The following is a 57,671-nucleotide window of genomic DNA, read 5'->3' as shown; positions in this document are numbered from 1 at the left end:
GCGGACATCCCGTCAGCGCCTCGAACGCCTTCAATACCGAGAACATCCGCGGGTTCACGTCCTCTTCCACCGTCTGGATGCGCGCGCTGTAGTCGACGTGCGTGATCGCCGGAACAGAACTGCGCACTGCGTTGACGATCTCCAGCATGTCCTCGGGGTCGGTTGGCGCGTCGGGAACCTGCCGGTGCGCTTCCCTCACCGGTGCGACAAGCAGCATGTACGGGCTGTCCGCGCCGAGCTCGAAATACTCGTCGGCACGGCTTTTCAGCACGATCGGCGCAAACGGGCGGAACGATTCGCGAAACTTGATCTTCAAGTTCATGCGCGACTGCGTCGACGCCGAGCGCGGATCGCCGAGTATCGAGCGGGCGCCGAGCGCTCTCGGGCCGAACTCCATGCGGCCCGCGAACATCCCGACGATTTTTTGCTCGGCCAGCAGGCCCGCGACCCGCGCGGCGCCCGCATCGGCGTGGTCCAGCGGGTGGTACGCGGCGCCCGAGTCCGCCAAGAACGCGACGATCTCGTCGTCGCTGTACTCGGGGCCGACGAAGCTCCCCTGCTGCGAATCCTTGGCGCCGGCAAGCGCGGGGCGGCTGCCGCCCAGCACGTTGAAGTCGGCGAGATAGGCCGCGCCGATCGCGCCGCCTGCGTCGCCGGCGGCCGGCTGGATCCAGATGTCGTCGAAGAGGCCCGCGCGAAGAATCTTCCCGTTGGCGACGCAATTCAATGCGACGCCTCCCGCAAGACACAGGTTCGCTGCGCCGGTCAGCTGCCGCACCGTACGCGAGATTTTCAGCATGACTTCTTCCGTCACGGCTTGAATCGACGCTGCCAGGTCCATTTCGCGCTGCGTGATCCGCGACTCCGGCACGCGGGGCGGTCCATCGAAAAGCCGATGGAATCGCTCGTTCGTCAGCGTCAGCCCTTGATGAAAATCGAAGAAGTCGAGGTTCAGCCGGAACGAGCCGTCCTCCTTGATATCGATGAGGTGCGCCTTGATCTTGTCCGCGTAAGCCGGTCTGCCATAGGGCGCCAGTCCCATGAGCTTGTACTCGCCGCTATTGACCTTGAATCCGCAGAAGAAGGTGAACGCGCTGTAGAGCAGCCCGAGCGAATGCGGGTAGCGAATCTCCCTCAGGATTTCGAGGTGGCTGCCGCGCCCGAAGCCGAGGCTGGTCGTCGACCACTCGCCGACGCCGTCGACGCACAGCACCGCCGCCTCTTCATACGGCGACGGAAAGAACGCCGAGGCCGCATGCGAATAGTGATGCCGCGCGTAGTAGATCGGCACGTCGCAGGCCAGCATGTCTTCGATCAGTTCCTTGAAGTAAGGCTTGACGCCGAAGAACGAGCGGGCAGCCCGCGCGAAGAACGCTTCCGCATCGGGCGCGAACGCGATCGACGAGCGGATGATGCGATCGGCCGTCAGCGCCGGGTCGTCATAGAACGCGATGGCCGACAGATCGCTGCCGTCGATCTCCGCTTCTTCGAGGCAGTAATTGATCGCGCCGCGCGGAAAACGCGGGTCGTGTTTCTTCCGGCTGAAGCGCTCTTCCTGCGCTGCCGCGACGATCTTGCCGTCTTTCAGGATGGCAGCAGCCGAATCGTGATAGAAGGCCGACACGCCTAGCACATACCTGGTCATTGCTTTCCCCCGCGACGATGAAAGGTGGGTCGTCGTGAAATTGCCCGCCGAAGCGGCACAGCGGCACACCGCTTCATTCTCTGCGCGTTGCCGGCGAGCGAATGTGCGCTATGGCACCGTGCGCGCTTTGCGCCTACGCTTGTTCCGGCTCGCGCACGATCGCACCGTCGAGCACCACCGGAGAACCGTCTATCAACACGTCACGCGGCTTCCTGTCGGCCAGAAGCTTGAGGAAGCCGCGGCTGTCGCCGTTTTCGGCAAAATCGTCCGGCCGCTCGAAGAGGCAAAGATCGGCCTTCATGTCCGCGGCGATCGCGCCGACGTTCGCGATGCCGAGCGCCAGCGCCGCGGAGCGCGTCAAGGCGTCGACTGCCACGTCGCACGTTGCCGCGGCGTCGCCGGCTTGATGGATCAGCGCCATCGACAAGCCGACCAGCGATTCGTATCGATCCGCATCGGTCGCGGCATGGCGGCTGATCGAAAAGCCCAGCGCCCGATCCTTCAGCGACAATCGCGCAAAGTGCTGCTCGAGCAACGACTCGTTGACCGCCCCGGGCGCGCACACCAGGTTCGCGGCGGAATCGTTCAGCATCCCGACATCGCGGCGAGTCAATTGCGAGAGGTTGAAGATCGTCACTTGCGAAAGCAGCGACAAGTAGGACAGCAGCCCCACCTCGGTGAAGAAGCGCGTTTCCTTGTAGCGCTTTGCGTCGCCGTGCGTCGCGCTGAGCCGGACACACAGCCGCCTGCCCAGCCGCTCGGCAATCGACGCGGCGGCGAGCAGCGTCGCCGCGGACCAGATTTCGCCCGGCACGACCGCGGGAAATAGCTCGCAGCGGCTCGGCCTGAACGAAGCCGCGACGCGCACGAAGCTCTCCAGCAGGGGCTGGCACGCCGCCGCGCTGTCCTTCGCCCCGCTGCTGTCTCCGAGTTCGACATAAAGGAGCCGGCGCACGCCTTCGAATCCGGCGAATGCCGCGCATTCGGCAAGGCTCCCGCAGAACACACCGGCCGTCGTGACTCCACGCATGACGAGCTCGCGCGAATACGGGTTCCAATCTCGATGCCCCGGCCCGGCGTCGGAATCGATCAGTCCGGGGAGGCACACGGTCGCATCGCCGGCGAACGTCGACGCGCGTCGCGAGGTTCGAGGCGGCAACACGCGCGCGATGCGCGAAGCGTCTATTTCGATGTCGCCGCGTACGAAGCGATGCCGGAGTGAATCGAAGTACAGCGTATCGACGATCGCCCATCGAGCCGATTCGCAAGCGCCGATATCGACAATGCTCATATTCCCCTCATGTGCTCACGCTTTCGGGCCATCGCGCCTGCGCGCCGCCATGTCCTTTCCGCCTGCACTCACTGCCTGCATCGCTTCTTTGCATCGCCCGCTCGTTTTATCTGCCGTGCATTGCAATCGCGCTGGCGGAGGGGGGCATCGCATTCACATCGAGCGACGGGCCTGCGTCCAGCAACGGCGCCACGACCTTCGCCAACGCCTCTCCCACCAGCTTGTGCGCGAACGGCGTGAAGTGGACATCCGACTCGAATCGAAGCAATCGTCTGACCTCGGCCGGGTGACGCACCAGGTCGTCGACGAGGTGATAAACGGGCACGTCGATCGACTGGGCGAGCTCGTCGAAACGCCTTCTGACATCCTTGTAGCTGGCCGTTTCCTCGACGTACTGATACACGGGGACGACCGCGATCACCGCCGGCACCTCGAGTTCCGACACCCACTTCCTGAGGATCGCCTGCATGAGCTTCCAGCTAGGGTTATCCGCCGAGCGGTACTCCGGAAGCGGCTGGAACTTCGTCAGCTTCTGGCACAAGTCCTTGCATTCCGGCCCGAGGCGGCCGGCCATCTTGTGAATGCTCGAACGAACCAGCGCCTTGATGCCGCCGTGCGCCGCGACCCCCGGATCGGCCTTGTACGGCTGCGGAACCGGCACGCCTTTCAGGGTCAGCGCGTCGTCGGCAGAAAGTTCGAACCAGGGCTTGGGCACGCGGATGGCTTCACCCGCGCGGTCCTCCCACCCTCGATCCTTCAGCACATTGCGCTGGATGTTCTCGACGAGCACGCTGATGACCACGGCGTCATAGTCGATCTGGCCGGCGTACTGCTGATAAATCAGGTACTGCTGATCCGTGCCGCTTCCGCTCAAGCCGAAATTCAGCACCTCGGTGTCGGGCAGCTTTTGCTCGAGCACGTCGGAGTAGCGCTTGCCGTTGCTCACGCCGTCGCCGGCCGTGTAGGAATCGCCGAATACCAGCACGCGATGCCGGCGGTTCTTCCGCGGCGTGACTTCGCGATCGCAGCGAAAGCCGTCTCGGTTGCTCTTCACCAGATAACCGCCGCCCTCGTGCGGTATCCGGACTTTGAGCCCGGCCGCGAACCGGTAGCCCAGGAGCGGGTCGTGTTGCATCAACCGCCTGTGCAACGCAGGCGCTTCCGTGCGCGCATTCATGGTTGTCTCGGTCTCCTGGTTTCGATCGCCGTTCATCGGGTGTTTCGTCACAACAATGGACAAACGCCTTCCATAGTCATCCTAATGAACGATGCGATCCCGTCTCGTTTTAATGAATCGCGCGCCCGGCAGCGTGCCGGCCGGCCCGCCGGCCGACGGCTTGCTTACATGCGCGGCATCAACCGCCAGAACAACGGCATGTACCGCCAGTGATTGAGAAGGTAACGCGGCGGCATCGTGACGAAACGCCATCACCTAGTTGATATCGGCAATGCTGCGTGCGGGCGCCCACCGTTTTTTTTGCCAGAGATCGGCAGGCTTGGCGGATTGATCGGGGTCCGAGTACGCGCGCGCCGTGCATCCGCGATGAGCCATCAGAGCCCGGCTGCTTGCCCGATCAGAAACACCCCCGCCGCGACGGCAACGGCGCCGATGACCCGCGCGACACGCTGACCGTTCGGCGCGAGACGTTCCGCGGTGATGGCCGCTGTGACGACAGCCATCGCACGCAGGTCCATGACGCCGACGACGAGGAGGATCACCGTCAGGCCGGCACAGCAGCAGCAGCAATGCAGTCCGAGGCGCAGGCCGTGCCGCACGGCTATGGCGGCGCCTGCGGGCAACGTGCGGCCGGCTCCGGGCGACGCCCGGCAGCAATCGAGGTGATGCGCCTTCCACGCCGTGAACTGGAGCGCGCCGGCGATCAGGACGACCGCCCCGACCGCCCCCGGCACCGCGCGCGCCAGCGCCGGCAACTGCATCTCGGCAGCCGCGAGCGCCACGCCCACGGGAAACGCGGCCATTCCGAACACGGTCCACACGACGAAGTACCCGAGGCCCGCCAGCGCGGTCAGCCAAGCGAGGCGCGCCGCCCCTGCCCTGACGACCGCCGCGCGATAGCGCCACAGCATCGGCATCAGCGACGGCAGCATCATCGCCACCATCATCACGACCCACATGCGCAGGAACGACGCCGCGGCGCGGGGCCCCGACTGCCCGGGCAGCAGCATCCACGTCATCGACATCGTCCAGCCGCCGGGCATCGGCATCCCGTGCATCGCCGGCATCGACGCACACCAGACGATCGTCGCCGCCGTGCTGGCGGCGAACAGCAGCGACAAAACGCCGATGAAGGCTCGCTGCGAGGTTCGCTCGGAAATCATGCTGCGTCTCCCGGTTGCGTCGATGACGCCCTTGACCTGGCCGCCTGGCTCAGCGCTTGCCGTACTCGTCGTGGCGGCGCCACCAGAGGCCCGCCTCGTTGCGCCCCTTGGGCGCGCGGTCGAGCCACTGGTACATGCCCCAGAGGCCGTCGAGTCCGCGCGCGTAGGTGGAATACGCGTGGTAGACGACGCCGTCTTCGAGCACGAACGCGCTCATGCCGGGCCGATCGCGCGAGTAGGTCGCCGCATCCGTGCCGCACGTGGCCGCCATCTGAGCGACGGGTTCCGGGGGCGGCGTCATGTCCATCGCGTGGCCGCCGCGCTCGTAGTTGTATTCGACTCCCCCTGCGCGCTGCTGCTCGTCGGTGTACGCGACGTTGAAGTCGAAGTTGAAGTCGCTGCCGGCCGAGGACGCCCAGGGAAACGTCCAGCCCATCCGCTGCTTGTAGGCCTGCAGCTTCGCGAACGGCGCGCGCGACACCGCCATCAGCATGACGTCGTGGTTCGCGAGGTGGACGGCGAAGCCGTCGAACCCGTCCGCGATCGACGAGCACGACGGACACCCCGCCGTGTAGTCGGGCCCGAACATGAAGTGGTAGACGAGAAGCTGCGAGCGCCCTTTGAAGAGGCCCGCCAGCGAGGCGCTCCCTTCGCCGGTCTCGAACCGATAGTCCTTGTCGACCCGGACCCACGGCAGCGCCTGACGCCGCCGCGCCAGCTCGTCGCTGCGCCGCGTGAGCTCCTTCTCCGCGGCGAGCAGCTCGATCCGTGCGGCCAGCCACGCTTCGCGTGTTCCTGTGAGGTGAGTCGTCATCGTTCGTCCCTCCTTTGAAAGTCCTTCGTCGACCGGTTCGTTCAGCGCCCGGCGCGGCGAGTGGGTTGATGTTGTGAGATAGACTAGTTCCGGACCTCGGAACGGAGGGAGTGACAAGTGTGGCGGGATTCGGATGGACTCGCTGATCACGGCCGCGGCGCGCGCGCTTGCGGCGGGTGATCCCCTCGGCGCGCTGAAGCGCGTCGCCCTGCGCGACGACGCGCCCGCGCTCGCGCTGCGCGGCATCGCGATGGCGCAGCTCGGCGATTTCGTGCGGGCGAAAGCGCTCGTGCGAAGCGCGGCGCGCGCCTTCGGCACGAAAGAGGCCGTAGCCCGTGCGAGATGCATCGTCGCCGAAGCCGAGATCGCGCTCGCGTCGCGCGACCTCGGCTGGCCCGCCAAGACGCTCGACGCCGCGCGGGCGACGCTCGAAGCGCACGGCGACCGCGCGAACGCCGTGCATGCGAGGTATCTCGCAGTCCGGCGCCTCCTGCTGGTCGGGCGCCTCGACGAGGCCGAGCGGACGCTCGACGCGCTCGCCCCCGCGCCTCTCCCGCCTGCGTCGCGAGCTGTCCACGAACTGGTCGTCGCGGGGATCGCGATGCGGCGTATCCAGACGAAGACGGCGCGCGCGGCGCTCGAACGCGCCGAGTTCGCCGCGCGTCATGCCGGCATCCCCGCGCTGAGCGCGGAGGTCGAAAACGCATCTCGCGTTTTGAACACGCCCGCGGCGCGCCTGATTGCGCGCGGCGAGGAGCGGCTGATCCTGCTCGAAGAGGTCGAAGCGTTGTTTGCGACGAACGCGCTCATCGTGGACGCGTGCCGCTATGTCGTGCGCGACGCGGGCACGGTCGTCTCGCTCGCGAGGCGTCCGGTGCTGTTCACGCTTGCACGCGTGCTCGCGGAAGCCTGGCCGCAAGACGTGCCGAGAGACACGCTCGTCGCCCGCGCCTTTCGCCTGAAGCTCGCCGATGAATCGCACCGCGCGCGATTGCGCGTCGAAGCCGGGCGGCTGCGCAGCGAGCTGCAGGCACTGGCCGGCGTGAGCGCAACGCAGCGCGGGTTCGCGCTGGAGCCCTGCGACGCACGCGAAGTCGTCGTGCTGGCGCGGCCCGTCGAAGAAAAGCATGCGGCGGTGCTCGCCTTCCTCAGCGACGGCGAATCGTGGACGAGCTCGGCCTTGGCGCTCGCGCTTGGAGCCAGCCAGCGCACCGTGCAGCGCTCACTCGACTCGCTGGCGGAGGCAGGCAAGGTGCAGTCGTTCGGGCGCGGACGGGCGCTCCGCTGGATGACCCCGCCCGTGCCGGGATTCGCGACGACCTTGTTACTCCCCGCTCCGCTGCCGGGCGATTAGGATGAGACGCTTCACTAGGGAGGCATCATGAAACGATCAGCGGCGGAAGTCGTTCGCGAATATGGCCCCTTCCCGGGTGTTGAAAGGGTGAATGGGGTCACCTATGACGGACAGCAAGTCTGGTTTGCCACCGGCGACAAGCTGGAGGCCCTCGATCCCGCGAGCGGAAAGACGCTGCGCTCGATCGACGTCGCCTCGCATGCGGGCACGGCCTTCGACGGCCAGCACCTGTTCCAGATCGCCGAGGATCGCATCCAGAAGATCGATCCGACAACCGGCCAGGTGCTCGCCACGATTCCGGCGCCAGGTGGCGGCGGTGATTCGGGGCTCGCATGGGCCGAAGGGACGCTCTGGGTGGGAGAGTATCGCGAGCGGAAGATCCATCAGGTCGATCCGCAGACAGGAGCGGTGCTTAGGACCATCGAATCCAACCGCTTTGTCACCGGGGTCACCTGGGTCGAGGGCGAACTCTGGCACGCCACTTGGGAAGGCGACGAGAGCGAATTGAGGCACATCGATCCGCGCACCGGGGAGGTGCTGGAGAGTGTCGAGATGCCGTCGGGAATCGGTGTGTCGGGGCTCGAGTCGGATGGAGGGGATCAGTTTTTTTGCGGGGGTGGGAGTAGTGGGAAGGTGAGGGCTGTGCGGCGGCCTAGGTGAGGCGCTGCGGCGAGTGGCGGTGCCGGGCGGGCTGCTGACTTTACGAGCACGTGATCGAAGCGGCGGTGTCTGAAGCGGCCCCGACGATTTGAACGGCGGTGTGTCGATTTCGATCCGCGACGTTCGTCGTGTAGGATCAGAGGGCCGTTCCTCTGCTTTCGGAGATCATCACCATGTCTACCAACACTATTCGGCATCATCGTGTCTTGCGTTCGACGCCCGAGCGCATCTACCGCGCGTTCCTGGACGCCGACGCCATGGCCAAATGGCTTCCGCCGAACGGATTTACCTGCAAGGTTCATCACTTGGAGGCGAAGGTGGGTGGCAGCTATCGGATGTCGTTCACGAACTTCACCACGGGCAGTGGACACTCGTTTGGCGGGGAGTATCTCGAGTTGGTGCCAAATGAACGCATTCGGCACACGGATCGATTCGATGATCCGAATTTGCCGGGGGTGATGGAGACGACGGTGGCTTTGAGGCCGGTGGTTTGCGGGACGGAGTTGACCGTCGTGCAGGAAGGGGTGCCTGAAGCTATTCCGGTCGAGGCCTGTTATCTCGGGTGGCAGGAGTCGCTGGCTTTGCTCGCGTTGCTGGTGGAGGCGGAGATTCGAGAGTAAAGGCTGGCTAGTGCGCAAAAATTGAATAGGGTTACAGGTAAAACACCTGTGACCCTATGAATCCGTTGGGCGGAGGAGGATCGGACAATCCTGCAGAGGCTTGCGCGACGGGCCGAAGAGTTTTTCCTCCTTGTGAAAATGCCCCCACAAGGAGGCTTTAGGCACACACACTTCAATGTGCCATCAAACTCTAGACCCAACGGCAACTGAACGATAGTCTTTCTTGGATCATTTCGGACAGTTCGTTGAGGTACCCCTGCGAGACAGGTTGTCGAGTCCTGCCCGCCTGAAAAAACCAATGCGTTGGTTTTCACGGTGCACCTCAATTACGAGTTGGTAGCTTCGCGTGGCTTGCGCAGCGCGCGCTTCATAGAGCGAAGGAGGTAATTGGTCAGCAGGCCGATGTCGCTCGGCGTATTCTGGATTCCGTTCCACGGCCGCTCGTCATACGGCGCCAGGCGCCACTGACCGCTCGTCCACGCAGTGAATTCCTTCAGCAGCTTGAGACCGCCCTCAAATTCTGCTCGGGTCGTCGCACCCTCCTTGGAATAGAGAAACTCCATCACGAATCCCATTGCCACGATGCCAGCACCGTGACGCAAGCGGGACGTCTTCGGGCTCATACCAATCCATTCACATCCAAAGACAACCGCTACGGCCTCGAAGAAGGCATTAACAAATTTATACGCTCGATCTTCAAATTCGCCATCCTTGATGAACTCGCGAATGGCGCCGTCAGAGGTCGAGTTCATCACAAGCTTCTGCATTGCCGTATCGCTCAATAGGCCTTTGGGATTGGTATGCTGACGAATTTCGCCATATAGCGCAGAACCGCGAGTGAAGTTCAGGCGATCGACAATGCGTGCGGCAAATTTTCGTGCGGTAAATCGTTCCGGTAAGCCCCCGACGTTTGGCAGCAGTTCGTAAATAAGTGTCTTAGGCAGCGGACGGATGTTGTTGATCAACACAAACTGCTGACGCAGTTCGTTGTAGTCCTTGCAGATAAGTGCGGAGACGAATACCTGGAAGCCAGGCTTCGCAATTCCCGAAAGCGCACTTAGCCGCTGCTGGCCATCCACTACGAAACCGGGTTTGCCACCGTCGACCTTTATCTCGATGTCCACGACACCATCGCCCTTGTCCTTAACCTTGACACCACCGATAAAAGCCACAAGGAGCGCGTTCGGTAGAAGAGCGTCATCACGCCGCAGATAGTCTCGAATCTCTTTGATATGCGAGGCGATCTGGTGGCGTTGGAATCCACGCAGCTGACCGCCTTCTTCTCGGCCCGCGCGCTCGATTTCAGCGAAACTCCAGACCTGTCCGGGAGTCGCCGCAAACGTGAAGACATCACGCTCGGGGGCCTGCGATGCACGAATCGCCTTGAATCGATAAATACTCACCGGTGATTCTCAAGCGTCCGTCGTACGTGTTTGTGATAAACGCCCAAATTGTGAAACCCACGACGCTTGTTCCGGTTGCTCGACCGGAAGATGATGACTTCGACACCTGCTTTGCTACAGATCGGGCAACGGCAACGTTTCCAAGGGGCCTCATCAAGCGTGCGCTCGACCAACGCACGCATTTTATTGAGTTCCATTTCATGCTTTTCAATGGGGAGGCCGTCTCCTAGCGTAAGAAACTGCTGGTAGTCAATGATTGCGTCGAGAGCCCGTATGGCTTTTCCTCCGCCGCTATCGAACTTTCGCAACGCACTCAGCGCCTTCTGCTCCCGCTTCTGAAGATCTTCAGCATTAAAAATTCCGCGTTTGATACCCTGCATTAGGCGCGGGTTCGCGATAGCGTTTGGAATGCGGATGGCAGCGTAATAGTCCAGCCCCCCTTTGGGCGACTCGATGTAGTAGTTCGCCTTGGCATCCTTGAATGCCCGAATGAGCGGGGACGTCGAATCGAAACTGGTAATGCCGAAATTGATGAACTGTCCGATCGTGTCGGCCTTCGCAAACCCGAGTAGATGTATGTTTGTTTCTGGCTTGATAGCATCACGCAATGCTTCAAGCACCTGCTTGATGGCATCAACCTTCAACGGAACGAGCCCCCCGATCGCCAGATAGCGATAACCCATTTTTTCGAGTCGCACAGCGGCTTCAGCCATGCTCACAGGGGACCAGCCCTGGACAGCCCCTAGTGGTTCAAACGGATAATTTTCTGCCTTCGTCAGGCGCAAAAACTCTTCGGCATTTGCGAGTGTAATGTCAAAGCGTTCCACAACTCCAGGTGCCACTGCACTGGACGGCGGATTATCCGTCAGGCAATCGAAGATGATATGGTCAGGCGATACGCCGTGGGTGAAACCCGCCTCCGAGTAGAACTCAACGACCTCCTGTGGCGGATAGGCAGGAGTCTTACTGTTGGCATAAGCAAAGGCACCGCAGTCGCCGAGGACCATCGTATCCTTAAACTTTGGCCCGCCGTATCGAAGAAACTTACGGACGCCATCTCGCAGCATGCGCTGCTCCTCGGCTGTCGTATATTTCACTTTGGAGTTGTCTACGCCGGCTGCATGCCGGACAGCACTCATCGATACGAGCAGTCCGTCATACGGCGAAGGCGTCATGAGTTCGTGCGCGTACATGTCGTCCCAGTAGCGCCGCCGACCGGGAGAATATGCATCGTTTATAAAGTCGTACCCCGGATCAACGTAGTCCTGGGTATCGGAATAAAGAAATTTCATCGTTTGATAGTACTGCTATACACTTGAACCAATGCGTCCTGAAGCTTTCGGATATCCCGGCGCGTGTTCTGGATTTCGTTCCAAGCGAGTCCGGGCGACTCCCAGGTGCCTTTAGTCCAGCGGCACGCGGACGCCACTTTTTCGAGCTCCCTGCGCACTGTCTTATAGTCTTCGCCGTGCCCCGACAGACGGGCGTAGATTCGATCCATCAGCACACCCATTGCCTCGATGCCAGCCGAGTGCATCAAGCGACTGCGGCGCGGATCCGCGCCCCATGCTTCCGGAAATACGTCGCGCACAGCGGACCAGTAAGTTATAAGGACGTGGTACATGCCCTCAACATCTACGCCATCCCGGCCACTCGCTTTGTAGGGGGCGAGCGCACCCAGTGGATTGTTCATGCTGTTCCGGATCATGGCGATGACGGCCGTATCGGTGATCACGCTAGTCCTGCTGCCTTTCTCCGAGATGCGCTTGATCAGCTTGTGAAATGGAGATTCGGGGTCGCGATTGAGCAGGTTGCAGATCTCCGACGGTACCTTACGCGCGCTCAATTCACGGGGTAGAAAAATACTGCGGGGCTCGGGCAGCAGTTCATTAATTACCTGCGCCGGAAGCGGCTTGGCATTGTTGACCAGAATGAACTGCTCGCGCTGGATTTCCAGGCTGTCAGATACAAAACCAATAACCGGCACGGGAATGCTTTTGCTCCCTGTCTGCACCAAGGCAAGCGACCGCTGCTGGCCGTCAACAATCCGGGCAACCCGTTGACCTTCATCATAAACAGGAATCGTCAGGGTACCCGCTTGCGCAATTTTTTGGTCACCAGCCGGCTTCGCGCCATGAGCGGCGGCGAAATGAACCGCGGGCGACATGGCCAGGATGATCGCGCTCGGAAAAAGCACGGTCCCCTGGTCCAAGTAGTCGACGATGCCTTTCACATGCGAGCGGATCTCGGGACGCTGAAAGCCCTTGAGGTTACCTGACTCGTCGCATTCCACCCGCGAGATGTCTGCGATCTTGACGATGTCCGAGCCCTGAATGAAAAAGGCATAAACATCCAGTCCTTCGGCTTGGATCGTGCGCAACGCACGTATCACGATCTCTTTTCCGGCCATGGTGGTGTCAGCCCTTGTTGGCCAGATCTTGTTGAAAATGGCGCCACGGATTGCGGAACCGTGATCGCTCGCAGGCAACCAGTGCCTCGTCGCGCAGATATCGAAGCAATCGTGATGCTCCGTCAAACCGATCCCAGTTTTTCCGCAGAAGAGCCAGAATCTCGTTGTCAGTTTTGCGTTCACGCACGGGAATAACTGGCTTCTTTAGTGCAAGCATTGCTGCCAGCACGGCAGTCCTCGCATCTTCAGTCGAGAGTTGATGCGCGGACAATGACTCAACGAAATGGCAGAGGGCGCTCGGGGAAACTCGGTACCCGTAACCTCGTGCGCAGACCTGACACTCGATACCATGTTGCGTATGCACAGGGAGCGTTGATAGACTCGCGGGCCATGAACTTGAGCGTGCGCACACCGTCAGACCGACCATCGTCTTTGCCCAGTATGCGTCATCGTTGAACACAACCTAACTCATGCCGGGTTCAAGAGCGGCTTTAATCCAAAGACAGCCCCGGACCTAGTCCTGATCTCCAATTCATACGCCTGTTTGCTCGTATCGACGAGGGCAAATTGATATTCGAAATGGCGATGTATGTACGCCTTGGTAAGACGATCCAGCGTATTTTCACCCGTAGCAAATTCCCGCAATTCTTCCAGCCCCAACCTTGGGAAGACCGTTGGAAGGATCAGTCGATTGGCAACATATACGCAAAACTGATTGCCACTTAATCGCCCAGACGCGTGACTTTCTAATCGGGTAACTAACCCATACCTCTTCTTTTGTGCCAATTGTACCTTCTCAATCTCTCTTCCTGACATACCAGCATATATGAACGTGTCGTCATGCCAAATAGCATATACGCCGGCAGCGACCGGAGGAATTCCAGGATTGGGCCAATCCGAGAATCTGTATCGCCGCGAGAATTCGATATTGTTTTGACGCGGGCTCATACAGTTGCCTGCCCCCCGCACTCCTGCAACGGAACACGAAAGGTAAGGTAGTGAAATGGTATCCGTTGCGCGGCCTGGATCATGGTTTTCGTCCCATTGTTATCACAGTGTCTCGCACTTCGCCGATCTTCTACGCCCTTGAAAACGCTGAAGTAACAGAGGAAGTACGCTGCCAATGTGTTATCGACCGGCGTCGGGAAAAGTTAAGTGCAGCTAGAAAAATCCGAGCGTATTCGGCCACATGCCTGCAAACACTCTCTCAGGTGAAGCCCTTCCAACAAAAATTGAGCCAGCCTCCAACTTATCCGGACGCGCACAATTTGTAAGGATTGGAATGTGAAGCGCGAGAGACCACCTTTGCGCTCGTTTCAGTTGCGAGCGTCGGCCGGGACATTCTCAAGGCCGGTTTTTCTGGCTGAGACGGTCATTGAGCCGGCGTAGAGGTCACACCTCCGCCACGATCCTCTCCTACCTTGAATGTCCACGGCTTTTGATGTACCGATTCGATTGTCAGCCGAGGAACCATCAAAGCATTGTCATGCCGAACATGAGTGTGCTAAACCAGATGGGCACAATTGCTGCGCCAGGATTTCAGGATCGGTACGAGGGGCTAGCCCGTCCAGCACGCGCTGGAGTCTGCGCAACTGTCCGCGCTGAATGCCCTGGGTCGACGCAACCTGCAGCACGCGGTAACGCCAATACGCCGCCCCCATCACCGGCGCCCGACACTCGGCGGCGACGGCAACTTCAAGATGCGCAATAGCTGCATCGAGGTTCTGGATTGTGTATGGACTCGCGCTTCGGGTGCCTAAATCAGTCTTCGCGTTCGGCGTCCTCACGTCGCTTTTCCGCCTTGAACCAGCGGCCTTTGGGCTGCCGCCGGCCGTCAAGACCACGTCGGCCCCCAACAGCACGCAGACGACAGTTCGATACGAATGCCATCGATCTCGAGCAACCGGTCCCAATTGCCATTCAGACAGCCTTCGTGGAGTTCACGAAAGAGTCGGCTGCCGCGCAAATCGGAAAGCGGGGGCGGCAGTGAGACGGACGTTCCGTCCTCTGTCGCGCCTGAGACGGTCGGGTCGCTGCGCAGCAGTTGGCCGCAGTTCAACACCGCGACGACCGCTTCGTCATCCGAGGCATGAGAGCAGCAATAGACAAGGACTCGTTCACGCACGCGGCGGACCTTGCCCACCCCACGCGCCGAAGTTGACGTGTGGTGGCTTGAAAGGCCATTACGACAGACGACTGGGTTCATCTGGCTGGCAACCGCGCTGATCCACCGTTCTGCGCGCGCCAGCCGGACATACAGCGTTCGAAGCCGTGCAAGTTCGCGCACGTTCATAGCGCAAGGTGTCCGGCTTTGACATATCGACTCGGTCATTCTTATCTCATGGGGTACGCACGATGCCGAGATCTTGCGAGCGCATTAGGACATTCCGTGTCCCGTCTCGCGGACCTTCACAACCCACGTGAGCGCTCTACCCCTTACCCTTAGTCGGACACCAAATGTCCCAAAGCTAATTTATTTTTCTGATCGGTGCCGGCGAGTCACGCCAGATGACCAGCCCGTGCCGAACCCTTGACCAATCCATATGGAGTCGCACCAGCATGCTAAGCAACAACTCACCGCTCGAAAGCCTCGCCGCATTCGCCATTACGTTCGCGGTTGGCGTGTTGTCGACCGTCGCATTGGGGAAATACATCGAGAAGGTACGTCGTGACGCAATCACCGAATCGACACGTGCATCGTGATCGGGACGCATGACAGCCCACCAGTACAAGCTGTTTATCGACGACCTCCGCGAGACCCCGTCGCCGGGCTGGGAGGTCGCTCGCACGTCAGCGCAAGCCATTGCGCTGTTAGAGAGGCGCGGCTGTCCGTCTGAGATTTCGTTCGACCACGACCTCGGCGGCGAAGATACGTCGATGGTTGTGGTCAAACGGATGATAGAAATGGACCTAGACGCGGGTGGTCAATTCATTCCCGAACACTTCACATTCGCGGTCCACAGCGCGAACCCCGTCGGCAGAGACAATATCAATGGACTCTTGCTCGCCTATTTGCGCCACCGTGCGCGACGCAACGAGCCACCGCTTTGACGGAGTCGATAATTGACAGACTGGCGCTCGAATCGATGACGCTAGAGTCGTGCCGTCACTTCGCGTGCTGCGCGCTCCGACATGACGAGCATCAGCTTCATCGTTGCACGAGTAGCCCCGACGAACAGGCGACGCAGTATTCCATCGTCCATCGTTTCAAAGTCGATCTCGGTCAGCACGACACAAGGCGCGCACTGCCCCTTGAAGCGATAGACGGAATCGAACAGGAGATCGCCGACACGGTACACGGGCAGTCCTTCATTGTCGTAACGTCCGGTGAAGCTCCTGAGCCGATATTCGCCGATGCGCTCGAGCGCGGCCAGCGCCGATCGCTCTCGCCCCTGTAAAGTCAGCACGGCAATGTCGGCGGGACGAAAACCCGCTGCCAGCGCCGCCGAGATGGCCTCCCCCGTCGCATGCTCCGCCGTGTCGGCAGCGTAAGAGAAACCCTCGACACCCGAGTCGGCGAACGGGCTAGCCGCCTCGGCATTCAATGTGCCGCCCGCGAGCAGTTCGATCACCTTCAGGATGTCACGCGGTGTGCGATAGTTGGCCGATGCCCGCACCTCCACCCACCCGGGCAGCGTCACAGGGGCCCGCAGATAGAGGTTTTGCATCGGGTCTTCGAGCCACCACCAGCGGGCATCGGGAGCCAGCAGCCGCTCAAGCGCGATGACCCATTCCTGCTGGAAGTCTTGCCCTTCATCGACGATCAGCACGTCGTATTTCAGATGCGCCGGCACTTCGCAAGTCGCAAATGCCGCTTCCAGCCGAGAGAATGCGCCGGGTTCGCTGAAATCGACGTCCGTGCCGAGCGCCTTCAGCGACGTGGCGCAGAGCTGGTGGTAGCTCATGACCGCGGCGCCCTCAGGCGCAATCGCGCGCAGATGATCGGCCAGGGGCCGGTTGAAGCAAACGTACAACGTGTGTCGCCCCGCAGCCACTGCGTCCTGCATCACGCGAATGGCAAGCTGAGTTTTTCCCGAACCAGCCGTGCCAATCACCCGCAGCCGGAAAGGCTGGAATTCGATGTTGCGCGCCCAGGTCGCCAGCCCCTCGGAAATGCGGGTCGTGAGCTTCGCCGACTCGCCCACCATCGCGCCAACATCGGGCGTGAGCGACAGCTCGTTCGAGAAGAAAGCGTGCAACTTGCCCGCGCAAGGCAACGGCGGCTCGTCTGCCGGCAACGCACGTTCGATGACCGCCGCCAGGCTGGCGCGACGTGATGCATCGACGATCCGTGCCGGGTTGACGCCAGCAATCGACGGATTCCGGATCGTGTAGTCCGGACAATACAACAGCTCCTCGATGCGGAATCCGTCCGCGCCGAATACGGCGGACAACCGGCCGTAAAGGCTGGAGACGGTTCGCTGGATCTGCGCGCCCACCGCCTTGCGCTTGTTCGAATACGCCTTGACGAGACCGTCTGCGGTCTCCTCCAGAAAACCGGACTTCTGTTCGATGACCATCACACGCCCCGCGGGGCTGACGACCACGAAGTCGGCTTCGCCAAAAATCGAGAACCCGCTGCGAAGCCGCGTCCAGTGCACGCCGTGATAAACGCAATAGGCATCAGGCAAATTCTCGCGCAGCATCTCGAGCGTTTCGATTTCGCGCTGCGCGGCGCCGGTGACCGCCGTGTGCGTCCAGCCGCTGGGAAAGATCTGCGCCATGCGTGGGCCAATGAGGAAGAGAACGGCGGGTGCTTGGCCCCCGCCGCACGGGCAGACGGATTCTAAGGGATCGAAAGTGATCCGTGTCGCCCGGCATGCCCCTCGTCGGCTCGATCGATCCGCGTCTACTCCCGCATACCGAGTCCCGCAAGCAGCCCGCTTGCCCGCCGCACCTTTGCGTTTACGGCCTGCTCCAGGATTGCCTTGCCCTCGGGAACAGCCAGCGTCAGGAATTCACGCGCGCGCGTGATGCCCGTGTAGACGAGTTCACGCGTCAGAATCGGACTGAACGTATCGGGCAGAATCAGCGCCGCATGCGTGAACTCGGAGCCTTGCGACTTGTGCACGGTCAGCGCAAATACCGTCTCCACCGCCTGCAGACGGCTTGGCAGCACCCACTTGATACCGTCCGAGCCGTCAGCGGCCGGGAACGCGACGCGCAGCGCCCCGCGGCCGTCCGCACCGCCCGGCACTTCGAGAGTGATCCCGATGTCGCCATTCATCAGCCCGAGCTCATAGTCGTTACGTGTCACGAGCACCGGCCGGCCCGGATACCATTCGTTGCGCGCGTCGATCAGACCCGCTTCGTGCAGATGCCGCGCGATCTGTTTGTTGAGCCCCTCGACGCCCCACGGCCCGCGGCGCACCGCGCACAGCAGTTGGAAGGCGTCGCGAGCCTCCAGCACTTGCGCGGCCCACGTATCGAACGCAGCCGGACCGGCGTCGCGAGCCGGCTCGCGCTTGTGCATCGTCTCGAGATAGTGGCGGTAGCCGCGTCGCTTCTCGCCGGCTGCCGGGCCAGTACCGCCGTGGCCGTCGATCACGAGCGTCTTGAACGACGCGTCGTACGGTGCCGGACAGGTCACCCAAGCGAGGTCCGCGGGCTGCTTACCCAGTACTTGCGCGACGCGGTCGGCTGCGCCTTCGTTGACGCATGCGGCCAGCTCGCCGATGCCGCTTGTCGACGAGAACCGGTAGCTTCGCCGTAGCATCGCGGTCGCCTGATCGAGGTCCGTGCCGTCCTCATCGAGCAGCGCTTCATCAAAGCGCTCGCCCGTGGCCGCCTGCAGCCAGTCGCGCGTCGCCGGTGTGTAGTGCCCCTTAGTGGCGCGCTCGCATAGTTCGCCGAGAACGGCGCCCGCCTCAACCGACGCGAGCTGATCCTTGTCGCCGAGCAACACCAGACGTGCCGAGGCCGGCAGCGCGTCGAGCACCGCCGCCATCATCTCGAGATCGACCATCGATGCCTCGTCGATCACCAGCACGTCGACCGGCAGCGGATTGCTCGCATTGTGGCGGAAGCGCCTACTATCGGGGCGCGTGCCGAGCACGCGGTGCAGGGTCGTCACGACCGTCGGAATCGCCGCGCGCACCGCCGCACCGTCGGGCAGGCTTTTCACGGGCAAGTCCGCCACCGCGCCCGCGATCGATTCGTTCAAGCGCGCAGCGGCCTTTCCCGTCGGCGCAGCAAGCTTGATCCGCAGCGGCCGCGCGCGCCGCGTCCCTTCGACACTGCCGGCGCCGCGCGTCAATGCGATCGCCTGGAGCAAGGCGAGCAGCCGCACGACGGTGGTGGTCTTGCCCGTGCCCGGGCCGCCCGTGATGATGCTGAATGCGCTGCGCGCGGCCAGCGCGCACGCGAGCTTCTGCCAGTTGGCACCCGAGCTGCCGGCGTCCCGCGCAGGAAACAACGCATCGAGCGTGGCCCGCACGGCGTCGGTGTCGAGCAACGCGGCCTGATCTCCCGACGCGCGCAGACGCTGCTCAATGCCGGCGCACACATCCTGCTCGTATTGCCAGTAGCGGCGCAGGTACAGGCGCGTTCCTACGAGCACGAGCGGCGTGTCGCCTGCACCCGAGCTTACCAGCGCCGCATGGTCGAGCGTCGCGAGCCATTGTGCGAGATTCACGTCGGCGAGAATCTCGGCGGGGGCGCGCATCGGCGCATCGGTGAGCCCGTCGAGGGTGCCGTCGGGTGGCAGCGACAACGCAAAGGCGGGATCGTCGAGGGTCGCCCGCAGATCCAGGCACGCATGCCCACGGCCGAGCTGATGGCTCGCCAGGGCCGCCCCCAGGATCAGCAGCGGAGCGGCGTCCGGCGCCTCCCGCGTCAGGAAGCGGGCGAACGCGGCATCGAGCGCGCGCAACCAGCTGTGCTCGACCCAGTCGTCGAGCATGCCCAGCATCGGCTGTGCGTCAGCAGCTTCGTTCGTGCGGCGCGCGGTCGTCGCGGCGACAGCTCCAATCGGTTCATTGACACGCGTCGTCATGCCGGATCTCCCACGATTTCCTCACCGCTCTCTCGATGCGAGAAGCGCACATCCAGTGCTTCGATCAATGCGCGTGGCGGCCGTTCGATATGCGACCCCTGACTGGGGGCGTGGCTGCCGCGCAGGAACAAGTAAACCGCACCGCCCACATGGCGGTCGTAGTCGTAATCGGGCAACCGCGCCTTCAGCAATCGATGCAGCGCGAACAGGTACAACACGTACTGAAGCTCGTAGCGCGAATGGAGGATCTGCGCGCGCATCCGTGCCGGCGTATAAGCGGCATCGTCGGGGCCGAGCCAGTTCGACTTGTAGTCCGCGACGTAGTAGCGGCCATCGTGCTCGAAAACGAGATCGATGAAGCCCTTGAGCATGCCATTGAGCTGCGCCGGCTCGAGCGCGGGGCGCGCGGAGCCGTCGAGCGTCATCTCGCAGACAACGCGGTCGAGCGCCTGCGCATCGACTTCGTGCGCCGCCACCCAGAACTCCATCTCGGGCGTGTATGACTTCAGGTCGGAGAGGATGACGGGCGCGGTCGGCTCGCCATTCAGCGCAGGCAGGCGCAGCGGATCGCGTAACAGCGCCAGCAGCCATTCGGTCAGCGGCTCGATCCAGCGTGCCCAGCCGCGCAGGCTGCAGCGGCGCGCGATCGTATCGCGCGCCAGTTCGGGGTGCGCTGCGAGTGTGGCAAAGCCCTCGTTCGCGGCCCATTCCATCAGCTCGTGCAGGAAGCTGCCGGCATCCGCGCCGCGCGGGAAGCCGTGCAGCGTCTGCGCCGCCGGCGCATTCCCGAATGCTGCGCTTGCAAGCTCCCATGTCGCGCCATATCCATCGGTTGTCTCGGCGTCTGCGAGCTCGCGATGGACATCCTGGGCCCGAGTGTCCGGCACGCGTTGCTCATCCGTCTGCGCCGCGGCGAACGTGCTGGCGACCCCATGAGCGGCATCGCCGCCGATCACACCGTCGACCTTGCGCAGGCTCGAGTAGCTGGCGATCCACCAATGCTCGCGCACGCGCCGCTCCAACGTCCGCGCGGCACCGCGCTCGACTTGCGCATCGCGAGCTGCAAACGTCTCGTCGCTTGCTGGTGGAGCCTCGCAGACGTCGATGCAGGTCAGGTCGCCCCGCAACGCACCGAGCAGCTCGCCCAGCGCGTCCGGTGCGATCGCCTCGCCGCCGGCGAGCAGATAACCGAGCGCGCTTGCCTCGACGCCCTGGATCGGCGCCAGGCCGATCCAGGTTGCGAACTGAGCCCGTGTGAGCGCCACGTAGAGCTTGCGCAGGTCTTCGGCGAGTCGCTCGCGATCGACCTGCGGCAGAACGGACGCATCGTCGAGCGTCACCTGCAACTTGCCAGTCTCGTCGTGCCACTTGAGTGGCATATCGGTCGCCTTCGCCGGACGGAAGTTGCACGCGAACGGCAGGAACACCAGCGGGTATTCGAGCCCTTTCGATTTGTGAATCGTCACGACCTGCACCAGACCGGCGTCGCTTTCGAGCCGGACCTGCTGGGCATCGCTGCCCGCGCTGGCGGAGCCCTCGGCAAGCGCCTCGTCCAGGTAACGAATCAGCGCATGCTCACCGTCGAGCTGCGTGCTCGCCTGTTGCAACAGCTCGGCCAGATGGAGCAAGTTCGTCAGCACCCGCTCGCCGTTCACCGCGGCGCCGGCGGTGCGTCCGATCAGGCTTTGGGGGATTTGAAAATCGTGAAGCAGCTGGCGCAGCATCGGAAGCACACCCTTGCTGCGCCAGTAGTCGCGATAGCCGCGGAACTGCAGGACGCGGTTTTCCCATTCAATTTCGTCATGCGTGAGCGCATCGAGATCAGCCCAGCTAAGACCGAGCGTCGCCGTCGCGAGCGCGGCACGCACGAGGCGCCCGTCATCGGGCTCCGCGCACGCGGCCAGCCAATGCCGCAATTCAAGCGCCTGCTCGGTCGCGAACACCGAGTCGCGGTCCGACAGGTAGACGCTGCGCACGCCGCACTCGGCAAGCGCCGCTCGGATCGCGCGCGCTTCGCTGCCGTTGTTGACGAGCACGGCCATGTGCGCAGGTTGCAACGCCTTCGCGCCACGCGTGCCGACGAAGCCCGCCTCGCCTTTCTGACCGAGGTTCAGGAGTCGCACCATCTCCGTGGCGCAACTCGCTGCCATCCCGCGCAGGTACGCGTCCTTGGCGAGTGGCTTGCCGCCTTCCACCGGCGGCTGCCACCAAGCGGTCAGCGCGGGCAACTCGACACCCTTCGCCTTGAGCGTCTCCTTTCGGCCTTGCGCGTCGGCAGCGACGAACGGCAGCGGATTCTCATCGTTACCGCCGATGCGGAACAGGAACGCCCCCTGCCCCTCGGGCCTCGCTTCGGCGGCCGCGAAGCAGCGATTGACGGCGGCCACCATCGCAGCCGTCGAGCGAAAGTTCTTCTTCAGCGTGAAGAGCCGACCCGCACACGCGCGGCGGGCCGCCAAATAAGTGAAGATGTCGGCACCGCGAAATGCGTAGATCGCCTGCTTCGGATCGCCGATCAGGACGATCGCCGTCTCTTCGTCGTTCTCTTCAATGCGATAGACGGCATCAAAAATCTCGTACTGCACCGGGTCCGTGTCCTGGAACTCGTCGATCAGCGCAACCGGGTATTGCCGGCGGATGATCTCGGCCAGGCGCGTACCGTTCGCGGAACGCAGCGCGTCACGCAGGCGAGTCAGCAAATCGTCGAAGCCCATCTGCGAGCGCTTGCGCTCCTCTGCCGTGAAACGCGCCGCCACCCAATGCGCCGCGTGGCAAAGCAGGTCGTGGTATGCCGTCGGCTGCGCCGCCAGCGCCGCGGGCAACGCCTCCATGGCGTCGAGCGCCGGGTGCGTCGGCGGCTCGCCCGTCTTCCAGATCTCCGCGAGCCCGGCGTAGGTCAGGCGGGTCCAGACCGCCGCATCGTCGGCGAACGCAGGCCTGACCATCAGCGGATCGCCTGCCCAGGCGCGCAGCTTCTCGAGCCAGTTTTGACAGTGGGCGCGATTCAGGCGCTGCGCATTGAACAGCTTCTTCTCTCGCGCATCCTCGAGAAGTGCGTGAAGCTCGTCGCACCATGCGGTCCAGTTTTGCTTCAGGTGAGCCAGGTGCGCGCGTTGCGCTTCACGCGCCGTCTTCAGCGACTGTTCGGGCGCCGGCGCCTGCGGGAGCAGGTCTGCATGGCCGATCAGGCCGCCGATGTTGGACTGCAGCGCATGCGGGCTCCTGAACCATTGGCGCACCTCTTGGGCCGACTCGGCATCGAGCGGCGCCAGAAAGGTTCGCCAATAGTCGCGCACGACCTCCGCGCGCAGCGCGCTCTGATCCGTTTCGAGAGTCTGCGAAAACAAGCTGTCGCTGTCGAACGCGTGCTCGCTCAGCATCCGGTTGCACCAGCCATGAATCGTGGAGATTGCCGCCTCGTCCATCCATTCGGCGGCCAGCTCCAGCCGGCGCGCACAGGCTGGCCAATCGTCCGGCGCATATTCGGCGCGCAAGTCAGCCAGCAGGTCGACGCCTGCCTCGCGCGCGTCGGTCTCGTTCGGATTGGCGCGGAACGCCTCGGCGGCTTCCACCAGGCGTGCGCGGATCCGCTCGCGCAGTTCCTTGGTCGCCGCATCAGTGAACGTGACGACAAGGATTTCCGGCGGCGTCAACGCACGCGCGCTGCCCGCCTCGCCGTCGTGTCCGAGGACAAGGCGGACATACAGCATCGCGATCGTAAAGGTCTTGCCGGTGCCCGCGCTCGCCTCGATGAGGCTGCTGCCGCGCAACGGAAAGCGCAGGGGATCTAGCGCCGCGATAGCGCCGCCCGTGGTTGTCGTGAGGTCTTCGCTCATTGGGCCTCTCCCCCCGTTTTTGAGCTGTTCTTCGTCTTGGTCGACGCCGGAATCGCAAGATGGAGCGGCAGCAGCAGTTCAATCGCAAGCTGCTCGAATTCGCCGCTCGCGGCCAGCGCCTCGAAATCCGGGTACACGCGATGCAGATAGGCGTTCGATGCGCACTCGCCCGATTGCCAGGCCGTGCCCTCGTAGGTGGCGCGGGCCGCCTCGCGCGCCTCCGCCAATGCGCCGGCATCCGCCCTCCAGTGGTCGTTGCCGGTCTCGCCGTCAGCGACATCCACGCCGGCGCTCGCTTGCGGCCGCTTGCCGAGCCAAGCGAATGCGGCGTTCACCGCGAGCGGCAGCGGCCTGCGCACGCCCTCATCCCAGGCGCGCAGCAACGCAAGCAACGCTGCACGCGCGTCTTCCTCGGTCAGTGGCTCCAACTCGACGCTGCCCACCTTACTGACCACCACCGTCGTCACCGGGCCCGCAGCCAGTTGCGCGGCCAGATGGGCGACCCAATGCACGATCACCTTGTCGCGACGGTACTTGTTGTCCTTGACGAGCGAGCTAGCCTCCAGGATCACGCGGCCGCGCGCGCCTTGTGCATCGGTCCGCACGTCGACAATCCAGTCTTCGAGCGAACGCTCGCGTCCGTCGATCGTGGCATCGAGACGTAGCTCGTGCTGCGCTTCGTCGGGCGTTTGCGGCCAGCGTGCGAGCGCTGCGCGATAGCGCTCGAACAGGTCGGACATCGGCTCCATCAATGCGTCCCCGAGCAGCTCGCCGAATCCGCCGGCCGCAAGGTCGCCGCTGCGATGCATGCGCGCCAGTCGGGCCTGCGCGGCCGGCAGCACATCGTCAACGCCGCGCTCGAGCGCCGCCGTCTGCGCGCGGATCAGCTCGCTTTGCAATTGCCACGACGTGAGGCCGTCGAGATCGAATGGCTCGTCGTTTTCGCTCGCCATCGCATCGGTCTCGAACGCCACCCGCAGACGCTGCCGGAAGAAGGACTTGATCGGGTCGCGCAGGAAGTCCGTCAGCTCCCGCACCGACAACGGTTCGACGCGCTCGAGCGGCGAAAGCGGACGAAACGCGGCCCCCATTCCGGGTTCAGCTTGATCGCCCGCGCTCGCTTCGCGCCATTCGCTTGCGAAGGTGAAAAGCTTCGACTCAGCAGGATCCGCAGGGAAATATTCGGCGCTGAACGGCTGCAACCGGTGCACGACCGTCAGCGCGTCGAGAAGCGCATCGGGCTTATCACTCTCGTCCCCCGCCAGATGCCAGCCGGCCGACAGATGCTCGCGCAACTGCCCGACCAGCACCGACGGTGGGCGAGGCGTGTTGTCCGTGACGCTGCGCCCGACCCACGACACGTGCAGGTGCTCGCGCGCCGACAACAGCGCCTCGAGGAACAGGTAGCGGTCGTCCTCGCGGCGCGACCGGTCGCCGGGCCGGTAGCTCTGTCGCATCAGGTCGAAGTCGAGCGGCATGCGGGTGCGCGGGTAGTCGCCGTCGTTCATGCCGAGCAGACAGACGTGACGGAACGGAATCGCGCGCATCGGCATCAGCGTCGCGAACGTCACGGCGCCCGCGAAGAAGCGTTGCGACAAGCTACCTTCGTCAAGCTGCGAGAGCCAGTGATCGGCGACGATCGACAGCGGCAGGGCGTCGGTCAGGGCCGCGTCGTCGCAGGCGTCGTGCCAGGCTTCGAGCGCAGCATCGAGACGGTCAAGCGTGTAGGCATCGTCGCTGTCGACGGGCGCGAAGAACCGATTCTTGAGTTCGCGCAGTCGCCGGCACCATGCCTCGACTGTCGCCGGCCCGCGCAGTGTCCGCCACGTCTCGTCGAGCGCGTCGACTAGCCGAGTCAGCGGCCCCAACAGCGCCGCGTCGAGTCCGCCGATTTCGGCGAAGGGCTCAATGCCCTGCCAGGCGTCGGACTTGTCGCCCACCGCGTAGCCGAGCAGCATCCGGCGCAGGCCGAACGCCCAGCTGTTCGGCGCGTCATCGTTGCCGGCCCTCGGCAGATCGAGGCTCGCTCGCTGCTCGCCATGCAGCCCCCAACGGATGTTGGCGCCGCCTATCCAGTTGTGCAGCTTCGGGAGATCGTCCGCGGCAATGCCGAAGCGCGCGCGTAACGCCGGCACTTCGAGCAGATCGAGCACGTCGCTTGCCGTGACCCGCGATTGCGGCAACGCAAGCAGCGTCTCGAGCGCGCCGAGCAGCGGATCGAAGCTGCGCTGCCCCCGGTCCGCGACGCTGAACGGGATATAGCGCGGATCGCTGATGTCGAGCAGGCCGAACACTGCCTGGATATGCGGTGCGTACGTCTCGATATCCGGCACCATCACGATCACGTCACGCGGACGCAGCATCGCATTGCCAGCAAAGGCGGCCAGCAACTGATCGTGCAGGATCTCGACCTCGCGCTGGGCACTGTGCGCGATGTGAAAGCGGATCGACCGGTCCTCGCGCGGATCAACCGCGGGCCAGCGTTCGCGCGTTTCGACGAGCGTCCGTAGGTCGCGAATGTCGTCCTGCAGCTGCTGGAGCATCGTCGCCGTGCTGTCGCTTTCGAACAGATCGATGCGCTGGCCGATGCTCGCGAAGCGCGACGCGTAGTTATCGCGGGCCGCATCGCTGTCGAACTCATCGAGCAGGCCAATGAAGTCTCGCCCCTGCTTGCCCCAAGCCGCCAGTAGCCGGTGCGCATGCAGGTGCAGTTGCGCCTCGTCCACGATCGCTGGCGCTCCCTCGCGGCGGCGCTGGCGCGAGCGTGTGGCGCGCAACAGATCCTGATCGGCAACGATGTCCGCCCAATAGTGGGCGCACGGGTTGTGCACGCACATCAGCACCTGGGTAAAGCGCGCGAGCGCGGCCAGCACCTCCAGCGATTGCAGCGGCAGGCTCGAAATCCCGAACACGATGACCCGGCGCGGCAGGCCTCGCGGCTGCTCCCCCTCGGGCAAGGCGGCGGCGCGCCGCATGAACTCCTGATGCACGGCCGCGCGGCCGGCCTTCGATGCGTCGATGCCAGCAGGTCCATGCAGGCCGACATCGTCGAGCAACGCGCGCCACAACGCCGCCTGCCAGCGATGCTCATCCGGCAGCAGGGACTGCGCGTCGCGCGCGTCGATTAGCACGTCCTCGCCGCCAGACCAGCGCGCGAGCCAGTCCGCGCGATAGACCTGGTACTGGTCGAACAGGTCGGCCACACGCTGCGCGAGCTGGAAGCGCTTGCGCTGATCGTCGTCGTGCGCCATGAAACGCCTGAGCGGGGCGAACTCAGGCTGGTCGAGCAGCGACGGCAAGAGGCGCGTCAGCCGCCAGACAAGGCGCGACTTGTCGAACGGGGAGATGTCCGGCACCGCGTCAGCGCCCAGGACCGCGCGATAGACCTGCCAGAGGAAGCGCGCCGGCAGCGACAGGTCCAGCGCCGCTGAAATGCCGCAACCGCCGTGGCCTGGGTCGGCCGCGAACGCTAGCTTCAGCCACTGCGCGATGCCGTTGCTCTGCACGAGGATCACTTCGTTCTCGAGCGGCGCCAGCGGGTACTGCCTGATCCATTCAAGCATCAGGTCGCGCAGGCGCTCAGGCTGGTTGCCGTGGATCAGCATCAGCCCGGCGGGAAGCGGTTGTGTCGTCAAAGGAAGCTCCGTCAATCAGCAATCGAAGGCAGGCCGTCGGGGCGGACCAGCGCGCGTATGGATAGGTATGTTATGGGTAGCGTCCCAATGCGTCGTCGAGAAGCGTCAGCCCTTCAAGCGCGCCGGTTTGAATGCCGATGCCCAATGACGGATCGATTTGCGGCTCGCGCGGGTTGATCCGGATCACGCGCGGGCCGTGCCGCGTGCTGAAGCGCCGGACGGTCGACAATGCAGTGCCCGCGCCCAGTTCGACGACCACCAGCCGCGTAACCGATGCGAGCCAGCGTTCGAGACGTGCTTGCTGCGCGTCCGCGCGCGACGAGAGCCACTCGGCATCCCAGAACATCAGGATGTTCGGCCGCGCAACGGCGCCGCAAACCGGACATCGCGGCAGCTCGCTGGTGAGTCGGCACACTTGCGTGTCGACCTGCGGCACGAACGGGGCCGCCGACCAGATGGACGGCGAGCAGGGCTCGCAGCATTGCAAGTGGTGGATTGAACCGTGGCATTCGACGATTCGCCCCTCGGGGAATCCGGCGCGCTGGAACTGACCGTCCACGTTGCTGGTGAAGACGAAGGCACCGTGCGGCATGGGCTGCGCCCAGCGGATCAACGTCGCAAAGCCGGCGTGGGGGCGCGTTGCCCGATAGAGTTTGAGGCGATGGCCATAGAAGCCCCACGCCAGGCGAGGGTCCTCGCGAAACGTGCCCGGATTGGCCATCGACTGGAAATCGCGCTGGGCTGCGGCGAGAGCGGGATAGGCGCGCCAGAAACCCTCGTTGCCGCGAAAGTCCGGCAGACCCGAATCAACGCCCATGCCGGCGCCCGCTGTGATCAGCAGGCCGTTGGCTTCGCGCAGCCAGGTGGCGGCGGTTTGCAGGTCCGCCGGTTCCATCGGCATCATGTCGCCACTCCGGGTTCGTGGTTGGATGAATACCTGATCATCGCGGCCCCGCTTGATGAATGGATCGGATCTGTCGCGCAGTGTAAATCCCCATTGGGACAGAATATGTCCGATCAGGTGCCGGGGACATGACAGGTCCATTTCAGCGATGGATCACACTCTACGCCGTCGATAGAGGTCATGGAGCGCGCGCGCTTCCTGAGCCAATTCGTCACGCAATTCCGACGGCTCGATCACCTCGACTTGCGGCCCGAACGAGCGGATCCACCACCGCAGGCGCTGGCTCAACATCACGGTGCCCGTCACCTCAAGCACATCACCCGTACGCTCGACCTTCTGATCGTCGGACAGCCTGGATTCCAACAGGTGATCGCCAGCACCGTCGCGGAAACGCAACCGAAGCCTGATCTGGCCGTTCGGGAAGAAATCGAATTGGCGTTGGTGCTTCACATAGTCGTCGAGCGAGAACGTGCGCGGATAAGTGAACGATTCGTCCTGCAACACGGCCGCGGCCATTCGGTCGAGCCGGTAAAGCGTCGGATCGCGCTTGCCCTCGGTGCCGCCGACGAGATAAACCAGGCCCCCGACTTCCACGAGACCGAGCGGCAGCAAGATCCTTTCGCTATCGGACTCGTCACCGCGCTTGCGGTATTGGACATGCAGCTTGCGTTCGTGAAACAGCGCCTGCGACACGGCCGCGAACACTTCTGGCTCGATCGTCGGGTGCTCGAGCGGAAAGGCGCCGGGCTCGACCGCCACCTTCGACAGCCACTTCCCGTGATGCTCCTGAGTAGCGGCATGAGCGCGCGCAAGCTTGTCTTCGGCGACCTCGAACATCCCCGAAAGCGATTGCGCAACGAGTACCGGAATCTGACGTGATGAGAAGCGCTTGAGCACCTGCAAGGCCAACGCCTCGTCGAAGCGCATCATGGCACCGGCTTTTGCCGCCATACCGCTCGCCCCGGCCCGCTTCTTCCAGTAGAGCGCGCGGCCACGCGACTCGCAATACACAAGGCCCTGATTCTCCAGCGCCTGCAGGCCTCTCAATGCTGCCTTGTCGTAGCGGAATGGCAGACCGGCGCGAGCCAGCGCATCGCGCACCTGGGGTGTACTCATGCCCTCGACGCCCGGCCCCTCGGTCGGCAATACGGCAATGATCTCCGAATCGTGTTTCCCCATTCCCCGAGCCCCGATTGTTATAAACGCGGCGAGTCTGGCATGGGCAATGGCGCGTTTCAAGTGGTTTCGCCTCGCGCGTACTTAGACGAAGCCGATGGGTGCCGCGCCGCGCTGCTTGACGTTGCATTCCGCAGCCAGCGCGCGTGCGAAATCAGCAGGCGAACGCAACGGGCTCAAGCGGTGGCGCCGGATAACGGACGCGAATTCTCCCGGGGTCAAGGTATCGAGCCGCGCGAGCTGCCGCTCGCACTCCGCGTCCGGCACACCGAGGCCGAGTGCGCCGCAGCGATCCGCAAACAGCGCGCGCCGTTGCTGGGTCGACAGATAGTCAAAATGCAGCTTGACGTCGAAACGCCTCAGCGCGGCCTCGTCGAGCGCGTTCAGCAGGTTCGTCGACATGACCAGCACGCCCGTGAAGTTCGCGATTTGCGTCAGCATCTCGTTGACGGCCGTCACTTCCCAGCCATACCGGCTCCCGGCGCGATCGCGCAGGAAGCTGTCGGCTTCGTCGACGCAAAGCAATGCGCCGTCGCGTGCCGCTTCCTCGAAGGCCAACGCGATGTTGCGCTCGGTTTCGCCAACAAAAGGCGAAATCAGGTCCGACGCGCGCTGGGACAACAGCGGCACATCCATCTCGTCGGCGAGCCACGCGGAGAAGGCGGTCTTGCCGGTGCCAGGCGGCCCGTAAAGACAGAGACGCGCGGATCGCGTCCGAATCACACCGCGAGCGAGCTCAGGAAGGTCGGCGTCCACATTGACGTAGGCAAGGTCATAAGCGCCGGTCGGCGGCGCCGCGGTGATCTGCGACAAGCTCGCATGGCCTTGCGCCTTCAAGGTGCCGCTGACGAGCCGCTCGAGCGTCTCGTTGAAACGTTCCGGCGGCCAGTCGTCGGCCACTTCAAGGAGCACCGCCGCTGCACGCGCCACGACGCCCGGCGTCAACGCACTGTGCCTCGAGATCCGGTACGCCGTGCTGTCGAGCAGATGGCTGCCGCACGCGGCGTGGATAATGCGCTCGCGCATGCGCGAGGGCGGCAGCGGCATCTGCAGCACCATATCGAAACGGCGTACAAAGGCCGGGTCGAGCCCGGCGACCGAATTGGACAGCCACAAGGTCGGAACCGGATTGTCTTCGAGTGCCCGGTTGAGCCAGGCTTTGCGCGTGCGCGCAACACTGCGCTCGTTCGGTCCGCCGTCGGAAAACACGTCCTCCGCCTCGTCGAACACGATCAGTACCGGCTGCTCGGTGAAGAACGCCTGTGCGGCACGAAACGCCCGCAGGCGCTGGTCGCCGAGCACGGCGTCGCCCTCCTCATCTCCGCCGGTGACCTCGTAGAGGGAGAGGCGCAATGCCCGGGCCAACATTCGCGTCAACTCGGTCTTGCCGGTACCCGGCTCGCCGTAGACGAGCACGTTGGCGCCGCGCCGGCGCGTGAGCGACACACGTTCGAAATACGACCGCATCAACGTCAACTGCTCGCCCAGGTGCGCGAAGTCCACCATCGACAGCGTGGCCCGCGGTGCGAGCGTGACCATGCCGCGCAGCAGGTCGACCGGGTCGATGACGTCCGATACGACCTGGTCGGCAAAGCTGTCGGAAAGCAGGTCGAGCTTGGCGGCGACGTTCCAGCGTTGTTTGCGGTCGACCGTCAGCAGCCCGGAGCGGGCCAGCGCACCTTGCGGCGACAGCGCGGCGCGCACCGTTTTCTCGGAGATGTCGAGAACCGCGGAGAGCACGTGAAAAAGCTTGGCCGAGGTCAAATCGCCAACCCAGTCACTCATCAAGTCCAGCACCCGATCGGTGTGGACCAGCGCGCCAAATGTCAGGATGCGAGTCTCGGCGTCCGACAGGCCGACCAGCGCCTGAAGGCGTTGCATGTTGACGGCGAGGATTTCAGGCGGCGCGGCGTCCCCGGCGCTCTCTTCGGCTTCGGTCAGGCGCTCGCAAAGGAGCTGCACGGCGGCATCCTCGTCGAATGCCGAGCCGGGCGGGACGCTGGCATTGTCAGCGTGGGGTTCGACCGGAATCGCATATCCGTTGTCTTCGTCCTCGCCCTCATCCTCGTCGTCCTCGGAAGGGTCTGCCTGGGCCTTCGACTGACTATGCAAGTGCGGCAAGGTCAGGGCGCGCGCGACCAGGTCGCTGGCCCATCCCCGCGTCGCGCAGGTACTCCGTGCTCATGTCGTTGCTCGTGTGGTTGGTCTGCAAGCTTTGGCTTGCTTGGCAGAGTTGGTGTTATAGGGACTCTCAGGTTCGTTGTTTATGCGGTACGGCACGCAACGCTCGTTTCCGGAAGGCAGTTGCTCTTCTACGATGAACCAGACGAAGGGCATCGTACGACCGCTTAGGGACACTTCCCGTCTCGATCGCGCGGGCACCATTCAGCGCGTCGGTCGTACCGTAACGACCCGGCGTGGACCAAAAATGCCTGGAGACGTCGACGCTCCTCTCCTCGCGAGAATTGATAGCAACCACGAGGACATCATTTGTCTCAATGGGCACCGACAATAGTCGGTCTCCGTCTCGCAGCCGATCAATGACCTAGTTGATTGGTCAGAGGCGTCTGGCGCAGTTTTTACCGTCGGAGGATTGGATGCCGCAGTTGATCGAGCATATTGACGCGATCGCGCGTCGCAAGCAGCGCGACGCGCTGTTCGTCACGTTCTTCGACGCCCCCGCCGGCGAGCGTTCGCCGCACCACTGGGAGGCGCACCCCGCGCGTGCGGCACTCATCGCATGGCTCGATGCCCATGGCTACGTGTGGGAGTTCTGTGGGGAAGTCGCGGATGAAAGGGTGATGCGCAGCTATCGCGGGTCGATCTATATCAATGTTCCATTTGATCGCGAGGATCCAGGGTATCGCGAACTCGAAGCCTTCCTCGAGTATCCGGACGGGTCGCTGCGCTTTCCCCATATGCGCTTCCTCGTCATCAGCCTCGAGTACGCTCGAAAGAACGCTCACCACGACGAACCGGGGTTTTGGGAACGATGGGCTGAGGATTTTTGAACGGAAACCATCTACCGCGCCAGGACCATCCCGAAACGCGCGGCAGTTCTGCGAACGCATCGCGCCGCCAACACTTCAGAAATTGAAAACACTGCCGATAAGTCGATGGCGAGAGCGAATGGGCACGTGGCAGTCTAACAAAGCAAAAACGCAAAATGCCAATAGAAATCAATGACATCCCAGACTTGTACAAGCGTTATCGGTGGCACAACCGGCACAGTCTGTGGGGATATGACACCGACCAGTTCCCTAGCTTTGAGTGGATTAGTAGCCTTGAGCGTCGGTTTGCACGCGTCGTTGCTGTTCCTCCGGCTGAGACGCCCGTCTATCTGATTCGCGAAATGATCCACTGGGGTGGCAGCCAGAACGGCGTGCTCGAGAAATTCGAGTTGCAGTTGGGCAGCTACGACCTCGGACAGGCCTTCTGGAAGGTATGCAGCGCACTCGACGACACCGAAGCCGCTATCGATGCAGCCTTGGACATACCCGGCATGGGGCTTTCCTACGCCTCAAAGTTGCTCCGATTCTTGCGGCCCGAGACTTATGGGGCACTCGATAGCCAGATTCGAAGGTACCTGGCGAGCGCCCAGCTTGAAGTCCCGTTTCGTCGCGTCTTCGATGGCAACCGAAACAGCATGCGAGAAGGGTACAAATCGTTCATTAGCATCTTGTCCAATCTGAAAGATAGGCTTGAGACCTCACAAGCTCTGCGTCCTGGAGAAGACAACAAACCGCTGCCGTGGAGGGCCGCCGATATCGAAATGGCACTCTTTCAGTTGGCCCTCGAGGGGGGAGCCGGACGATCGCAAGACGCGAACGACGAATTGGAACGTTAACCTGCACACGATCGTGACCTCGACCTACACGCAAGTCGAGTGCTCAATCCCGACGTAGGGATGGACAGGATCGGATGCGTCAGCGATCCGCTAGTCTGCATATTTGCGCGAGGTGGATAGCCAAATGCAGCGTCACACACCGCGTGCCTAAAAGTTTCCGCTGAGGAGTCGATATATCGACTAGCGACATCCTGGCAAAAACGTGTCGAACACAAACCACCATGGATTCAAACGAGACCACATCATTCAAGACGTTTCCCGAGACTGGATTAGCCGGCGTCTTGGGCGAACCCTCGCCCGCTAGCCTTACAGTGCCGGCTGACGTACGGAATACGCCCTCCATTCCGAACGCGCGTCAACTACGGGAACAACGTCTGGACGAACTTATGACGAGTTGCCGCGAACAGGTGCTGCAGCAGATCATCGGGCCGTTCGGTCTAACGCCAGCGATGTTCGACGACAAGCTCGGTGGCAATGTGACGACCCAGCATAATGCTGAGCGGGACATATTCGCGAAGGAGTCAGAGCAGTACAAGCGAACGGACTACGATTACTCCACGGCAAAGAAACAGAAAAAGCAGCAGATGGTCAAGGACGGGACCATGAACTCTCAAGAGTTTTTGGATGCTTACACCAGCCAGAAAGCTCCGACCAAGCGCGTCGACAAAGACGGCAAGCTCGTGATGGACGCCGAACTCGACCACACTGTATCGATGAAAGAGGCACACCAGCAAGGCGGCTGGATGAAAGACAAGACCGGCCGCAAACAAATGAGTTCAGAACCGGACAATCTGACCTATACGACCCACGCGACCAACAATGAGAAGCGCGCGCAACGACCGGAGGAGTATCTGTCCACCGAGAACGGATTCGACGAATCGATCACAAAGCCAATTGTCGAGAAGGCTCGAACCGCGATAGACAAGCATATGCCGACAGCGAAAGAGCGCGTGGTCTATCACGGCAAGGAATTGCTGGTGACCGGTGCGGCGGAAGCAGGAAAGAACGCCCTGCGGCAAGCAATTGGCGTGCTTATGTTCGAGTTCGTCAACGGGTCGTATCTCGAGATTGCAACGATCGTCAAACAACCTGCGCAAGAGGCCAAACTCGTCGATCGCATTGTAGATGCGATGAAGCGCGTGCTCGAAAGAGTCAAAAGCAAATTGCGTGATGCGTTCGACGCATTGGTGTCGGGTGGCGTTCAAGGCTTCATCAGCAACTTCCTCACTTTCGTCATCAATAACGTTATTACCACGTCGGCAAAAATCGTTTCCATCATTCGCGAAGGCATCAAAGGCATCTGGGCTGCATTGAAGTTGATCGTGTCACCGCCACCAGGCACGACGGGCATGGACGTCGCGCGCGCGGCGACCAAACTCATCGCAGGCGTCGTGACTTCCGGACTCGGGATGATGTTCGAGCAGTCGGTCCGCGGATTCATCATGTCGCTCCCCCTGTTGGCACCGCTCGCGGAAATGCTCGCACCGGCAGTCACCGGCATCCTGACGGGGCTGATGACGGCGCTGACTATCTTCAGCATCGATCGGCTGTTCGATTGGGCGTCGGACAAAGGAACGCAATTCCTCGAAGCGCAACTCGGGAACGCCGACGCGGATGCGGCCCTGATCGGCCAAATGGCCACGCTGATCGATTCGCAGTTTTCCCAATCGCAGGTGTATGAACAGGTTGCGCGTGAGAACGACACGATCGCGTCGACATATATTCAGAACGAGCGAAGCATGGTCTCGGCTCTGGAACTGGCACGAACGACTGGTGGACTTAGAGTCGACACGGCTGCAATCATCGAGGAAGCACGAGCACTCAGAAAGGAAACCGATGACGCGCTCGAAAATCTTTTGATTCAATACTCACTGGGCTAAAAAAGTGGCAGACATCATTGAACAGATGGCGCAGCTTGACGTACCACAAGAGTTGCTGGGGACCGTCAACGTCGATGAGGTGCTCAATAGGTTTCGGCGCATCTTTCGACAACTCGACGACCTGAAGAAGTTCCGCACTCAACACGAGGAGCGCAACGCGTGGTCGCGCTGGTGGAACAGCGACCAACTCGAGACCGCTCAACTCGACGCACAGCAGGTACAGGCGGAGTTCTCGAAGACGCTGGGGCAACTGATGGTTATCAGCATGTTCCAGGCGCGAAGGCTGGAAAGCCAGCAAGGACAACTTCTAAACCAGCAACGCGAGATCAAGCACTTATCGGAGAGCATCGAGCGAAATGCTAAGGAATTGGCGGACGAGCACTCTAAACTGTATGAGCAAGGCGACGAACTAAAACGCCTCGTCCGAGATTCATTTGACATCCAGTATACGCTCGAGACTGAGCGCAAATTGCTCGTGCTCGCATCTCAAGTCGCAAAAAGTAAAGACCATCTGGTTGCTGCCTTCGACGAAAGACTGACGGAGGCTCGAAAGCTATCCGAACAGACGGAGCGGATTGCAGTTGCATCTATTGAGCGCCTCACTGAGAGCTTTGATCAGCGCGTGGCTGAACTGGATGCTCACGTTCGCGCGGAAATGGAAAACTTCATTCATCAATGCCGCGAACTGGAGACCCGTTGGACAGGACGCGTAGACACCGTACAGAAAGACGTTGCAGCGCAGTTGAATGCGGTGACGGAGAGAGTACAGACATTTGAGCTGGATTTGAAGGCGGTAGCGATGGAGCGAGCAATCGATCGACAGACTACCCAGCAGGCGGTTGGTAACCTCCATCATGAGTTAAACGAACTTCGCGAAGTGCTAGCGGAGCAATCGACGGCACTGCAGAAATCAAAGGAGTGGGCGGCAGGAAAGGTGCGCCGAATTCACTTGTCCATTATCGGGACAATTGCAGTCTTTACAGCGGTTTGGTTCGGCGTCGGGTATATGGTCCTCAACCACGTTTCCGCGACTCAATAACCCGGTGGACGAGACATATATGCGAAAGTACCTTGTTTTTGAGGAACGCGATTCAGACATCACTCCACTATCTTGAAGGTCGCCTTCCTGACTTTCGAACGTTCGGCAAGGGTCGTGCAAACTCGACATTCGCGTGCCTGTCCGCAGCGACGATTTCGGCTTACCTAGTCCACTCCGCGATACCAACAGTTACGTCAATTGCGTCCTTCCACGCCATGAATCCGATCGCCGCCCGATGACTGAACTCGACCGAAGCATCACCGCCAACGCCGTCGCCATCGGCTTGCCTTACTTCACGGAACCTGATCCTGCGTTAAGCCGCTCCTCCGGTGGCCGCGATCCACTTGGGCTCTTGCCTGTATGGAGCGCGTTCGGACGAAAGCTCGTTCCTCACGTGGCGTCACCTGTCGGGCAAGTCAACGGTATCAAAGCCGTGGTTCTAATTCAGTGGCTCGCTCACGAGCAAGAGAAACTTCGACCCTTGCTTGCCGATGACGATGCGCCCCGCAAGTTCTTTCGGCTGATGGAAGGTCTTGTCGAGTACTGGCTTTATCACAACGATCGCCCTTACTGCTTCGGCAGCAACACGCTCGCCGCCGAACAGAGGGACTTTTATGTGACGACTAAATCCGGCAAGACCGTCGCGAACGGCCTGTACCAGTACTACCGCGGCACCAGTCGACGCGCCGGTCTGGTCGACGACAACTGGAAAGTCAAGCCCGAAGTATGCAGAGAACTAGATCGTCACTGGACTCCGAAAGCCACGGATGAACTGCTCCGTGCGCTGACGGGCCCTCTCGCGCATGCGAAGACCCCTCTCGTACCGCAACGCCACCTTGATGGCACAGCGCTGTCGAAGGCGCTCGAGCGCACTTTCGACGACGACACACTGCTGCCCACACTACAGGAGAGTCTTTTCGGCCAAGACTTCCAGCGAACCCTCGCGCGCGATTTCCTAGCGCTGAGAAGAGCATCGAAGACGGAAGGCCTGAGCTTCGAGCAGCGCATCCGCCTTCTTCAGTCAGAAGAACTGGTGCTCGACATCGAATGCGTGCTCCGTTGCGAGCCGTTCCTATTAGTGATGCAAGACGTGTTCGACTTCGTGCGTGGATCGCCCGGCAAGAAACTTGAGCAACTCGCAAGCGACCTCGAAGCAATGTTCTCGCAAATGCGCGAGCGTGCTGCGGCTTTCCAGCATCTCGGAAGTGAACTAGAAACACCTCGGATGAAGCAGATGCAGGTCCTCGCCGGTATCCTCGCGGCTAGCGCGCCCACCGCCAGTTCCGCCGCGCGCCGAGCGTGTCTGATCGCGTTCACGCGCGAGTTGGTGGACTATCACAAGCGATGCATGGCTGAGCGCGGGCGCGATTCGCTGGCGCTGATCGAAGGCGACGTCATCGTGCTGCCGGTCGTAGGCGACCGCAATCCACAGGACGCAAAAAAGCGGCTCGTCGACGGCTTTCCGTGGATGAACGATTACTATCTCAATACCGCGTCGAATCTTTACGCGCAAGTTTTCGGAGAGCCGGCATGAGCGCAGCGCCACCCAAAATTGATCCGGTGATGCGCGGTACGCTCGAGCATATTCGCGACCGCTTTTCAGCGGACCATCCACGCTATGTCCTCTTCACGACTTTCAACTTCGCGTCGCAATTCTTCGAGGCAAACGTGTTGCCGCTGCTGGTGGGTGATACGGTCGATGAACTGAAAGGGACATCGGAAACACGTTATGTGATCAACGAAGATTTGAGTGTCATTAAGTGTCTGGTGGCATGCGATCGCTCGACGTGCCCCGAGCCCAAAGGCGATATGCGTTACGGCCTACTGCCAGTCGGACTCCCCGAAGGCCGCTTCCATCCAAAGCTTATGCTGATGGCCGGCACGCTGAAGCAAACGCAGGAAAAGGGTTTGTGGCTGTCCGTCGGCAGCGGGAATCTCACACTGTCCGGTTGGGCGGTGAATCGCGAGGTCGTGGGCATGACCGTGGTCGCACGCCAACACGCTGATGAATTGCGCCCGTTACTGGTCTGGCTCGCAAACCAGGCGGAGCGCCACTTCACATCAGCGGATGGCGAAACGCTCGAAGAGGAAGGCGATGTGCGCGCGATCCTCACGGCGCTGCTCGAAGCGCTCTCCGACGCCAGCCAAGTCGCGTCAGACACCGCGGACATGCCGACGTTACATCTGTCGCTGCCGTTTGAACGCGATACAAGACATTCTTTGCTTGACGCATTAAAGGGACCGCGGTCTTGGCGCGCGGCGACGGTCGTGTCTCCGTATTGGAGCGGCGTCGAAACGCTCGTACAAAAACTCGGAGTCGGCGAATGCCGCTTCGTGCCGTCGCTCAACGCCGACGGCAAATACCGGTTCCCAGTCGAAACGCTCAGCGCGTCGCCGGGCTATCGGCGTGGATTTCGCAAATTCTGCACGGATGGCGAGCGCTACACGCACGCTAAGGCGCTGATGCTCGAGGACGGTACCGAAGCGCGCGTGCTTTGCATCGGCTCCGCGAACTTCACAGAGGCAGCGATGCTCGCGCCTCAAGGCCAGTCGCTCGCGAACGTTGAGGCGATGTTTCGTTACGACCTAAAGAATGGTACCGATCCCTGGAACGGTCGCTTTCACCCGCTGGACGAAAACGAATTAGAACCATCCGAGGCGAGGCAAGATGAGGACAACGCGCCGCCTCTTCCCCCTTTCGATGCCATCGTACTGTGTGACTGGAGGGCACGCGTCTTTTGCGCTCAATTGACCATTACGAGCAACCAATCGATTCGTGACATTGTTCTGCGAGTCGATAGTTTCGAGTATCAGTTTGCCGCGACGCCGGCAGGCGAAATGCAGACGATGCCTCCCCTGCCGTTCAAGGGCGCACAACCGGTGCGTTCGTTCTCGGTCTCATACACGTCTGGGAAAGACGGCACGGCAACATTTCGAGGTCTCGTCACACAGGTTAACGCCTTGCCCGACGAACTGGGCTACCAGCCTCGTCCGCGCTTGAAGAAAGTTCTCGAACTATTGCGCAGTCTCAATCCCGATGCCCCAGATGGCAAGACGCGTGAACGTGCCGCGCTTGGCCTCGGCGGTGGCGACGGCGAAGAGGAGTCGGCGGAGCCAACTTTCGATTTCTTTGGTCTGTTCCAAGGTACGTGGAAGTTGCGCGAGTTCTACCAGAGGCCGGACAGCGCGGGTAAGAACCGCGATCCCTATGACAAGCAGGCACCGTACGGCGCGGCGAATCTTTACCGCGCAATAACCCTACAACCCGCAACGACCCCCGAGGAAAAGATCGGCCGATATATCCAACTGATGGAAATGCGTGACGTCGTGAATCGACTGGATGGAACCGGCCAATATAGGTCAAGCCCGTTGTTCCTGAAGGATATTGACGAGAAGATCGACGAACTCCATGGCGACATGGTGTCTCTGATTGGCAACTCACCTTCGTTCATCTCGATGTTCGGGACGGCAACACCCGAACGGATCAATGACTTCCTCGGATGGTTCCGCCGCGAGATCACCAAGGAGATAAGTCAGAAAACCGGAGCGCCGCATGCCGAATAGCAAAAACCTCATCCCCGCCCAACTGACTGCGGGAATGGTGCGGTCGTACATCGATTTCGACGGACACGATGCAGCGCGCTCGGCGAAAGCCAGTCTGCAGGCCAAGCTGCAGAGCCAAGGTGTCGCTGGCCTCTGGCATCTACTCGAGCTAAAGGGCTTCGCCTATCTATCCGACGAAGTCGGCATGGGAAAAACGCGCCAGGCTATGGGCGTGATCGCGACTCAATTCCTGCGCAAGCCGGATTCGCGGGTGGTAATCGTCTGTTCGAGCGCGACGCTGCAGCGCCAGTGGCAAAGCGAGTGGTCGGAGTTCCTGCGCACGTGTTACACGCTGCTCGATGATCGGCTCCTCAGTTCCGCCGACGCCAGCCAACTCGAGGAATTGCACCTCCACCATAACCTGCGTGACTTCATTAAGGCGCTGCAACTCGGCGATGCACGAATTCACCTGCTGAGGTATTCGTCTTTCAGCCGACCGCTCACGTTCAAGGGCACCGATCCCGAATCGATATTGGCAGAATATGCGGCGCTCGTCGGCGTGCCGGACACGGGGGATCTGGAGGAGGACGAAAGGGCAATTGTAGAGAGCTTCTCTGAACGATCGGATACGTGGAAGGAGGACGCGACACACGCGCTCGGCGCGGCTTACTGCCGGCGCATTGGAGTGTTGCTAACCAACGGCACGACGATCGACGAAAACTGCGAACCGATACCTAACCAGCCGCTCGACCTCGTGATCTTCGACGAAGCGCAGTACTTGCGGCACACGGGTAACTATCAAAATCGGCACATCAACCAGATCTTTCGGCGGCATGTCGAGCGCTGGCTGTTCCTGAGCGCCACGCCATTACACTCCAGCACGCGCGATATCCGGAGCCTCGACACCTATCTTTGCCGCAGAGTGTCGGTCGCTGAGATCGGCGGTCGCGAGCGCGCCGTACAAATCCCGCGCGACTGCGTTGATTGCGAACATCAGGCTCGCTGCGGTCGCATCACGTGGCAACTTGATTCGCAAGCAGGCACCAAGCCCGACGTGGTGGAACTGCTAGGCCAGATGATGGTGCGTCGCACGCGAACCTATGCCGATAGCCAGGACAATCGTTACGGCAAAATCCAGTACCGGAAATACGAGCGAGTGCGGTATTCAGGTGCCGACGATCCGTTCCTCGCGCTGACTATGGCACTTGTCCAGAAGCAACTGGTCGGTGCGCTTGCGGGCAAACAGAACAAGTTCCGACAAGGCGAGTGCGCGTCGTTCGAGTCGCTCTCAACATCGGTAGGGCGGATCATTGGCCGCAAAAGGGCTGCAATGTCTGACCCTGAGGTGGCGCGCGAGTATGAAGCGGCTCGCGACGGCAAGCAAAGCAAGCAGAACGACGAACCGAACATAGCGCTGGACCGCACCGTCATCGACGATCTGAATCACAGTTTTGTGAAAGCGATGACGCGCCTGAACCGGTCGCTACCAATCGTATCGCGGTCTGTTGCGTTGCCTCACGCCAAACTCAACCGCACCACTGACGAACTTTTTGAGCGCAGTCTGAAAGACGGTAGCAACGACAAGACGCTAGTGTTCGTACGTCGCATCGACACAGTCGAGGAGATTCGCGATCTGCTGAACGTGCGGTTCCAGCAGCAGGTCGATCAGCGGATCGCCGCATGGCGAACTTTGCTTGTCAAGCCAGAGTTCGAGGAGCGGAGCAAGTCATTATGGGATTCGGGTGGATCTTGGTGGAACCGAGCGGATGACTCGGGCGACGCGCTTGACGAGGAAAGCGTCGAAATCCCCACGCAGGCGCTCGACAGTCACGAGGACAACGATTTCGGAACATCAGGAGAGACAGGGAGTGGCAGCCCGTATCGCGACGCGGTCAGCCTGCCTTACTTTGATGCGTTGAAACGGGCCTCGGGTATCAAGGAGCACCATGGGAAGCTCGTCTCATTTGGCTCGCGACTTCTGAGCGCGAAGGATCCGTCTCAGAAGCCCCTTCGCGGATTTCTCTTGAAACGACCCGAAAGCAGCAGTGACGAGGCCGTTTACGCGCATGAAGCAATTTGGGTAAAGAACGGTGAACGCTGGCTGCGTTTCTTGACGGCCATTCTCGGCGTAGAACGCCTGACCCAACTTCGCGCCGACAGCACGCAGGCGTGGCTTTTCGCAAACACCACGCATTCGTCCCCGGATGCATGGAAGCTCGCCGCCTTGCAACTATGCCTACTGCAGTCGATGCGGCAGACCGACTTTATCGTAGATCTCTATATCCTCAACACGCACGTCTCAAGCACACCCGATGGCGCAACTGAACTGCCCGACAAACTCCTGTGGATGCTCGAGAATGCCCAAGCGTCGGTTTTGCGTGAACTGGCGACGTATATCGCCAACTGGAAGGAAAGGTTCCGGCGCTGGATCGAGCACTTCGACCTTATCGTCGATAAATGTTTGCGCAGCGGAACGGCTGTCGGCTGGGAGCAAATTTGCCTCGAACGCGTACACATGGCGTTTCGCCTGATGTCGCCGGTGATTGGACGATCGAGTCGACTGGAAAACCAAAACGCCGTTACGCAGTTTAAGTTTCCGACCCACCCAAATGTACTTGTTTGCACGGACGTGCTAAAGGAAGGCGTCGACATGCACCTCTTCTGCGACAACATCGTACATTACGGTGTCGCGTGGACGTCAGGCGACCTTGAGCAGCGTATCGGACGGATCGACCGTCTTGGGAGTCTAATCGGAAGACGAATCGAAAACTACGCGAGTGCGCAACAGGGAAAAACTGAAGGGCTGCCACGCCTCGGTGTGACATTCCCCTATCTCGACGGTACGCTTGATCGTTATCAGGTGGACCGCGTGATCAGGGAAAAGATTGCCAGCGACCTGCGGATGGATCTTGGCAAGCGTAAGGATGAGATTGGCGAACTTGATGTCAACTCGCTTGATGCTGATGATTCGATACTCGCCACTCCCATCACGAGCGAAAAGCGTGAAAATGCAGTCTTTTTTCCCGACACCGCGAAGTTTGTGCAGGACGGCGACGCGGCAGTGCCGATTGCATTGCCGCTTGAGGTCCGGCCCAAACGTGCGGGCGAGAACGTGCTACCCATACAACTTGCCGCAGAAACTTCGCTGGAATCGAGCGCGTACTTGCCTGCGTTCGATTGCACGCGTGTACGACAAATGGTCACTAGTGGATCGAACGTTCTGAGGTTCTCGAGAGCATCTGCGAAGGATCCGCAGATCCAGAGCACGGAGGAGGTTCTGGTTCCGTCTACGGCTGATCTGGACGGGTCTCCAGCCACGGCGCTTCGTGACGCCGGCCCGGCGGGCGTGCGCCACGTACCCGACAGCCGGTTCGTATTCGATCGTTCGCACAACACGGTTGCGTGCGAGGTAGACGTGTCGTTCGCCATCACTGCCGGCGGGAGCGTGAACCGCAAAGTGCTGCTTGAGTCGATCGGCGGCAAGTTTTGGTTGCTGCGTACGGCTATATGTGCAACCGAAGCGGTGCGCAAAATCCAAGATGGGAAAAATGTGCCGCGATGGCTTGCGGGGCAAAACCGCGAGCGGCGCTGGGGTTATTTGATTGAGGATGCGGGCATCGTCTGGTTCGCGGTGATGGTGCGCGAGGCCGGCGGCGCCGAATGGCGCCCGCTCGCGCAACTCGCTGGGCACGCCGGACGGATGGCGCTCTTTTACCGAAGTCTGATTACAAACGCAGCGGGGCATACAGAGGCTGCGTATCGATCGCGGAGTGCTTTTCCTTCTATCGATACGTTGGGTGCGGCCTATTCTGGCAGCAGTAACGTACGCGCTTCGCGGCTACTTAACAACGTTATTGACGGTGCCGTCTCCAATATGAAACACGAAGATCTGCTTGTTTGTGGACAGGTGCTTGCTGGGATTCGAGACTGGTTTTCGGAGGCGTTCAACTCGGTCCTGGAAGCTTTATATGAGGCGGACGGGGAGCCCTCAACACGCCGACTGACTGTGGCCCCCCTCAAGTTTCTAGAAGGCGGTCTCCTGCATTTAGGCACTGATGGGGCCGAACATTTCCGCTTGCAGGCATACCTGGACCTGAACGATGCAATGTCGGGCGGTAGGGTGTTTCCAGGACCCAAAATGCTGTGGGAACTAGCTGCAAGTCCGATTTCGAAAGGGCAGAGACCGGTTTTGCCACTATCGGAACTTCATGAGTTTCCTCACGCCTGGATGGATGCATGGGAAGGAGATCCGTCCGATGGGTGCAGCGTGTTCACGCACAAAGGGGACAAGTACCGTTTTATTGCGGTGTATCACGCACCTGGGTCATGGGACAGCTCTCGGGCTGGACTGCTGGACGCGTGGCAAGTAGTTCGAATGAAGATGCAGGCAGCCGCCAACTTCCAGAGGAAAGGCTGTCGCGATGCTTTCGTCGACGCTATCGGTGCAGTGAAAATGAACCTGTGAGTGGAAGCATTTGCCACGTCGCAGTCAACCGGGCCAACTGACTTGTCGCCGGATCGCCACGTGCTGGCCAGTGCGCCACCGCCATCAGCCTATGGTTTCAGTCAATCCGCTATCGTAGGAATCGCCCAGCCGTACCGGATTTGATCCACCGCCGCATTGATCGCCAGCCTCCTCAAATGGTCAGTCCGTGACTTGGCCGCCAGTCGGCTTCCTGGCACGGTGAAGTCCAAGCGCCGGGAGGCTTCGTAGTCGGTGGTCCGCTGACCTGCGTCGGGAAAATCACCACGTCGTACGAAGCGTCGCCCGCTTGCACTCGCAAGCGCGTGAATTGCTACTGAGACGCACCTTCTGATCTGTGGTGAGCAGAGGAGAATCGAACAATCCTGCTAGGACTAATGTGGCAAGCCGTAGCGATTTTCTTACTTTTGAAATTGCTTCACGAGGAGACTTTGAGCGCAATCACTTCAAATTGCTATTCAATTCGGCACGGTGGAGACGAAACCTTCTCACATTTTTCACGCGAAAAAGAAACCCGGTGGGTCCAATTGGCAATTAGATAGTGTCAAGCAGCATGGCCGGCCGAAATGATTAACGCGCCCCAGGCAATATCGTGGCGCCTCTTTCACCTCGTGTTAGATACCTGAAAAAGTCAACCATCTTTGAATTGTCCGCGGGCAACTGCACTCACCCGCAGACCACACTTCTCATTATGCGTTGCGTAGATACTCACGGATCAACCCGTAGGTGAACAACCCCCAGTGAGAGCGCAGCTCACCGTACGCCTCTTCCGGATCAGTGTGCATGTTCTCGGCCTTGGCGTATCCTAGGATCAACAGATCAATCGCGGATGAAAGTTTCTTGAGAAGCTCAGAGACTTCTTGTGTGTCCAATTCCTCCGGCTCTGCTTCGGACATCGCTTTGAGCGGCGTCACTATCTCGGCGAAAAACGGGTGCCGACTGTTCACCTTGACGATTGCTTTACCGGTCAGGTGCACAATCTCGAATAGCTCCTTGCCCGGCCACCCCGCATCAATTACGGTCAACGCTCGCTGATTGAAACTTTCACGGATCCATTTGGCCTTGGCGGCATCCTCGGGTTTGTTTCGGTCCAGCTTGAGATCGTGGAATAGATTGTCAAACGCCCCTTCTACTCCGTTGTCGCCATTGCCGGTATATCCAGCCTGTCCATGTGGCGCCGTGCGGTCAAACCCGTCAACTGCCCCGTGAGCCGCCAAATGGCCGTCACCGTTCGCCAGGCTTTCTTCGCGGAGAACCTCGCCCCAAAATCTGCGGATCTCTCTTCGCGCTTCCTCGACCGGCTTCTTGATTGCATTTTTAAGTTCCTCGCGGAGCTTACTGACCGGCTCGGCGCCGCGCTTTACGTTGCGAACTTGGAAATACTCATCGAGCTCAGCAGGAAACGATATCTCGACACCAATGTAGCGATCGACCTTGTCCTTTCCGCCTGGAAGCAGACGAGGAACTAAATCATAGTAGATTTCTCGTTCGTTCCTCAAGATGCTAATTTTGCTTGCGTTGTCGGGAATGTAGAGGTCAGCGAATTCTTCTCGCCCCTTGGTTGCGCGACCGCCCGCACCCCTGACGCGCCTTAATTTCTCTGGCAAAAGCGTCACGATCCAGTGGACGCTATGTCCATCGATTAGGAACGTCCCCTGGTCGACTATCGTTGCTCGAAGATCAACGCCAAACTTCTGCACCACTCTCGGGTTCTGCAAAAGAAAAAGAGGATCGTGTAGATTCACTGGTTTGCCCTCAAGCTCGATACGCAGGCCTTTGTCGATAAATTTCCTATACGCACGGGCCAAAAATCTAGTCAGATCGTGCATACGTTCGTCTGTACTGGCGCCATAGCGACCACCGCGAGGCAGCCGGTCGATCTTTCTTATAATGACAAGCGTACCCTGATCGAACGGCACGTCGTCCTTCGGATTCACCATTAGGTCTACGAACTTGTCAGGCCAACCTTCCACTTCTTCGATAGCGAGATCCTCCTGGACACCATTTTTGACGTCATCGAGGTCGAGCGCCGTTTTATAAACCTGCTCTCCGCCACGTGCCCTACTGTACACTTCCGCGCGGCGCCCTTGGCTAAGGGCCGCGAGCTTCAACCCCATGCCAAATCGACCGAGTCCCTTGCGGGAGTTATAGCGCGAGGAATAGCCCACAGACAGAACGTTCGGAAAGATCTCAGGTGAAATGCCCGCGCCATTGTCTGCGATCGCGATGTCCGTTATCGACCTATCCGAGTCGCTCTCAATTGCCTTTATGCGGATGACCACCCCGCCCGCCTCCCATGAGTTATCAACGGGTTCGCCTATTGCTGCGCTCAGGTCGAATCCGGAGTCGCGTGAGCTCTCGAGCGTTTGGTACGCCTGAGTCAAAGGGGCGCGTTGTTCAAGTACGTTCATACGTTTCTCCTCTTTGTTGAGGTGGTCACAGATCCGTCTCGACGGTTGAATCTGCAAAGTCGTTGCTCAACCGGATTCGTGCTGTTTAGGGGCATGAGACTGCAATCAATTGCACGTCAGGTCGTCCGGAATGGTCCATTTTTCAGATGCCGTATTTCCGTGCAGACGACACAGATTCGGCCACTTCCTTTGGGAGATGCCGGATGTATGAGGTTGGTGGTACATGGCTCCAAGGCATGGAACAATGCGCATTCGATGTCGAATGCGCGCGACGCATCGGAGTACAGGCCAAATCCAAAGTATTCCGCTCGCTTTACCGATGCGTGTGCCACGAGGCGGCTACGCAGGTCCTCGTCTGAACGCCCAGCGTAGACTGGCTTACCCGAAATGTAGAGCACGTAAACGCCAATTTTTCCCTGTGGAATAACGGCACGCACGAGCCAGGGCTCTAGCTTGAACAGCCGATGGTGGGTGCAGATCATACGGGCTCCTTCCACAATGCCCGAGCCCGAGCACGAGCTCGACTGAGATTCTCACGCGTCCGCGGCACAGGAAGGGACAGTCTTTCGGCGATTTCTGTTGCATCCGATCCGTCGGCGACCGCCTCGATCAGAACCTTGTCGGCGACGGCGAGCCGGGCGGTCAACTTCCCAATATCGTGCAAGACATCGAAGGTATGGCCGCATATGGAGCAGTCGACCCCGAAGTCGAGTGTCGGGAAGAACTCTTCCATGAGTTGTTGCCGACGTTTCAATTTCTTGCTCGCGTTGGAAAGAGCGTTCCGAACTTGGTGCGGTGCTGGCTCGGTGCGATGTGGATTGCCGACGAGCTCATTGAGGGCCTCTTCGGCACGGTCTGCCAACCAGAAGTTATACCCCTGGTAGCGCGCAACCTGCTTTTGCAGCATGGCGCACGCCTTAACGACGTTGGCATGCATGGGCATGATGAACTCCGTTGCTTAGCTACGTGCGCCGAAAGGTCGCGCGCGGCCGCGTTTGGAATCGACATTGCATTTGGGGGCTGGCTGAGAATGGCCACCCGATTGCTATAGGGGCGTGAGGGTGACCTTTGTTGCAAATCGCGTATCAGCCACTTTCGACCCCGTATGAGGGCTCATTTTTATTGTGCGAAGAGTCGCGGTCCGTTCGTCACCGAACAAAACCGAGGTCTCCTCAGAGTCCCCCTCAAGGCGGCAATTCTTAAGTATGACGAATTGCTCGCATACTTCACGGGGCGCCAAGAGACAGATGGCCTTGGCCGACGACCGCCGAGACTCATGAATTCGCACTCCGGCGGAAGACAGCTCGCGCGAGTTCTATTTCGAGTCGCCGGGCTCGTGAACGCCGAACGACGGCAGCGGGCTTGCGCGGATGCGTCCATTCGACTGGCTCACCTGGATGGACGCGATGGACGCCAGCTAGCCCCCCATTCTCGCTAATTGAGTTGGGCCGCTCCCTTCACGCAGGATCGGCGCAGCAGCAAACATGAACAGATCGTGCAGGCCCAAGGCACGAACTGCAACGCAAGGCGACGTTTCATGCGTCGGTGTGGGCCACAGTGTCATCCTCCCAATCGTCGACATCGAGTAATTTTCATCGGCTTTACAGGCGCACTAAGTGTGTAACCAGTCGCGTAACATGCACTTCGGTGTCGTCGCGACAATGGCATACAGGAAAGTCAGATCATGGGAAAGCTCGAACTTTCGCCCCTACTCCTTGGCTTCGGCAAGCGAGTCATGGACGATTGGTATATCCATCGAAACTGTATCGAGTTCTTGGAGGAGGAGCTCAGGACGATAATTACTGCCGCGCTGGAATCTGCCCCCATGTCTGCGTACGAACAAGCCAACGTAGTAAAGCTGAACCTCACATCCTCGCGATTGTCGCTGCTCCGATACAACGACTTTTTCGACGCCCCATTTCCAGTGCTTTTGGAATCATGGAGTCTCTCGGCAGCAGGCGAACAGACGGTTAAATACCGCTCCTATCTTGACTCACTTAACCCTCCGATTCTTCATCGTAAAGAACTGCTGCTTCTGCCGTCGCATCCACTTCGACCGAAATTTGAGGAGATCACCCGCCAAGCCGAGGCGCTTGGACTGTTTGACGAAGCAGCAACGATCGGTTTTCGGGAAGGTTGGATCCGTTTGATCGCCGACAAAGGGTACAAGATTGTCGGCTCGGACTTCGTACCTATTGGCAATGCCGAGCCTGATTCAGTCCACTCTCCTTCTGATATTTCGGAGCACGCTCCTGTATTTCGGCATCTAACGGCTCTAAGTAGGGGGAATCTATCAGCCCCCGTTCAGCTGCTGCTACGACATGCCCTGCTATCTCTCGGCAAGGAAATGTTCGACTACGGTTGTGGCAAAGGCGACGATATTGCGACCCTGAACGCCCAAGGCTACTCAGCTAGTGGCTGGGATCCGTTCTATGCGGCCGATAGTACGATAACCCGAGCCCATGCGGTCAACCTCGGATTCGTTCTAAACGTCATTGAAGAGCCTGAAGAGCGACGCGAAGCGCTACATCGGGCGTTCCATGTTGCAGATGAAGTTCTGGCCGTTGCTGTCATGTTGGGCAGCGGTGCAACGCCAGGATTTCCTTATCGTGATGGCGTACGCACCTCGCGGAACACTTTTCAGAAGTACTTTTCTCAGGCAGAGCTGAAGCAGTACGTCCAACATGAACTCGGTGAGGAGGCGTTCCTGGTTGGACCAGGTGTGTGTTTCGTGTTCAAGGACAAGAACGTTGAGCAGCGGTTCATCGCCAACCGATACCGTCGACGAGAATTGGCGAACCGCATCCTTAGGCGGCCTCACCAGGAAGCTCGCATACGAACTCGTGAACCAGTCAATGCTCTCGGACGTTTGGCAGACGACGCTCGTGCTTGGCTCGGGCGCCTCTGGGAGGTCGTCCTGGATCTGGGGAGAGTGCCTGACCGCGACGAAGTGTCATTTCTTCCGGACCTTGAAAACCATGTCGGCTCTTTCCGGCGAGCTCTACGATTTGTTGATACCGCGTTCGACCGAGACCAGTTGACCGCGGCATCCGCTGTTCGTGCCGATGATCTTCGTCTATTTTTTGCAATGGGGCACTTTACAAAGCGTCCTCCGTACAGAAGCCTCGAAACCAGGCTGCAGAGAGACATAAAGGCGTTTTTTGGCGATTACCATGCAGCGCAGGCAGAGGGCTTGCGGCTGCTAAGGGAGGCGGCCAGCCCGGATGCAATTCGCTTGGCTTGTCTGGCAGCCGCAGAGCAAGGCATGGGATGGCTCGACAAGGAGGGCGCTTTGCACCTGCATGCGACTGCGGTAGATAGGCTTCCCGTAGTCCTCCGCACATACGTCGGATGCGGTCTTCTAATATACGGGGAGGCTGGCGAGGCTCAACTGATCAAAGTCCATGCGTCATCTGGAAAGCTCACCTTGCTTGAATACGAGGAGTTCGATACATCACCTCTACCTCGCATGGCCAGGCGCATCAAAATCAACATCCGGATGCAGGACTACGATATCTTTGAATACGGCGGTAAATACGAAAAACCGCTTCTGTACTACAAGTCGCGGTACCTGAACGAAGAGTATCCGGGATATGCCGAACAACTGGCATTTGATAGCGAATTGGCACGGCTTGGACTCTTTGATCCCGATGGGCATGGGCTTACTGCACTCGCGTTCGCTGACTCGCTCGAGCTTCATCGGCGATCCATCTGTGGCTTCTCGCTTCTGCGGAGCGACAGAATCCCGCCGCTGGACCAGCCATGTGGAAAATATTTCCGCTACCGTGACTTCGTTGAGTGCGGTGAAACCCAGTTGAACACTGGCGTCGAAAATGTTCCCCGACGACCTGAATCGTTCAATGCGTTGCATGATCTGGCAAGTAAAATCCTGGACCCGATCATCGATTACTTCGGGGGCATCAAACTAACTTATGGATTCTGCTCGCACGCGTTGAGCAAACGCATAAAGACGCGCATTGCCCCTCAACTTGACCAGCACGCTGCCTATGAATGTACCTCGACAGGGAAGCTGTTTTGCGAAAGAGGCGGGGCTGCCTGCGATTTCATTGTCCCGGATGAAGACATGGAAGAGGTCAGTCGCTGGATCATGGAGAACTTGCCGTTTGACCGACTGTACTTCTATGGGAAGGGGCATCCCATACACGTCAGCTATGCGGAGGAGCCCCAAGGTGCTGCATATGAGATGCGGGAGACAACTAACGGGAGACGCATCCCGCGCCCCATGCCCCTGTACTGACCTCGCTCGCTTACTTTCGACCGTGTCGCCTATCACGACAGGGAACGAGTCTTGGTCAAAGCCCATGCGGCCGCGTCAACAAACGTTTGTGTATCCATAAACAAACTGCTAGTATTGTCTGTATTATGGCGGACAGCTTCTCATACGTTTTCCCGGCGATTCGCGGGGTGCAGGCGGGACGTGAGTACTACGTCTCCATGTGCCCTATGCGGCTATTACCCCGCCTTTTCCAGTTTGACAATGAAGAACTCGTCCCGGAGCTCAGGGCTCAGCGCACGCTGAACAAAGCCCGTATCCCGGAAATCGTCCGGTACATCGTCGAGAACAAAGACAGCTATACATTCTCGGCAATCACTGCCTCGGTAGATGGAGGGGTTGCGTTCGCCCCGCTGGGCTCCGACTCCACAACATCTTTCCGAATGGGAACACTGTCAGTTTCGATGGACGCCAAATTCATCGTGAACGATGGGCAGCATCGGCGTGCTGCGATCGAGCAAGCGCTTGCAGCCGCTCCCGAACTCGGTGATGAAACAATTGCTGTTGTTCTCTTTCTAGATCGAGGGCTGGAGCGATGCCAGCAGATGTTCGCTGACCTGAATCGCTACGCGGTCAAGCCATCTGCATCGCTTGGCATTCTCTACGACCATCGGAGCGCCGCTGCGAGCGTCGCGCGGCATCTCAGCCTAACCTCCGATGTATTCAAGAATCTCATCGAGACCGAGCGCTCATCCCTGTCGGAGCGGTCGCGCAAGCTTTTTACCCTGAGTGCCCTGCATTATTCGATCATAGAGTTGCTGACCGAGCATGAGCTGGAAAATTTCTCATCGGCCACAAAAAAGTGTCTCGAATTCTGGGAGCTTGTGGGGCAACAGATCCCTGAGTGGATCTACGTCCGGGAATCGAAGATGACCGCAGGTGAGGTGCGGCGCGACTTCATTCACTCTCACGCGATCGTATTGCAAGCCATAGGAAGAGCGGGGAAGGCCATCTTCGAGTTACCCAAGCCGGATATGGCGAAACGAATCAAAAGGCTTCGTGCTGTTGACTGGTCCCGAAAGAATGCCGCGACCTGGGAGGGTCGTGCGATGGTAGGTGGCGCAATGGCAAAGTCAGGCCAAAACATCACTCTCACGACAAGTGAGCTCAAGCGTGTACTGGGTCTTCAGCTCTCGGAAGACGAAGCTGCAGCGGAGCAGGCATTAATGGCCGCCCGGCAGGGGCCCCAACGCAAAAGACGGATAGCGAAAGGTACAACGTGACAACTTCAGCGTCTGACATCATCAAAGAGATCCAGGATCTCTATATTTCGGATCCGGTGCCCTGGATTATTGGGTACAGCGGAGGTAAGGACTCGACCGCGTCACTTCAGCTCGTCTGGAGCGCCATCGCGGCGCTTCCGAAAGAACGTCGGCACAAGACGGTTCATGTAATCAGCACGGATACTCTGGTCGAGAACCCAATCATCGCCGCGTGGGTAGAAAACTCACTTCTGCGCATCAAGCTGGCAGCAGCCAATCAGGACCTGCCCATCAAGGCCCATCGCCTTACCCCTACTCTGGAAAATAGGTTCTGGGTCAACCTCATTGGGAGAGGCTATCCTGCACCACGACCGAAGTTTCGATGGTGCACCGATCGTCTGAAGATCAGTGCATCGACGCAATTCATCCATGACCTCTCGGAATCGAGTGGAGAGGCGATTCTCGTCCTTGGACAGCGACGCGGCGAGAGTGCCGCTCGTGACAAAGTCATGGACCATTACAGCGGTAGCACGCGCGAAAGGCTAAGTCGGAATAAAGATCCCAAGCTGGCGCGGGTCTGGGTCTACTTGCCAATTGAAACGTGGAGCAGTGACGATGTTTGGGAATACATCATCACAGAACCCAACCCGTGGGGCGTAGACAATCAGGAGTTGTTTAGCATCTATCGTGGGGCCACGGCCGACTCGGAATGCCCGGTCGTAGTCGATAAATCGACTCCCAGTTGTGGTGACAGTCGCTTTGGGTGCTATGTCTGTACGATGGTCACGCAGGACAAGTCTATGCAGGCCATGATTCAGAACGATGATCAGAAGCGTTGGATGCAGCCGATTCTTGACTATCGAAATCGCTATCTGGCGGTGAAGGATCGCCCGTTGCGCGACTTCCGCCGGATGAATGGTCGTCTGACGGTCTTCAAAGACGAGCTTGTTCACGGTCCTTACACGCAGGAATACCGGGTGAAGCTTCTGCGTGAGCTCTTAAAGACCCAGAAGGATGTTCAGGAAGCAGCCCGTAGCCAGGGAAGCGGTGCAATTGAACTCATCTCGCTGGATGAACTCGATGAAATTCGGCGTATCTGGCTGGAGGAGAAGCGAGAAATTGAAGACTTCGTACCCAGCATCTATGAAGAGGCCTACGGTGAGTGTTATCCAGGTCGAGATCTCGAACCGCTACCGCTTGATCGCTCTGATCTATCCATCCTGAGGGAAGTGGCTAGTGAGCTGGATCCGGACGCATCGGACGAGCTCTACAAGCTCACCCGCTCGTTGCTTGGAACGCAGTTCCAGACTATGCAGACTCAGAAGCGCTCTAAACACCTCGATCGGCTAGAGGGCATCTTGCAGTTTCATGCTTTCCGCGATGAGGACGAGGCGCTTGAATTTGCACTGTCTGACAGTGAGGCACGCATAGACCGAGCAGAGAACAACGCATCACAAGAAGACATGGAGCCCGAGATCGCATCTATCGAGGTGGATGCTCCTGAGTTTTTGGATGAGTCCGCCGAGCAGGCGTCTCCTCGCACGTAAATTTTCTGTCCATGGCAAAAGTAACTTTTTCGAGCATTTCAATTGAGAATTTCGGACCGTTCCGGGATCGACAGACGCTCGAGCTATCGGTTTCCGCATCGCGTCCAGTTATTCTCGTCAAAGCGCTCAACGGCAGCGGGAAAACTACCCTGCTTACAGCCCTTCAAATTGGGCTCTACGGTGCCGGAGCAATTAGCTCAGGCCGGCGATCGGAATACGAGCAGCTGGTTCAATCGTTGCAGCGTGCAGATGCTGTAGGCAGTGCGGCGATCAGAGTTGATCTACTCATCGACATCGGTGGTGGCCGACAAAAAGTAACTGTCTGTCGTGAATGGGTACAACGCGATACCTTCGCGGAGCGCTTCGCCGTGCTGGTTGACGGCACTGAGGATATGGAATTCACCGCTGAGTGGGATCGTTTTATCGGCGATATCCTTCCTGCCGAACTGGTTCAATTGTTCCTGTTCGATGGAGAGAAGATTGAAGCCCTCGCGAACCCCGAGCGGCTTCCGGATCTGCTGCGGCGCGCCACTGAGGTGTTCCTGGGGATCGGTGGCATCGACGTGCTGAGCAACGATCTCAAGGCTGTAGAGCGGAGGTCCGCACTGCGCAACAAAGACGGGTCGTCCCAATACGAGTCGGCTAAAGCGAGTTTACTGGAACTGGAAAGCCAACTTGAATCGCTAGAGCATGCTCATGCCGATCAATTGCAGGAGCAAGCTGCTGCACGAAATACCTTGGATCAAGCCAGGTTGACACTGGAGCGCTACGTCGCAGAGGCCAAGAAGAATGGTCTGTCTGCATACGAGCAGGCTGCGAAAATCCGGAGCGATGCTACTAACGCGCGTATGCAGGCGAAGGCAGCTCAGCATACGGTGATTGAGGCGATGTCCGACCCGTTGCTTCCTATCGCGTGGCTTGGGGATTTGTGGGTGCGGTACCAGCAGGAATGGAGTGTCGACGAACAAAGTCGGCATGCCACATTGCTCAACGAGGAATTCAGGAAACGCGACCGCCGTATACTCGCTGCGCTAAACTCGGAAATACCTGCGACGTCGCTAGATGTTTTGAAGAATCTCCTGAAACAAGATTTGACGCAGGCAAAGAGTAGTCAGCGGAGGAAAACCGTTCTTGTTGCCGACGGCAACCCTGTGGACATAGGCGCGCATGTTGAAAACGCTCGAGTCCGTGTTCGTACTGCGGTCAAGGAACTGGATGCAACCCAACGAGCGTTGGATGTTAGTGAACGCGCTTTGGGTGAAATCCCTGCCGACGAGCAACTGGCCGATGTGCTCGTTGCTATGAAGGACAAGTCACACGCCGTAGCGAATGCAGAACAGCGCTTCGAAAATATCACCGCCGCTTTAGCGGATACACAGACTAGCTTGACTCATGTTCAGACCCGCTTGAGTGCACTTCGGTCACGAATGAACACCGAATTCAAGGATCGAGCGCTCGAAACGAAGGGGCTGGAAGCAGCAACACGTGCACGACAAGCACTTGCGCTCTTCAAAGAGCGCCTCCTCGCATCCAAGGCACAGTGGCTGTCCGGCGTGATTACGACTGAATTCCGAAATCTTCTGCGAAAGCGGAAGCTCGTATCGCAAGTAATCGTGGATCCGGTCACGTATCAGGTAGCGATCGAGGATGGAAAGGGCCAGGAACTTCCGATGGACCGCATGTCCGCGGGTGAGCGACAGATGCTTGCTATTTCGGTGCTGAGTGCTTTGATCAAGGAGCGAAAGGGCCGATTCCCTGTTGTTGTCGATACCCCGCTTGCGCGCCTCGATGGACAGCATCGAACGTCGTTGATCAAGCGGTTCTTCGCAACCGTATCGCATCAGGTGCTGGTCTTGTCGACCGATGAAGAGGTGGAAGGAGCGGCATATGATGCGCTTCGGCCCCACATGAATCGGGAATACATCCTGCATTTCGACGATGATCTGGGTCGCACGAACGTTTTGGGAGCTGATACCCGCTTGAATTCGCTGGAGGCTGCATGAGCGTCATTGAACGGGTAAAACTGACAGCAATCGCCAAGAATCAGCTGATTGCACTTAAGCGCAAGACTGGAATCGAGCACAACAATGTGCTGTGTCGGCATGCACTGTGTCTTTCGCTCGCGAACCCATCCGTTCCCCCAGAGGAAAGCTTTAATTTTGCGGGCGGACTCGAAATAGATTGGCGTACATTCACTGGGGGCAACGAGGCTGTTTATCAGAACATCCTCGTTGCGAGGTTATTGCGCGACCAGATCCAAGTCACACCAAATTCGATCAGGCAGGCCCTGCCTCTCCACGTTCACCGAGGGCTTTCGTATCTTGCGAGCCGCCGCGAAGATGACCTGCTAGTTGAACTCGCTCGGGCACTATCGAACTAATTTTCTGTTGCTATGGTAGCGGGGCCTTTTGGAACTGCGGCGTGGGAGTCGGCCGACTCGGATACTATGCTCAACACTCTGTAGCACTTCCTCGCGAGCGCGGCTTTGAGAGGGTAGGCGTCTATACACGGATAATTTCACACGCTGCCCTCAAGCAGGTCGAACTGGGCATGCCGGTGGCCGACCTAATTCGGGAACTGTGAAGCTCTGAGCAGACGTACTACCGCTGGAAGGAACAGTATGCGGGTCTGGAATCGAACCAAGTTCGCGAACTGAAGCAGTTGCAGGGCGAGAATGCCAGGCTCAAGAAGCTGGTCGCCGCCTCAGCAGACTGACGCGCCGCCGGTCGCCTCGCGCAAGCCCCCGTGGTTTATTGTGCGCTTACGAAAGTGCCACATAGAAGCGCAGTTCCGGGGGCGTCACGGGTTGGCTCGGACCAGCGCTAGCTGCGCTGGTTTGCCGATCCATGCTGTTTTAGCAAACGGTCTGGTACAACTTTGCGGCGGCCCTGGCAATGTCGATGTTTGAGCACGCTTTCTTCCGCACGTTCTCTGGTACATTTGTGCAAAGCTCCACTGCGGAAATCATAGTTGACCGCGTTCTCACGGTCTGACATGACGCTAGATTGCATTTATAAAAATGCGTACACGACCATATACTCCCGGAAAAATCACTACCAGAGAAATTCACTTCACGCAATTCTGCGTCATGAAGCGCCGCTCTTGAAAAATTGCAATTAAGAACCGAGGAATTAGATATTTTTACATCGTAGAGTTTTTTCCTTTCGAAGTTCACCTGGCGGAGCTCACACCTATCGAAAGAGATTCGTTTCATACCGGCAGCACTTGAGAAGTCAACGTCATCCAATTGGCACTCCTCAAAAATCGCGTCATTGAGGCAACAGTTCTTGAAATCACTGGACCCATCAAATTTGCACCGAAGGAATTTGCAACCTTCTAGCCCCTTTGGCATATTGTGGCCGTGAAATTGGCTTTCGATAATCAGTTTTTCTTCAACCTGTACTTTCATGTCTTCCATCTTAAGTAGTTATGCTTGTTTCACGTGACAATGTGAGACACACTCCATATTTGCCTACAGGCAAGCGGGCAGATCTCCTCACTCAGTTATCCGACGATGAGATAGAGGGCGCCGAACATGGTGCGTCGAGGTAGTAACTAGTCTTGCCAAAGTGGTAGTTGCGTATCTTTCACTGCTTCGAAATCGAGCGAGGATCCGGCGTCGAGTATGCGAAGCAACGGTTGATCCCAAGAATCAAACCTCCCATGTGGCAGAAACACCGCGACTTCCCCTTCCTGGCCGGCTCTAGCCCCCTCCGAGAACTCGGACTCAGTATCGTTGGGGCCCGTCAGATGCTTCGCTAGTGGAGGCGCTGAAATCGCAACAAAGTGTCAAGGAACAAATACCTTCAACGCCATGTCCAAAAGCCGTTCTTTATGAGCGTTCAAAGCCGCCACGTTCCAGTGGGTGCTGTCGGCAATAGTTCGATTTATCGAAATATTTGATTTTCCAAACACTGCCTTTTTCATCGAAAAATCTTGGTTTCCGATAGCGCCGTTGTCCCCTGGACCTAGGATGGTAAGATTACCCAGCGAATCAATCAAAGGCTCGAGAGCGGCATCCTTTAGAGCTGCATTCGCAGGATAGACGTGCTCGATGGTTCCATTTGAGAAGTCGAAAATTCGTGACTTGTCCATGCAGGCCGGTGATTTCTTCGCGCCTGCCGAATACCAGGCAGCGTAGTGCTCCAAGGTCATGAGAAAGTATTTGAGCGGTTTGTTACTTGTTGCGCGAGAGTATTCAAGCTCGCTCAGGCGGGTGCGGAACTTTGAGTCGTCAGCCTCAAGAGCCAATAGTTGCTCGAGTGCTTGTCGGAGCAATTTAGTTTGATAAGCTTTTGGGTTGTTGCGGATTTCCAAAGCGTGTTTCTGGTAGACCGATGTCG

Annotated in this window: 40 protein-coding genes and 1 pseudogene (2 of these 41 only partly in view); 19 read left to right on the top strand and 22 right to left on the bottom strand. The window is 59.9% G+C overall.

Annotated elements, in window-relative coordinates; translation table 11 throughout:
* The 3 genes from J3489_RS23480 to J3489_RS23470 all read right to left on the bottom strand — a co-directional run.
* On the bottom strand, positions 1-1,645 hold the 5' portion of the coding sequence (locus J3489_RS23480; RefSeq protein WP_207002149.1) for a carbamoyltransferase family protein. 185 nt of this gene lie to the left of the window's left edge; 1,645 of the gene's 1,830 nt are visible here — the first part of the coding sequence; its start codon is at positions 1,643-1,645; the stop codon falls past the left edge of the window.
* 133 nt (positions 1,646-1,778) lie between these two features.
* Positions 1,779-2,936 carry an amidohydrolase family protein gene (locus J3489_RS23475; protein ID WP_207002147.1) on the bottom strand — a complete coding sequence of 386 codons (1,158 nt, stop codon included), beginning with the start codon at positions 2,934-2,936 and terminating at the stop codon, positions 1,779-1,781.
* Between the two features lie 106 nt (positions 2,937-3,042).
* Positions 3,043-4,149: an SGNH/GDSL hydrolase family protein gene (locus J3489_RS23470; RefSeq protein WP_207002145.1), complete on the bottom strand. Its 1,107-nt coding sequence runs from the start codon at positions 4,147-4,149 to the stop codon at positions 3,043-3,045.
* Positions 4,150-4,197: 48 nt separating this feature from the next.
* Here J3489_RS23470 and J3489_RS38355 point away from each other — a divergent pair, with 48 nt between their 5' ends.
* Positions 4,198-4,326: a hypothetical protein gene (locus J3489_RS38355; protein ID WP_255555200.1), complete on the top strand. Its 129-nt coding sequence runs from the start codon at positions 4,198-4,200 to the stop codon at positions 4,324-4,326.
* Positions 4,327-4,487: 161 nt separating this feature from the next.
* On the opposite strand, the gene J3489_RS23465 is transcribed toward J3489_RS38355, so the two are convergent.
* Positions 4,488-5,276 (bottom strand): DUF2182 domain-containing protein, encoded by a 789-nt coding sequence (locus J3489_RS23465; protein ID WP_207002143.1) that lies wholly within the window; start codon positions 5,274-5,276, stop codon positions 4,488-4,490.
* A 49-nt stretch (positions 5,277-5,325) separates the two neighbouring features.
* Entirely contained in the window at positions 5,326-6,090 is a 765-nt protein-coding gene (locus tag J3489_RS23460; RefSeq protein WP_207002141.1) for a DUF899 domain-containing protein, read from the bottom strand.
* A 133-nt stretch (positions 6,091-6,223) separates the two neighbouring features.
* Here J3489_RS23460 and J3489_RS23455 point away from each other — a divergent pair, with 133 nt between their 5' ends.
* From J3489_RS23455 to J3489_RS23445, 3 genes are all read left to right on the top strand, one after another.
* Positions 6,224-7,444 (top strand): helix-turn-helix domain-containing protein, encoded by a 1,221-nt coding sequence (locus J3489_RS23455; protein WP_207002139.1) that lies wholly within the window; start codon positions 6,224-6,226, stop codon positions 7,442-7,444.
* A gap of 27 nt (positions 7,445-7,471) precedes the next feature.
* Positions 7,472-8,104: a Vgb family protein gene (locus J3489_RS23450; protein WP_207002137.1), complete on the top strand. Its 633-nt coding sequence runs from the start codon at positions 7,472-7,474 to the stop codon at positions 8,102-8,104.
* Positions 8,105-8,277: 173 nt separating this feature from the next.
* Positions 8,278-8,724 (top strand): SRPBCC family protein, encoded by a 447-nt coding sequence (locus J3489_RS23445; RefSeq protein ID WP_207002135.1) that lies wholly within the window; start codon positions 8,278-8,280, stop codon positions 8,722-8,724.
* Between the two features lie 326 nt (positions 8,725-9,050).
* On the opposite strand, the gene dbpB (J3489_RS23440) is transcribed toward J3489_RS23445, so the two are convergent.
* The 6 genes from dbpB (J3489_RS23440) to J3489_RS23415 all read right to left on the bottom strand — a co-directional run bounded on the left by dbpB (J3489_RS23440) (position 9,051) and on the right by J3489_RS23415 (position 14,830).
* Complete coding sequence (gene dbpB / locus J3489_RS23440) at positions 9,051-10,127, bottom strand: DGQHR domain-containing protein DpdB (protein WP_207002132.1); 1,077 nt, start codon at positions 10,125-10,127, stop codon at positions 9,051-9,053.
* Positions 10,124-11,419 carry a tRNA-guanine transglycosylase DpdA gene (dpdA, locus tag J3489_RS23435; protein ID WP_207002130.1) on the bottom strand — a complete coding sequence of 432 codons (1,296 nt, stop codon included), beginning with the start codon at positions 11,417-11,419 and terminating at the stop codon, positions 10,124-10,126. The genes dbpB (J3489_RS23440) and dpdA overlap by 4 nt, the downstream gene beginning before the upstream one ends.
* On the bottom strand, positions 11,416-12,537 hold the full coding sequence (dbpB, locus tag J3489_RS23430; RefSeq protein WP_207002128.1) for a DGQHR domain-containing protein DpdB: 1,122 nt from the start codon (positions 12,535-12,537) through the stop codon (positions 11,416-11,418). Before dbpB (J3489_RS23430) ends, dpdA begins: the two co-directional genes overlap by 4 nt.
* Before the next feature lie 7 nt (positions 12,538-12,544).
* Positions 12,545-12,766 (bottom strand): hypothetical protein, encoded by a 222-nt coding sequence (locus J3489_RS23425; RefSeq protein WP_207002127.1) that lies wholly within the window; start codon positions 12,764-12,766, stop codon positions 12,545-12,547.
* Positions 12,767-13,005: 239 nt separating this feature from the next.
* Entirely contained in the window at positions 13,006-13,485 is a 480-nt protein-coding gene (locus J3489_RS23420) for a hypothetical protein (protein ID WP_207002124.1), read from the bottom strand.
* 886 nt (positions 13,486-14,371) lie between these two features.
* Complete coding sequence (locus J3489_RS23415; RefSeq protein ID WP_207002122.1) at positions 14,372-14,830, bottom strand: hypothetical protein; 459 nt, start codon at positions 14,828-14,830, stop codon at positions 14,372-14,374.
* Positions 14,831-15,096: 266 nt separating this feature from the next.
* Here J3489_RS23415 and J3489_RS23410 point away from each other — a divergent pair, with 266 nt between their 5' ends.
* Together J3489_RS23410 and J3489_RS23405 are read left to right on the top strand one after the other, a co-directional pair.
* Positions 15,097-15,240 (top strand): hypothetical protein, encoded by a 144-nt coding sequence (locus J3489_RS23410; protein WP_207002119.1) that lies wholly within the window; start codon positions 15,097-15,099, stop codon positions 15,238-15,240.
* Between the two features lie 9 nt (positions 15,241-15,249).
* The gene (locus J3489_RS23405) at positions 15,250-15,588 is read left to right on the top strand and encodes a cyclic-phosphate processing receiver domain-containing protein (RefSeq protein ID WP_207002117.1); all 339 of its coding nucleotides are present in this window, start codon (positions 15,250-15,252) and stop codon (positions 15,586-15,588) included.
* A 41-nt stretch (positions 15,589-15,629) separates the two neighbouring features.
* On the opposite strand, the gene J3489_RS23400 is transcribed toward J3489_RS23405, so the two are convergent.
* The 7 genes from J3489_RS23400 to J3489_RS23370 form a co-directional block, all read right to left on the bottom strand.
* Positions 15,630-17,261: an ATP-binding domain-containing protein gene (locus J3489_RS23400; RefSeq protein ID WP_207002115.1), complete on the bottom strand. Its 1,632-nt coding sequence runs from the start codon at positions 17,259-17,261 to the stop codon at positions 15,630-15,632.
* A gap of 125 nt (positions 17,262-17,386) precedes the next feature.
* Positions 17,387-19,531 (bottom strand): exodeoxyribonuclease V subunit alpha, encoded by a 2,145-nt coding sequence (gene recD / locus J3489_RS23395; protein WP_207002113.1) that lies wholly within the window; start codon positions 19,529-19,531, stop codon positions 17,387-17,389.
* Positions 19,528-23,367: an exodeoxyribonuclease V subunit beta gene (gene recB / locus J3489_RS23390; protein ID WP_207002111.1), complete on the bottom strand. Its 3,840-nt coding sequence runs from the start codon at positions 23,365-23,367 to the stop codon at positions 19,528-19,530. Before recB ends, recD begins: the two co-directional genes overlap by 4 nt.
* The gene (gene recC / locus J3489_RS23385; protein ID WP_242540235.1) at positions 23,364-27,002 is read right to left on the bottom strand and encodes an exodeoxyribonuclease V subunit gamma; all 3,639 of its coding nucleotides are present in this window, start codon (positions 27,000-27,002) and stop codon (positions 23,364-23,366) included. Before recC ends, recB begins: the two co-directional genes overlap by 4 nt.
* A gap of 70 nt (positions 27,003-27,072) precedes the next feature.
* Positions 27,073-27,906, bottom strand: coding sequence for an SIR2 family NAD-dependent protein deacylase (locus J3489_RS23380; RefSeq protein WP_242540234.1), 834 nt, complete (start codon positions 27,904-27,906; stop codon positions 27,073-27,075).
* A gap of 153 nt (positions 27,907-28,059) precedes the next feature.
* A complete protein-coding gene (locus J3489_RS23375; protein WP_207002109.1) occupies positions 28,060-29,085 on the bottom strand; it encodes a helix-turn-helix transcriptional regulator in 1,026 nt (341 codons plus the stop codon).
* Positions 29,086-29,166: 81 nt separating this feature from the next.
* On the bottom strand, positions 29,167-31,203 hold the full coding sequence (locus tag J3489_RS23370) for an AAA family ATPase (RefSeq protein ID WP_207002107.1): 2,037 nt from the start codon (positions 31,201-31,203) through the stop codon (positions 29,167-29,169).
* A 476-nt stretch (positions 31,204-31,679) separates the two neighbouring features.
* On the opposite strand from J3489_RS23370, the gene J3489_RS23365 reads away from it, so the two are divergent.
* The 7 genes from J3489_RS23365 (at position 31,680) to J3489_RS23335 (ending at position 43,856) form a co-directional block, all read left to right on the top strand.
* Positions 31,680-32,093, top strand: coding sequence for a hypothetical protein (locus J3489_RS23365; protein WP_207002105.1), 414 nt, complete (start codon positions 31,680-31,682; stop codon positions 32,091-32,093).
* Between the two features lie 155 nt (positions 32,094-32,248).
* Complete coding sequence (locus J3489_RS23360; protein ID WP_207002103.1) at positions 32,249-32,929, top strand: hypothetical protein; 681 nt, start codon at positions 32,249-32,251, stop codon at positions 32,927-32,929.
* Positions 32,930-33,150: 221 nt separating this feature from the next.
* Positions 33,151-34,809: a phage tail family protein gene (locus tag J3489_RS23355; protein ID WP_207002102.1), complete on the top strand. Its 1,659-nt coding sequence runs from the start codon at positions 33,151-33,153 to the stop codon at positions 34,807-34,809.
* 4 nt (positions 34,810-34,813) lie between these two features.
* Positions 34,814-35,848: a coiled-coil domain-containing protein gene (locus J3489_RS23350; RefSeq protein ID WP_207002100.1), complete on the top strand. Its 1,035-nt coding sequence runs from the start codon at positions 34,814-34,816 to the stop codon at positions 35,846-35,848.
* Positions 35,849-36,083: 235 nt separating this feature from the next.
* On the top strand, positions 36,084-37,382 hold the full coding sequence (locus J3489_RS23345; protein ID WP_207002098.1) for a hypothetical protein: 1,299 nt from the start codon (positions 36,084-36,086) through the stop codon (positions 37,380-37,382).
* Positions 37,379-39,412 carry a phospholipase D-like domain-containing protein gene (locus tag J3489_RS23340; protein ID WP_207002097.1) on the top strand — a complete coding sequence of 678 codons (2,034 nt, stop codon included), beginning with the start codon at positions 37,379-37,381 and terminating at the stop codon, positions 39,410-39,412. Before J3489_RS23345 ends, J3489_RS23340 begins: the two co-directional genes overlap by 4 nt.
* Complete coding sequence (locus J3489_RS23335) at positions 39,402-43,856, top strand: DEAD/DEAH box helicase (protein ID WP_207002095.1); 4,455 nt, start codon at positions 39,402-39,404, stop codon at positions 43,854-43,856. The genes J3489_RS23340 and J3489_RS23335 overlap by 11 nt, the downstream gene beginning before the upstream one ends.
* A 707-nt stretch (positions 43,857-44,563) precedes the next feature.
* Here J3489_RS23335 and J3489_RS23330 read toward each other — a convergent pair.
* Both J3489_RS23330 and J3489_RS23325 read right to left on the bottom strand, forming a co-directional pair.
* Positions 44,564-46,285, bottom strand: coding sequence for an ATP-binding protein (locus J3489_RS23330; protein WP_207002093.1), 1,722 nt, complete (start codon positions 46,283-46,285; stop codon positions 44,564-44,566).
* Positions 46,286-46,763: 478 nt separating this feature from the next.
* Positions 46,764-47,228, bottom strand: a complete 465-nt coding sequence (locus tag J3489_RS23325) for a hypothetical protein (RefSeq protein ID WP_207002091.1) — start codon at positions 47,226-47,228, stop codon at positions 46,764-46,766.
* A gap of 741 nt (positions 47,229-47,969) precedes the next feature.
* Between J3489_RS23325 and J3489_RS23320 the strand changes: the two genes are divergently transcribed.
* The 6 genes and pseudogenes from J3489_RS23320 to J3489_RS23295 form a co-directional block, all read left to right on the top strand.
* A complete protein-coding gene (locus J3489_RS23320) occupies positions 47,970-50,543 on the top strand; it encodes a DNA phosphorothioation-associated putative methyltransferase (RefSeq protein ID WP_207002089.1) in 2,574 nt (857 codons plus the stop codon).
* Between the two features lie 125 nt (positions 50,544-50,668).
* Positions 50,669-51,802: a DNA sulfur modification protein DndB gene (dndB, locus tag J3489_RS23315; protein WP_207002087.1), complete on the top strand. Its 1,134-nt coding sequence runs from the start codon at positions 50,669-50,671 to the stop codon at positions 51,800-51,802.
* Positions 51,799-53,328: a DNA phosphorothioation system sulfurtransferase DndC gene (dndC, locus tag J3489_RS23310; protein WP_207002085.1), complete on the top strand. Its 1,530-nt coding sequence runs from the start codon at positions 51,799-51,801 to the stop codon at positions 53,326-53,328. Before dndB ends, dndC begins: the two co-directional genes overlap by 4 nt.
* Before the next feature lie 11 nt (positions 53,329-53,339).
* Positions 53,340-55,331, top strand: a complete 1,992-nt coding sequence (gene dndD / locus J3489_RS23305) for a DNA sulfur modification protein DndD (protein ID WP_207002083.1) — start codon at positions 53,340-53,342, stop codon at positions 55,329-55,331.
* On the top strand, positions 55,328-55,708 hold the full coding sequence (gene dndE / locus J3489_RS23300) for a DNA sulfur modification protein DndE (protein ID WP_207002081.1): 381 nt from the start codon (positions 55,328-55,330) through the stop codon (positions 55,706-55,708). The genes dndD and dndE overlap by 4 nt, the downstream gene beginning before the upstream one ends.
* 131 nt (positions 55,709-55,839) lie before the next feature.
* Positions 55,840-56,028: pseudogene (locus J3489_RS23295) on the top strand (transposase); the annotation flags it as partial.
* A gap of 154 nt (positions 56,029-56,182) precedes the next feature.
* On the opposite strand, the gene J3489_RS38935 reads toward J3489_RS23295, so the two are convergent.
* Positions 56,183-56,680, bottom strand: coding sequence for a pentapeptide repeat-containing protein (locus tag J3489_RS38935; protein WP_374193481.1), 498 nt, complete (start codon positions 56,678-56,680; stop codon positions 56,183-56,185).
* 437 nt (positions 56,681-57,117) lie between these two features.
* A protein-coding gene (locus J3489_RS23285; protein WP_207002077.1) for a DUF262 domain-containing protein crosses the window boundary here: on the bottom strand, positions 57,118-57,671 show its 3' portion. The gene runs 1,255 nt beyond the window's last position; only the last 554 of its 1,809 coding nucleotides appear in the window; its start codon lies off the right edge, out of view; the stop codon is at positions 57,118-57,120.

The sequence above is a fragment of the Trinickia mobilis genome, from assembly GCF_017315705.1.
In the GTDB taxonomy this organism is placed as follows: domain Bacteria; phylum Pseudomonadota; class Gammaproteobacteria; order Burkholderiales; family Burkholderiaceae; genus Trinickia_A; species Trinickia_A mobilis.
The sequence above is the reverse complement of the archived record's forward strand: the minus strand, read 5'-3'. Positions and strand labels throughout refer to the sequence as shown.

Bases quoted from the DNA above. Each gene is read 5' to 3' on its own strand.
- J3489_RS23465 (WP_207002143.1), bottom strand. From the start codon at position 5,276: ATGATTTCCGAGCGAACCTCGCAGCGAGCCTTCATCGGCGTTTTGTCG.
- J3489_RS23410 (WP_207002119.1), top strand. From the start codon at position 15,097: ATGCTAAGCAACAACTCACCGCTCGAAAGCCTCGCCGCATTCGCCATT.
- J3489_RS23330 (WP_207002093.1), bottom strand. From the start codon at position 46,285: ATGAACGTACTTGAACAACGCGCCCCTTTGACTCAGGCGTACCAAACG.
- J3489_RS23475 (WP_207002147.1), bottom strand. From the start codon at position 2,936: ATGAGCATTGTCGATATCGGCGCTTGCGAATCGGCTCGATGGGCGATC.
- J3489_RS38935 (WP_374193481.1), bottom strand. From the start codon at position 56,680: ATGCCAAAGGGGCTAGAAGGTTGCAAATTCCTTCGGTGCAAATTTGAT.
- J3489_RS23375 (WP_207002109.1), bottom strand. From the start codon at position 29,085: ATGGGGAAACACGATTCGGAGATCATTGCCGTATTGCCGACCGAGGGG.
- J3489_RS23320 (WP_207002089.1), top strand. From the start codon at position 47,970: ATGGGAAAGCTCGAACTTTCGCCCCTACTCCTTGGCTTCGGCAAGCGA.
- J3489_RS23365 (WP_207002105.1), top strand. From the start codon at position 31,680: ATGCCGCAGTTGATCGAGCATATTGACGCGATCGCGCGTCGCAAGCAG.
- J3489_RS23420 (WP_207002124.1), bottom strand. From the start codon at position 13,485: ATGAGCCCGCGTCAAAACAATATCGAATTCTCGCGGCGATACAGATTC.
- J3489_RS23405 (WP_207002117.1), top strand. From the start codon at position 15,250: ATGACAGCCCACCAGTACAAGCTGTTTATCGACGACCTCCGCGAGACC.
- J3489_RS23400 (WP_207002115.1), bottom strand. From the start codon at position 17,261: ATGGCGCAGATCTTTCCCAGCGGCTGGACGCACACGGCGGTCACCGGC.
- J3489_RS23355 (WP_207002102.1), top strand. From the start codon at position 33,151: ATGGATTCAAACGAGACCACATCATTCAAGACGTTTCCCGAGACTGGA.
- recD (WP_207002113.1), bottom strand. From the start codon at position 19,531: ATGACGACGCGTGTCAATGAACCGATTGGAGCTGTCGCCGCGACGACC.
- J3489_RS23360 (WP_207002103.1), top strand. From the start codon at position 32,249: ATGCCAATAGAAATCAATGACATCCCAGACTTGTACAAGCGTTATCGG.
- J3489_RS23325 (WP_207002091.1), bottom strand. From the start codon at position 47,228: ATGCCCATGCATGCCAACGTCGTTAAGGCGTGCGCCATGCTGCAAAAG.
- J3489_RS23460 (WP_207002141.1), bottom strand. From the start codon at position 6,090: ATGACGACTCACCTCACAGGAACACGCGAAGCGTGGCTGGCCGCACGG.
- recB (WP_207002111.1), bottom strand. From the start codon at position 23,367: ATGAGCGAAGACCTCACGACAACCACGGGCGGCGCTATCGCGGCGCTA.
- J3489_RS23345 (WP_207002098.1), top strand. From the start codon at position 36,084: ATGACTGAACTCGACCGAAGCATCACCGCCAACGCCGTCGCCATCGGC.
- dndB (WP_207002087.1), top strand. From the start codon at position 50,669: ATGGCGGACAGCTTCTCATACGTTTTCCCGGCGATTCGCGGGGTGCAG.
- J3489_RS38355 (WP_255555200.1), top strand. From the start codon at position 4,198: ATGAACGATGCGATCCCGTCTCGTTTTAATGAATCGCGCGCCCGGCAG.
- J3489_RS23445 (WP_207002135.1), top strand. From the start codon at position 8,278: ATGTCTACCAACACTATTCGGCATCATCGTGTCTTGCGTTCGACGCCC.
- dpdA (WP_207002130.1), bottom strand. From the start codon at position 11,419: ATGAAATTTCTTTATTCCGATACCCAGGACTACGTTGATCCGGGGTAC.
- dndE (WP_207002081.1), top strand. From the start codon at position 55,328: ATGAGCGTCATTGAACGGGTAAAACTGACAGCAATCGCCAAGAATCAG.
- J3489_RS23450 (WP_207002137.1), top strand. From the start codon at position 7,472: ATGAAACGATCAGCGGCGGAAGTCGTTCGCGAATATGGCCCCTTCCCG.
- dndD (WP_207002083.1), top strand. From the start codon at position 53,340: ATGGCAAAAGTAACTTTTTCGAGCATTTCAATTGAGAATTTCGGACCG.
- J3489_RS23415 (WP_207002122.1), bottom strand. From the start codon at position 14,830: ATGAACGTGCGCGAACTTGCACGGCTTCGAACGCTGTATGTCCGGCTG.
- dbpB (WP_207002128.1), bottom strand. From the start codon at position 12,537: ATGGCCGGAAAAGAGATCGTGATACGTGCGTTGCGCACGATCCAAGCC.
- J3489_RS23470 (WP_207002145.1), bottom strand. From the start codon at position 4,149: ATGAACGGCGATCGAAACCAGGAGACCGAGACAACCATGAATGCGCGC.
- J3489_RS23455 (WP_207002139.1), top strand. From the start codon at position 6,224: ATGGACTCGCTGATCACGGCCGCGGCGCGCGCGCTTGCGGCGGGTGAT.
- J3489_RS23340 (WP_207002097.1), top strand. From the start codon at position 37,379: ATGAGCGCAGCGCCACCCAAAATTGATCCGGTGATGCGCGGTACGCTC.
- J3489_RS23335 (WP_207002095.1), top strand. From the start codon at position 39,402: ATGCCGAATAGCAAAAACCTCATCCCCGCCCAACTGACTGCGGGAATG.
- J3489_RS23380 (WP_242540234.1), bottom strand. From the start codon at position 27,906: ATGATGCCGATGGAACCGGCGGACCTGCAAACCGCCGCCACCTGGCTG.